60 protein-coding genes and 2 riboswitches (2 of these 62 only partly in view) are annotated in these 57,671 nt (G+C 29.2%); of the genes, 49 read left to right on the top strand and 11 right to left on the bottom strand.

What is annotated here, in order from left to right; translation table 11 throughout:
- The 5 genes from BN2409_RS14670 to BN2409_RS14650 form a co-directional block, all read left to right on the top strand.
- A protein-coding gene (locus BN2409_RS14670) for a GNAT family N-acetyltransferase (protein WP_053957356.1) crosses the window boundary here: on the top strand, positions 1-454 show its 3' portion. Its footprint begins 80 nt before the window's first position; only the last 454 of its 534 coding nucleotides appear in the window; its start codon lies off the left edge, out of view; it ends in the stop codon at positions 452-454.
- Positions 455-735: 281 nt separating this feature from the next.
- On the top strand, positions 736-1,713 hold the full coding sequence (locus tag BN2409_RS14665) for an AraC family transcriptional regulator (RefSeq protein ID WP_053957355.1): 978 nt from the start codon (positions 736-738) through the stop codon (positions 1,711-1,713).
- A gap of 131 nt (positions 1,714-1,844) precedes the next feature.
- Positions 1,845-2,582 (top strand): Bax inhibitor-1/YccA family protein, encoded by a 738-nt coding sequence (locus tag BN2409_RS14660; RefSeq protein ID WP_053957354.1) that lies wholly within the window; start codon positions 1,845-1,847, stop codon positions 2,580-2,582.
- Positions 2,583-2,680: 98 nt separating this feature from the next.
- The gene (locus BN2409_RS14655; RefSeq protein WP_053957353.1) at positions 2,681-3,304 is read left to right on the top strand and encodes an SGNH/GDSL hydrolase family protein; all 624 of its coding nucleotides are present in this window, start codon (positions 2,681-2,683) and stop codon (positions 3,302-3,304) included.
- An 87-nt stretch (positions 3,305-3,391) separates the two neighbouring features.
- Positions 3,392-3,766, top strand: coding sequence for a ribosomal maturation YjgA family protein (locus tag BN2409_RS14650; RefSeq protein ID WP_053957352.1), 375 nt, complete (start codon positions 3,392-3,394; stop codon positions 3,764-3,766).
- Positions 3,767-3,868: 102 nt separating this feature from the next.
- On the opposite strand, the gene BN2409_RS14645 is transcribed toward BN2409_RS14650, so the two are convergent.
- Complete coding sequence (locus BN2409_RS14645) at positions 3,869-5,005, bottom strand: plasmid pRiA4b ORF-3 family protein (RefSeq protein ID WP_053957351.1); 1,137 nt, start codon at positions 5,003-5,005, stop codon at positions 3,869-3,871.
- Between the two features lie 372 nt (positions 5,006-5,377).
- On the opposite strand from BN2409_RS14645, the gene BN2409_RS14640 reads away from it, so the two are divergent.
- The 5 genes from BN2409_RS14640 to BN2409_RS14620 all read left to right on the top strand — a co-directional run bounded on the left by BN2409_RS14640 (position 5,378) and on the right by BN2409_RS14620 (position 8,694).
- Entirely contained in the window at positions 5,378-5,785 is a 408-nt protein-coding gene (locus BN2409_RS14640) for a hypothetical protein (RefSeq protein WP_053957350.1), read from the top strand.
- Between the two features lie 59 nt (positions 5,786-5,844).
- Positions 5,845-6,696 carry a hypothetical protein gene (locus BN2409_RS14635; protein ID WP_053957349.1) on the top strand — a complete coding sequence of 284 codons (852 nt, stop codon included), beginning with the start codon at positions 5,845-5,847 and terminating at the stop codon, positions 6,694-6,696.
- Between the two features lie 142 nt (positions 6,697-6,838).
- Complete coding sequence (locus BN2409_RS14630) at positions 6,839-7,597, top strand: helix-turn-helix domain-containing protein (protein WP_053957348.1); 759 nt, start codon at positions 6,839-6,841, stop codon at positions 7,595-7,597.
- 15 nt (positions 7,598-7,612) lie between these two features.
- Positions 7,613-7,924, top strand: coding sequence for a hypothetical protein (locus BN2409_RS14625; protein ID WP_053957347.1), 312 nt, complete (start codon positions 7,613-7,615; stop codon positions 7,922-7,924).
- A 332-nt stretch (positions 7,925-8,256) separates the two neighbouring features.
- Positions 8,257-8,694 carry a hypothetical protein gene (locus tag BN2409_RS14620; RefSeq protein WP_053957346.1) on the top strand — a complete coding sequence of 146 codons (438 nt, stop codon included), beginning with the start codon at positions 8,257-8,259 and terminating at the stop codon, positions 8,692-8,694.
- Here the strand turns inward: BN2409_RS14620 and BN2409_RS16995 are convergent.
- A protein-coding gene (locus BN2409_RS16995; protein ID WP_110943159.1) for an IS3 family transposase occupies positions 8,672-9,819 on the bottom strand; the annotation gives its coding sequence in 2 pieces (ribosomal slippage) (positions 8,672-9,558 and positions 9,558-9,819; 1,149 coding nt in all). The genes BN2409_RS14620 and BN2409_RS16995 overlap by 23 nt on opposite strands.
- A gap of 129 nt (positions 9,820-9,948) precedes the next feature.
- Here BN2409_RS16995 and BN2409_RS17360 point away from each other — a divergent pair.
- From BN2409_RS17360 to BN2409_RS14590, 5 genes are all read left to right on the top strand, one after another.
- On the top strand, positions 9,949-10,161 hold the full coding sequence (locus tag BN2409_RS17360; protein ID WP_199873052.1) for a hypothetical protein: 213 nt from the start codon (positions 9,949-9,951) through the stop codon (positions 10,159-10,161).
- Between the two features lie 150 nt (positions 10,162-10,311).
- Entirely contained in the window at positions 10,312-11,139 is an 828-nt protein-coding gene (locus BN2409_RS14605; RefSeq protein WP_330375476.1) for an Rpn family recombination-promoting nuclease/putative transposase, read from the top strand.
- 128 nt (positions 11,140-11,267) lie between these two features.
- Positions 11,268-11,369: riboswitch (SAM riboswitch) on the top strand.
- A 104-nt stretch (positions 11,370-11,473) separates the two neighbouring features.
- The gene (gene metF, locus BN2409_RS14600) at positions 11,474-12,367 is read left to right on the top strand and encodes a methylenetetrahydrofolate reductase [NAD(P)H] (protein ID WP_053957344.1); all 894 of its coding nucleotides are present in this window, start codon (positions 11,474-11,476) and stop codon (positions 12,365-12,367) included.
- Between the two features lie 15 nt (positions 12,368-12,382).
- The gene (locus BN2409_RS14595) at positions 12,383-13,051 is read left to right on the top strand and encodes a vitamin B12 dependent-methionine synthase activation domain-containing protein (protein WP_053957343.1); all 669 of its coding nucleotides are present in this window, start codon (positions 12,383-12,385) and stop codon (positions 13,049-13,051) included.
- Positions 13,041-15,440 carry a homocysteine S-methyltransferase family protein gene (locus tag BN2409_RS14590; RefSeq protein WP_053957342.1) on the top strand — a complete coding sequence of 800 codons (2,400 nt, stop codon included), beginning with the start codon at positions 13,041-13,043 and terminating at the stop codon, positions 15,438-15,440. Before BN2409_RS14595 ends, BN2409_RS14590 begins: the two co-directional genes overlap by 11 nt.
- 58 nt (positions 15,441-15,498) lie before the next feature.
- On the opposite strand, the gene fabG is transcribed toward BN2409_RS14590, so the two are convergent.
- Positions 15,499-16,275, bottom strand: a complete 777-nt coding sequence (fabG, locus tag BN2409_RS14585; protein ID WP_053957341.1) for a 3-oxoacyl-ACP reductase FabG — start codon at positions 16,273-16,275, stop codon at positions 15,499-15,501.
- Between the two features lie 273 nt (positions 16,276-16,548).
- Here fabG and BN2409_RS14580 point away from each other — a divergent pair, with 273 nt between their 5' ends.
- Entirely contained in the window at positions 16,549-17,436 is an 888-nt protein-coding gene (locus tag BN2409_RS14580; RefSeq protein WP_053957340.1) for an SPL family radical SAM protein, read from the top strand.
- 244 nt (positions 17,437-17,680) lie between these two features.
- Here BN2409_RS14580 and BN2409_RS14575 read toward each other — a convergent pair whose 3' ends face one another.
- Positions 17,681-18,091 (bottom strand): hypothetical protein, encoded by a 411-nt coding sequence (locus tag BN2409_RS14575; RefSeq protein ID WP_053957339.1) that lies wholly within the window; start codon positions 18,089-18,091, stop codon positions 17,681-17,683.
- Between the two features lie 183 nt (positions 18,092-18,274).
- Between BN2409_RS14575 and BN2409_RS14570 the strand changes: the two genes are divergently transcribed.
- Together BN2409_RS14570 and BN2409_RS14565 are read left to right on the top strand one after the other, a co-directional pair.
- Positions 18,275-18,823, top strand: a complete 549-nt coding sequence (locus BN2409_RS14570; protein WP_053957338.1) for a hypothetical protein — start codon at positions 18,275-18,277, stop codon at positions 18,821-18,823.
- A gap of 134 nt (positions 18,824-18,957) precedes the next feature.
- Positions 18,958-19,401 carry a GNAT family N-acetyltransferase gene (locus BN2409_RS14565; RefSeq protein ID WP_053957337.1) on the top strand — a complete coding sequence of 148 codons (444 nt, stop codon included), beginning with the start codon at positions 18,958-18,960 and terminating at the stop codon, positions 19,399-19,401.
- Positions 19,402-19,463: 62 nt separating this feature from the next.
- Here the strand turns inward: BN2409_RS14565 and BN2409_RS14560 are convergent, their stop codons facing one another.
- Positions 19,464-20,294 carry a CPBP family intramembrane glutamic endopeptidase gene (locus tag BN2409_RS14560; RefSeq protein WP_053957336.1) on the bottom strand — a complete coding sequence of 277 codons (831 nt, stop codon included), beginning with the start codon at positions 20,292-20,294 and terminating at the stop codon, positions 19,464-19,466.
- Between the two features lie 340 nt (positions 20,295-20,634).
- On the opposite strand from BN2409_RS14560, the gene BN2409_RS17685 reads away from it, so the two are divergent.
- The 15 genes from BN2409_RS17685 to BN2409_RS14485 all read left to right on the top strand — a co-directional run bounded on the left by BN2409_RS17685 (position 20,635) and on the right by BN2409_RS14485 (position 37,473).
- Complete coding sequence (locus BN2409_RS17685) at positions 20,635-21,252, top strand: methyl-accepting chemotaxis protein (protein WP_053957335.1); 618 nt, start codon at positions 20,635-20,637, stop codon at positions 21,250-21,252.
- 153 nt (positions 21,253-21,405) lie between these two features.
- Positions 21,406-23,589 carry a DNA topoisomerase III gene (locus BN2409_RS14550; protein WP_053957334.1) on the top strand — a complete coding sequence of 728 codons (2,184 nt, stop codon included), beginning with the start codon at positions 21,406-21,408 and terminating at the stop codon, positions 23,587-23,589.
- Between the two features lie 37 nt (positions 23,590-23,626).
- Entirely contained in the window at positions 23,627-24,877 is a 1,251-nt protein-coding gene (locus BN2409_RS14545; protein WP_053957333.1) for a M16 family metallopeptidase, read from the top strand.
- Between the two features lie 165 nt (positions 24,878-25,042).
- Positions 25,043-26,665: an ABC-F family ATP-binding cassette domain-containing protein gene (locus tag BN2409_RS14540; protein WP_053957332.1), complete on the top strand. Its 1,623-nt coding sequence runs from the start codon at positions 25,043-25,045 to the stop codon at positions 26,663-26,665.
- A gap of 199 nt (positions 26,666-26,864) precedes the next feature.
- Positions 26,865-27,107, top strand: coding sequence for a hypothetical protein (locus BN2409_RS14535; RefSeq protein WP_053957331.1), 243 nt, complete (start codon positions 26,865-26,867; stop codon positions 27,105-27,107).
- A 291-nt stretch (positions 27,108-27,398) separates the two neighbouring features.
- Positions 27,399-28,313 (top strand): transposase, encoded by a 915-nt coding sequence (locus BN2409_RS14530; protein WP_053957330.1) that lies wholly within the window; start codon positions 27,399-27,401, stop codon positions 28,311-28,313.
- Positions 28,314-28,721: 408 nt separating this feature from the next.
- Complete coding sequence (locus tag BN2409_RS14525) at positions 28,722-29,939, top strand: YARHG domain-containing protein (protein ID WP_110943158.1); 1,218 nt, start codon at positions 28,722-28,724, stop codon at positions 29,937-29,939.
- A 113-nt stretch (positions 29,940-30,052) separates the two neighbouring features.
- Positions 30,053-30,493: a hypothetical protein gene (locus tag BN2409_RS14520; RefSeq protein WP_053957328.1), complete on the top strand. Its 441-nt coding sequence runs from the start codon at positions 30,053-30,055 to the stop codon at positions 30,491-30,493.
- A 165-nt stretch (positions 30,494-30,658) separates the two neighbouring features.
- Entirely contained in the window at positions 30,659-31,420 is a 762-nt protein-coding gene (locus BN2409_RS14515; protein ID WP_053957327.1) for a DUF881 domain-containing protein, read from the top strand.
- A gap of 352 nt (positions 31,421-31,772) precedes the next feature.
- Positions 31,773-32,108: a YtrH family sporulation protein gene (locus BN2409_RS14510; protein WP_053957326.1), complete on the top strand. Its 336-nt coding sequence runs from the start codon at positions 31,773-31,775 to the stop codon at positions 32,106-32,108.
- Positions 32,096-32,563, top strand: coding sequence for a sporulation membrane protein YtrI (locus BN2409_RS14505; RefSeq protein WP_053957325.1), 468 nt, complete (start codon positions 32,096-32,098; stop codon positions 32,561-32,563). The genes BN2409_RS14510 and BN2409_RS14505 overlap by 13 nt, the downstream gene beginning before the upstream one ends.
- Before the next feature lie 599 nt (positions 32,564-33,162).
- Entirely contained in the window at positions 33,163-34,176 is a 1,014-nt protein-coding gene (locus tag BN2409_RS14500; protein WP_053957324.1) for an ABC transporter substrate-binding protein, read from the top strand.
- A gap of 51 nt (positions 34,177-34,227) precedes the next feature.
- Entirely contained in the window at positions 34,228-35,997 is a 1,770-nt protein-coding gene (locus tag BN2409_RS14495; protein ID WP_053957323.1) for a choline/carnitine O-acyltransferase, read from the top strand.
- Positions 35,998-36,221: 224 nt separating this feature from the next.
- Positions 36,222-36,782, top strand: coding sequence for a choline uptake/conversion transcriptional regulator CudC (gene cudC / locus BN2409_RS14490; RefSeq protein WP_053957322.1), 561 nt, complete (start codon positions 36,222-36,224; stop codon positions 36,780-36,782).
- 196 nt (positions 36,783-36,978) lie between these two features.
- Positions 36,979-37,473 carry a GyrI-like domain-containing protein gene (locus tag BN2409_RS14485; protein WP_053957321.1) on the top strand — a complete coding sequence of 165 codons (495 nt, stop codon included), beginning with the start codon at positions 36,979-36,981 and terminating at the stop codon, positions 37,471-37,473.
- Here the strand turns inward: BN2409_RS14485 and BN2409_RS14480 are convergent.
- Together BN2409_RS14480 and BN2409_RS14475 are read right to left on the bottom strand one after the other, a co-directional pair.
- Entirely contained in the window at positions 37,463-37,831 is a 369-nt protein-coding gene (locus tag BN2409_RS14480) for a hypothetical protein (RefSeq protein ID WP_053957320.1), read from the bottom strand. The genes BN2409_RS14485 and BN2409_RS14480 overlap by 11 nt on opposite strands.
- 292 nt (positions 37,832-38,123) lie before the next feature.
- A complete protein-coding gene (locus tag BN2409_RS14475; protein WP_053957319.1) occupies positions 38,124-39,374 on the bottom strand; it encodes a metallophosphoesterase family protein in 1,251 nt (416 codons plus the stop codon).
- Positions 39,375-39,580: 206 nt separating this feature from the next.
- Positions 39,581-39,676: riboswitch (guanidine-I (ykkC/yxkD leader) on the top strand.
- Positions 39,677-39,765: 89 nt separating this feature from the next.
- On the opposite strand from BN2409_RS14475, the gene BN2409_RS14470 reads away from it, so the two are divergent.
- Entirely contained in the window at positions 39,766-40,086 is a 321-nt protein-coding gene (locus BN2409_RS14470) for a DMT family transporter (protein ID WP_053957318.1), read from the top strand.
- Between the two features lie 67 nt (positions 40,087-40,153).
- Entirely contained in the window at positions 40,154-40,921 is a 768-nt protein-coding gene (locus BN2409_RS14465) for a radical SAM protein (RefSeq protein ID WP_242847971.1), read from the top strand.
- Between the two features lie 92 nt (positions 40,922-41,013).
- Here BN2409_RS14465 and BN2409_RS14460 read toward each other — a convergent pair whose 3' ends face one another.
- Positions 41,014-44,169 carry an efflux RND transporter permease subunit gene (locus tag BN2409_RS14460; protein WP_053957317.1) on the bottom strand — a complete coding sequence of 1,052 codons (3,156 nt, stop codon included), beginning with the start codon at positions 44,167-44,169 and terminating at the stop codon, positions 41,014-41,016.
- Positions 44,170-44,200: 31 nt separating this feature from the next.
- Positions 44,201-45,469, bottom strand: a complete 1,269-nt coding sequence (locus BN2409_RS14455; RefSeq protein ID WP_053957316.1) for an efflux RND transporter periplasmic adaptor subunit — start codon at positions 45,467-45,469, stop codon at positions 44,201-44,203.
- Positions 45,470-45,697: 228 nt separating this feature from the next.
- Here BN2409_RS14455 and BN2409_RS14450 point away from each other — a divergent pair, with 228 nt between their 5' ends.
- Together BN2409_RS14450 and BN2409_RS14445 are read left to right on the top strand one after the other, a co-directional pair.
- Positions 45,698-46,375, top strand: a complete 678-nt coding sequence (locus BN2409_RS14450) for a response regulator transcription factor (protein WP_053957315.1) — start codon at positions 45,698-45,700, stop codon at positions 46,373-46,375.
- Position 46,376: 1 nt separating this feature from the next.
- Positions 46,377-47,597, top strand: coding sequence for a sensor histidine kinase (locus tag BN2409_RS14445; protein ID WP_053957314.1), 1,221 nt, complete (start codon positions 46,377-46,379; stop codon positions 47,595-47,597).
- 170 nt (positions 47,598-47,767) lie between these two features.
- Here BN2409_RS14445 and BN2409_RS14440 read toward each other — a convergent pair whose 3' ends face one another.
- On the bottom strand, positions 47,768-48,067 hold the full coding sequence (locus tag BN2409_RS14440) for a hypothetical protein (protein ID WP_053957313.1): 300 nt from the start codon (positions 48,065-48,067) through the stop codon (positions 47,768-47,770).
- A 262-nt stretch (positions 48,068-48,329) separates the two neighbouring features.
- On the opposite strand from BN2409_RS14440, the gene BN2409_RS14435 reads away from it, so the two are divergent.
- The 3 genes from BN2409_RS14435 to mnmM are packed head-to-tail and all read left to right on the top strand — an operon-like array spanning position 48,330 to position 50,035.
- Positions 48,330-49,037, top strand: a complete 708-nt coding sequence (locus tag BN2409_RS14435) for a pseudouridine synthase (protein ID WP_053957312.1) — start codon at positions 48,330-48,332, stop codon at positions 49,035-49,037.
- Positions 49,038-49,047: 10 nt separating this feature from the next.
- Positions 49,048-49,458 carry a GNAT family N-acetyltransferase gene (locus BN2409_RS14430; protein WP_053957311.1) on the top strand — a complete coding sequence of 137 codons (411 nt, stop codon included), beginning with the start codon at positions 49,048-49,050 and terminating at the stop codon, positions 49,456-49,458.
- 10 nt (positions 49,459-49,468) lie between these two features.
- Positions 49,469-50,035 carry a tRNA 5-(aminomethyl)-2-thiouridylate-methyltransferase MnmM gene (gene mnmM, locus BN2409_RS14425; RefSeq protein WP_053957310.1) on the top strand — a complete coding sequence of 189 codons (567 nt, stop codon included), beginning with the start codon at positions 49,469-49,471 and terminating at the stop codon, positions 50,033-50,035.
- A 3-nt stretch (positions 50,036-50,038) separates the two neighbouring features.
- Here the strand turns inward: mnmM and BN2409_RS14420 are convergent, their stop codons facing one another.
- Positions 50,039-50,686, bottom strand: coding sequence for a hypothetical protein (locus BN2409_RS14420; RefSeq protein ID WP_334291717.1), 648 nt, complete (start codon positions 50,684-50,686; stop codon positions 50,039-50,041).
- Positions 50,687-50,771: 85 nt separating this feature from the next.
- On the opposite strand from BN2409_RS14420, the gene surE reads away from it, so the two are divergent.
- The 9 genes from surE to cmk form a co-directional block, all read left to right on the top strand.
- A complete protein-coding gene (surE, locus tag BN2409_RS14415; protein ID WP_053957308.1) occupies positions 50,772-51,533 on the top strand; it encodes a 5'/3'-nucleotidase SurE in 762 nt (253 codons plus the stop codon).
- Between the two features lie 178 nt (positions 51,534-51,711).
- Positions 51,712-51,927: a 4Fe-4S dicluster domain-containing protein gene (locus BN2409_RS14410; protein ID WP_053957307.1), complete on the top strand. Its 216-nt coding sequence runs from the start codon at positions 51,712-51,714 to the stop codon at positions 51,925-51,927.
- Positions 51,914-53,053 (top strand): 2-oxoacid:acceptor oxidoreductase subunit alpha, encoded by a 1,140-nt coding sequence (locus BN2409_RS14405; protein WP_053957306.1) that lies wholly within the window; start codon positions 51,914-51,916, stop codon positions 53,051-53,053. Before BN2409_RS14410 ends, BN2409_RS14405 begins: the two co-directional genes overlap by 14 nt.
- A gap of 1 nt (position 53,054) precedes the next feature.
- The gene (locus BN2409_RS14400) at positions 53,055-53,876 is read left to right on the top strand and encodes a 2-oxoacid:ferredoxin oxidoreductase subunit beta (protein ID WP_053957305.1); all 822 of its coding nucleotides are present in this window, start codon (positions 53,055-53,057) and stop codon (positions 53,874-53,876) included.
- A gap of 1 nt (position 53,877) precedes the next feature.
- Positions 53,878-54,417 (top strand): 2-oxoacid:acceptor oxidoreductase family protein, encoded by a 540-nt coding sequence (locus BN2409_RS14395; protein ID WP_053957304.1) that lies wholly within the window; start codon positions 53,878-53,880, stop codon positions 54,415-54,417.
- Positions 54,418-54,447: 30 nt separating this feature from the next.
- On the top strand, positions 54,448-55,323 hold the full coding sequence (locus tag BN2409_RS14390; RefSeq protein ID WP_053957303.1) for a MurR/RpiR family transcriptional regulator: 876 nt from the start codon (positions 54,448-54,450) through the stop codon (positions 55,321-55,323).
- 148 nt (positions 55,324-55,471) lie between these two features.
- Positions 55,472-56,086 carry a histidine phosphatase family protein gene (locus BN2409_RS14385; protein WP_199873050.1) on the top strand — a complete coding sequence of 205 codons (615 nt, stop codon included), beginning with the start codon at positions 55,472-55,474 and terminating at the stop codon, positions 56,084-56,086.
- Positions 56,087-56,098: 12 nt separating this feature from the next.
- Entirely contained in the window at positions 56,099-57,325 is a 1,227-nt protein-coding gene (locus BN2409_RS14380; RefSeq protein WP_242847970.1) for a BaiN/RdsA family NAD(P)/FAD-dependent oxidoreductase, read from the top strand.
- Positions 57,318-57,671, top strand: partial view of a (d)CMP kinase gene (gene cmk, locus BN2409_RS14375; protein WP_330375474.1) — the 5' portion only. 324 nt of this gene lie beyond the right edge of the window; the window shows 354 of its 678 coding nt (coding positions 1-354); its start codon is at positions 57,318-57,320; its stop codon lies beyond the right edge, outside the window. Before BN2409_RS14380 ends, cmk begins: the two co-directional genes overlap by 8 nt.

The following is a 57,671-nucleotide window of genomic DNA, read 5'->3' as shown; positions in this document are numbered from 1 at the left end:
GAACCATCCAGAAAATAAAGAATTTATTTGGCAAGGTACATACGAAGAACATTTAAATGAAATCAATAATAAGGAAGCTTTATTGTTGACTTTTAGAGAAAAAAAAGGCAATAATATTGTAGGATATGCTTTATGTAGAATAGATTGTAGATCAGATGTTTTTGAATTAAGAAGAATTGCAATTTCTAAAAAAAGATGTGGTTATGGGAAAGAAGCTCTTTTAGGAATTATGAAATATAGTTTTGAAAATTTAAATACGAATAGATTTTGGTTAGATGTATATCCACATCATAAAGTGGGAATTCATCTATATGAAAGTATTGGAATGCATTTAGATGGAGAGTTACGGCAAGCCTACAAAGATGAAAGAGGATATTTAAATCAAATGATTTTTTCTATGTTAAGAGAAGAATATTTTGAAAAGGAAAAAAATGATTCATATGAGAATGAGTAAATTGTATGAAAGAGTAAATTTTTTATATATTCAAAAGAATTTACTCTTTTTCTAAATGTAGTTAGATAGATCTAATTACATTTTTTATTATACTCTCATATAAAAAATAATCTATCTTAAGAACGTTCTATAAGTTTATTTTTAAAAGTCTTTGTATCTTAGTGGTTTTAATGATTATAGGATAAAATATGTATGATTATTTGCAATATTGTGATAGTAATTCGGCTTATTGTGTCTATTTTTTGTGATAAAATGATAGTATTAGAGAAGAGGTGAATTTTATGAATCAATCTATTATAGAATACTTCCATACAGCACCAGAACAGCTACATTTTGTTTTTAGGCCAGAGTACTCTCGAGAGCATGATCAATTCTATAAAATGATTTCAGAATATGGTGATGGTAATTTTCGTATTATTAATTTCAACAATACGTTTTTAATTTTAATTGCTAATTATACGCCAAAGGAATCCTTTGAAAAGGTTTCAACCATTTATCAAGATTATTTTGAAATTAGTCAATTTGAAACAGATGCAAGTTCTTTTAAAGTGGGTGGCCGAAAAACAAAGAATGTGGAGCAAGGAATTTGTTGCTACGTGAATACAAATAAAACTGTACATGCATATTGTGAAGGAGGAAAGCTTACTAAATTTACAAAGATTATTATTACAAAGGATTATTTTGATTCTTTTTTAAAAGAGCGATACGGAGATCATTATGAGAGCTTTAAGGATGCTATGAAGTACGTATCAAAAAATCCAATTTCACCTGAACTAAATTTTGTGTTTCAACAAATTAGAGATTGTCAAGCAGTTGGTGCTTCACAACATATTTATCTTGAAAGCAAAGTTTTAGAGGTTCTGTCTCTTGTTACACATGATCTACACCAGTCTATGAAAAAAACAAGATTATCTGTTAAACTAGATAAAAAAGACAAAAGATTATTAAATAAGGTAATCACTTTTATGAAAAAAGATTTATCTGAGTATCCATCCATAAAAAAATTATCATCCATTGCAAATATGAGTGAAACGAGATTTCAAATGGCATTTAAGCAAGTTTATGGAACTACTGTTTATCAATATTTAAAAGAAATGCGTATGAATCATGCTTTGTTACTTCTTCAAAATTCTGATGATAGTGTTCAAATGATTGCTCAAAAGGTTGGATATACCAATGCAGGCCATTTTGCAGGCATTTTTAAAGAAACTTATGGGATCACACCAAAGAAATATAGAAATATTCATTATATAGAATGAAATATATCATAAAATCAAAGGATACATAAAATGGATTCATTTATGAACTATTTTTTTTCAAAAAAATACTTGTAATGAAATGAAAAATTTGGTAAATTGGAATAATAGTACTTTAATAAGGAGGAAATTTTATGAGAAGAGCAAATCCAGCATTAAAAAATGGATTTAACAAGAATTATGGGGTTATTGAAGGAAGAGTGATGACTTTAGGGGGTACAGTAAACAAGACATTCATGTTGCTAAGTTTAGCCATGGTTACGGCAGTATTTACTTGGATAACATTTTATAAGGGCAATATGTCTTTAGTGAGTTCTTTAATGACGATTGGTTGTTTTGGAAGTTTGATTGTAGGAGTAATTACTGTATTTAAGCCGAATATTGCTATGATTACGGCTCCTATGTATGCTTTATTAGAAGGGTTGGCTTTAGGAGGAATTTCTGCTTACTTTGAATTAAGTTATGAAGGAATAGTTATTCAAGCAATCATGATTACTATGGCAGTGTTACTATCGTTACTTATATTGTATAAGTCAAGAATCATTAAGCCTACTGAAAATTTTAAACTTGGAGTTTGTGCTGCTACAATGGGAATTGGATTGGTGTATCTAATAAGTATGATTATGAGATTTTTTGGATCAGAAATTTATTTTATACATGAAAGTGGATTAATAGGAATTCTGTTTAGTGTGTTTGTGGTAATCATTGCATCATTAAATTTAGTTTTAGACTTTGATTTTATTGAAAATGGAGTAGATAGAGGATATCCTGATTATATGGAATGGTATGGAGCATATGGATTAATGGTTACTCTAGTTTGGTTATATCTAGAAATTCTAAGATTATTAGCGAAACTAAATGATAGAGATTAGTAAAAAGAGAGGATCTTTCATTAGATTTCTCTCTTTGTTATTATATGCTATCATTATGTAAATACAAATTATAAATTTTTAATAAAAAGGTGATGTTGATGAAAACGATATTATGTTATGGAGATTCAAATACTTGGGGGTATAATCCAAAGACAAAGACAAGATATGAAAAAAATATGATATGGACTTCTATTTTAAAAATAAGATTAGGAGATGAATATGAAGTTATTTCTGAAGGACTGAATGGAAGAACTACAGTTTGGGATGATCCTATTGAAGGAGAATATAGAAATGGAAAAAATTATCTTTTTCCTTGTATTCATACTCATAAGCCTATTGATTTGGTAGTTTTATTTTTAGGAAGTAATGATTTAAAGCATAGATTCTCTTTACAGGCAGTAGATGTGGCAAAAGGGGTTGAAACGTTAGTAAAGATTATAAAAGGGAGTGATACAGGTCCTAATATGAAGCCTCCAGAAGTACTAGTGATTATTCCTCCACCACTAGAGGAAGAGGCAGAAAACATAGGTATTATGTGTGGGGCATTAGAAAAGAGTTTACAATTTTCACGAGAATTTCAAAATGTTCTTCAAGGACAGTGTTATTTGTTAGATGCTTCTAAGATTATTAGATCTAGTAAAATTGATGGACTACACTTAGATCCTGAGGCACATGAAAAATTAGGAGTATTTATTTCAGACTATATAAGAAGTATTTTCTAAATAAAGATTAACGTTTCAAAACAATGAATCGTATCATAAATAGGAAATGAGCTAAACAATATACGATAAATTAAATGGAGTATAAAAATGAGAAGAAATAGATTGATTTATGGATTATTAATTATATTTACAATTATATTAGGAGTAGCTTCAAGAAAATATACAAGCTATCTACCAGTATCTATAGCACCATTTGTAGGAGATAGTTTGTGGGCATTGATGGTATTTTTTATGATGGGATATATATTTAAGGACAAAAGTACATACACCATTGCTACATATGCCCTTATCTTTTCTTATTTAATAGAAATAAGCCAGTTATATCATGCACCATGGATTGATCATATTAGAAGTATTAAGCTATTTAGTTTGATTTTAGGACATGGATTTTTGTGGAGTGATTTAGTATGCTATGGAATTGGGATTATAATAGGTGTGACTCTTGAAAAAATATACAAGTAAAATTTTATGTAAATTTGCAGGAAATATAAATATGAATTTGAGAGGCTTTTTTATGTATTATAAAAAAGCCTCTTTTAAGTTTATAAGTATGATCCCAAAATATCATTTCATCCTACTTGTGAACTTAATATCTTTATTCACTTTTTCAATATCAAAATTTGTATATCCTTGACTTTTTGCCCATACGAGCATTTCATCATGTTGTGGATGTTTTTTATTGGCTATTATGTGAAGAAATTCTTCATATCCGTACTCTCCACCTACATCTTCTGGTGGAGTATTCCCTTCACCTTTAATACATACAGAATAATTTTTATCATAGTCATTGATCATTTTCTCAACTTCTATATAGTGCTGCCAACTATCTCCAAAATCATAAAGGTATTTTATTTGAGAGGGAAGATATTCTGATAGTTTTACTTTGGTTTCAAGTTTCATAGGTGTGTCATTTTCATAATCAAAGGCTTCTTCATCACATACTAGATTAATAATTGGTTTATAATTTTTGTTAGAATATGCAGAGTGATTAGGAGATAAAGTTGGATCTAATATTTTATGATCATAAATATAAAATTCATGTAGATGATAGTTTTTCCATCCAAAAGAAGCTTGTATTATATGATGTAGTTTTTTAAAGGTAATATTTATTGGAACTATTATTTTCCTCCATACAATATGTTTTTCAAGTGCTAGCGTTATTTTTAGCTGTGCAGCTGTACAGCCAAAAACTGATTGTCCTGAAAAAATTTCAAGATCTTTGCACATTTCTTCACTTGGGATGATATAGTCATTGTTTCCATTTCCAACAAAATATTGGCTTAGCTTTATACTTATAGTACTTTTATAAATAGATTGATCCTCTAATAAATCATCTGTATACCATAACAGTTCACAAGCCTTGTTCATTCTTGCAACCATAGAGCGATTTTTTGTTTTTGTATAGGTGATTTTTTTACAATGATGAATATATTCTTCTATAATCTCATCTTTAATACATTCTTTTTGAAAAGTTTCACGAATAGCTTGTATAATATGTTCATCTAAATTTTTAAAATCTTTTGCTTTTAAACCATGTAAAACTATAATATATCTATTTTTATCATTTACAAGTACTATCGTTTTTCTACGATTGATAGTTAACAAATTGGCATGCCAAGAAAAAAGAAGATTTTCTTCTTCTGGTATCATTAGGTCTATATTTAATTGTTCTATTAATTTTTTTGTACATTGAATTAGCATGATTCAATACTCCTACCTCAAATTATATTTTTTAAAAATTTCTAACGATATTTTTAACTTTATTATAATCTATGTGGATTATAAATTTCCACTATTTTTGAGATAATAAATTTCTATAATTTGATATTGTATAAAAATGTCGAAAATTATATGGAGGAATTTGGAATGTTTTGTAAAAATATATTATAAAGACTTTGATATGAGCTGTATTTTTAAAATATAGGATTTGTAGTGGAATCTTGTTAAATTATGAAGTAGAGGAAAGTAATGTTTATAATGGAAAACTCGTACAGCAAATATAATACTTAAATTAAAAATAAGCAATATGGTGAATATTTCAGATTATGTATGATATAGATTGGGGGAGATTATGTGAAAAAAGATTCAATTAATCCAGACTTTAAAACATCGAGATTTTATGGGATGCAGTCGTTAACAAAAGAAGAAATACTTACTAAACTTAGAGATGAGTACTTTTTATCAAGAACATTTAAGAGATATGGTATTATTGACTGCAGAAAGTATCCTTTTATTACAAAAGTAACTTTTAGTCCAGAGGAAAAGAATTGTGTTGAAGGAATTAAGAACGAAGAAGAACGGTTACAGGCTAAACAAAATTTAAAAATCGTAGAAGATTATTTTAACAATTTAGTAGAAGATAGTGATAAACCCCTAAAAGTTGAGTTTGCAGCAAGAAATGACAATGAGTGTGCACTATATAATCCTGATAGATTTACTTATGATGAATTGCAGATAAAACTTAGAAAAATATTCGATTAGTTAGAATATATACGTATTGATTAAAATATTACAGAACTTAAGATAAAAAGGGTGATTTTGTGGATAAGAAGGTATTATGGACGACTTCATACGAGGATATCATTGAATCAATATCAAATATTTGTGATTGTAGTGAACAAAATATAAATAACTATTTGAAATACTATGAACCATTCAACAATATCTTTGTAGGAGATATTCAACTAAATAATTTTTTAAAAATAATAGGTGTTAAGTTTAACAATAATACTGAATTATTTGAAATGATAAAATTTGATAAATGTGTTATATCCCATCTTACCACGAGAACAAAATTACCAAATAAATCAAATATATATTGCCTTACGGAGGTTTTGTCTAAAACTACAGATCTGAGTAAATTTTTAGCGTGTAAAGGAATCAATTTTAAAGAGACATCACAAGGCCTAATTACTTTCTTCAATAATAAAATAGTAGACTGGAACAGTTTTGATGGTTCATATGCTTACCGTATAAAAAAGAGATTAAAGGCACGAGGAGAATATATTGATAATTGTATAAATGGTTTTTTATTTAATCATTTATTTTGGGAAGATAGTAATGTAGAACATATTAGAGATTGTCCTGAAATTGTTTCTGACATATGCTACGTGCTTAACAGACAAGATATTTTAAATGAATGGAGAAAAATATCAACATTATATGCATTGGGTTTTTTAGTTGATATCAAAGATATTATTTTTGATGAACATGCTAAACTTAAGACTACTAAATCTAAAATATATTTAACTTACAAGTATGTAATATACTATCTAGTGCAAGTGTATCATAATGTGTGGAATACTAGATTTAATAATCCAATTATACGTTTAAAAGATAATCAATCTGTTATTAAAGAAAATATCATTGGGTTTTATGAGATAAAAGCATAATTTATGTGAATATATTCACTAAGGTAATAATCTGAAACTAGTTGTATGAAGTGTTTAAAATTAGAAGTGTGTACAGTTCTAAAGTATAGGATTTTTGTTTAACAATAAAATACGTTGTTTTTATGGTTTTAGGAGGTTTCAGATGGAAGAAAATGAAAAATTAGATGATTTGGAAGAAAAAATACTATCATATATAGTTTCAAAAGATAAATTTATTGGAGAAATTGAAGTATCTTTAGCAGAACTTGCAGTTGCATTAGAGAATACTAGAGCTTCAATTTCATATCATATTAAAAAACTTGCAGATAAAAAGTTTTTGTTAATTAAAAATAATGGAAGAACAAAAACATATATTATTACCAGTATTGCTAAAGATTATATTGAATCTAATGAAGTAGAAGAATTTCCTGAAGATGATATTAAGGCTTTGTCATATCAAGATGCTCTAAGTGCTAAGAAATCTATAGAAAAAATAAATCTTATAAAAAAGGAAATGGAACAAATTAAATTAAGTATTGAACAAGATAGAAAAAATTCAAAAGATGACATTGAGGAAATTAAAACTGAAATGTATGGAAAATTACAATCATTCTATGGGCGTATTGGAGAAATATTGACTTTGATAATTACAGCTATAGCAATGATAGTTTTTAATATTCAATTGATTGAAAACGTCAAAATTGATTTTTACAATCCGCTTTTAGCAATGCAAACAATTTTAGCAATTGATTTACCGTATCTTATTTTATTTGTAATATTTATTACAATGTTTCACTTTATTATTGGAAAAGATTTTTCGAATACAGAAGTAGAATTTAAAACTATTATTAAAGGCGTGTTTCTAAGAACTATTCCAATGCTTTTGATTATAATTGTTTGTTTTTTAATTTTATTAGCGTAAGAGAGGAGAGTTGATATGGTGAATTTACATCAATATGCAATTCAAATTGAGCAAAGAGTTAGACGGCTTATAGGACCAGGTACTGAGAGATTTGCATTGGGTGGCATTGTTAATTCCGACTTTATTGAATATGGTGGAATTGTAACAGCAATTGTGGCTGGCTTATCTACGTATTATCATGATAAAAATATTGAATTAATTGATGCATTCCTTGAAAATATTATTGAGTATAATGGCGTCAATTTTAGAGACATAGGAGAGGAAACTGTCAAAAATATAAATGATCAGTTTAGAGAATTGGCAAATAAAATTGAAAGAAATAGATAGACATTTAGTAATGAATATTTAAAGCAACTTGAATTAAATTCATCTTATATGAAATACATTTTAGATATGAACTAAGATTATTTTCAAAGTGGAGTATATGTATGAATCTATAAAGTGTGTATTTCAAAAACTAATTGGAGTTGAGGAAACATGTATTTGGATTGCTTTGATAAACAAACTGCGTTAGAAACAATAATTGATCTAGAAAAAACGTTAATTGAAAAATTTATTGTATTTCAATACCGGACAATAGAGCAAGAAGAACGAACTAATTTTTTTATTAGTTTGATATTTTAGATTTTTATTCTTATTTAGACACTGTAAATATTAAGTTGGATTATGATTTAATTATTTCAAGATTTGAGGGGATATATTTTTATCATTTAGCTGCAATAAAAGACAAGCTTTCTTACAAAAAAGGATTTTTGAATTTAGTAGATATTTTTAGAGAGAAAAATTGTATTAAGTCTTATTTACAAAAGTTTGACATTAAACTTAGCGAGTGTGAAGGAAACTTGATAATTACTCATAATGATATTCCAGTAGATTGTAATGAAAATTCACTATTAAGAAGCAGAATCAATGGTGATCATTGTATTAATGGTTTTCTTTATAATGATAGAATACATCTTAACATAAATGTACAACATTTAAATAGATGTCCTGAGATAATTAAAAAAATATCAGAAATTGTGAGAAAACCAAAGATTGCTCTGTTCTGGTCAAGTAAAATTGTAACATTATGTGCTAGTTTTGATTTCCATACCTAGCTTCGAAGGGTGTCCTTCCTTGATTATGCGAATGTGGTCTTGAAAAATTATACCATTCATAAACATAGTCATTAACAGCTTCATTGAGAAGCTGATCAGTATCAAAACGATATTGTTTAATAAGTTCATTTTTAAATGTATTATAAAATCGTTCCATAACTGCATTATCATAAGGACAACCAGCTTTGCTCATGCTTTGTGTGACACCCTTAGATTCACAGAATTTTACGAATTCTTTTGAAGCAAACTGCGCTCCTTGATCACTATGCAAAATTAAATTATTTTTGATTAGGTTATTTTTTAATGCTATTTTCAACGTATCTATAGCTAAATTTGAATCAATCCATTTACTGTTCAACGTTGCAACTACACTTCTGTCATACAGATCTATGATGCTACAATTATAACGTTTCTGACCATTGCTTAATGTAAGATAGGTAAAATCAGTACACCACTTTTCATTTCGCTTGGAAGCAGTAACATCTTGATTTAAGAGATTTTTAAAAGTTTTATGAATACTTCCTTTTATATATTTTTGTTTCTTTTTCATAATTATAGCTTTTAAATTTAGCTCTTTCCTATACTTATAAATCGTGGGATAACTGCATGATACATTACTTAATTTAAGTAAATCTGCTATCATGCGATAACCTACAGTACCATTTTTACTATGATAAATTGTCTCAATTAATTCTTTTAATTGAGCTTTGTGTTTAAAATATTTTTGTTTTCTCTTTTTAAGATAATTGTAATAGGCATTAGGGGATAATTTAAATTTGGATAATAGCCATCGTAAACCGAATTCATTGCAGTATTTTTTTATGAATTCATAAATTTTTAATCGATTTCTTTCGCGAAGAATGCAGCCGCCTTTTTTAGAAAACGATTCTCCTTTTCAAGTTCTTCCAGCTGTTTACGCAGCTTTTGAATTTCAATATAAGAATCTGTTTCTTCTTTTAAATCAGTATTTGTCTTGCATTCTTCACGGTGCTTGTTTAACCAATATCTCAATGTACCATTCCCTAAATTATATTCTTCAGTTAAGCTTTTTACAGTCCGACCTTCTTCAAGATAAAGACGTAATACTTTCTTTTGTAATTCTGGGTCATATTTTTTATTCGCCATTTTGCAACTCCTTTTCTATGTTTGAATTATAACATCAAACTAGCGTTAGGTGTTACAACTTTAGTATAGCAGGACACTCATTGTTGGGAACAGAATAGTAAACCATATATTATTAAAACATATGTTAATTTGAATGAAATTGATGATAGTACCTTTGAGGGAGGATATGATTTTAAGTGTACAAAAAGTAGAATTGAGTATTTTATTTTAAAAATTTTAAATTTTATTATGTTTCGCCAGTTTGATAATGTTGTTCTGAATGATAACCCAATGGTATTTTTAGTTGATGGAATATCCTTACCTTCAGATAGAATAGTAAAAATGATAGATTTAACATGTTAATACAACTTCCCATTATCCATATACTTACTATATCTACCATAGAGATTCAGAGAATATACAAACATTAATTTGAGAGGCTTTTTATGTATTATAAAAAAGCCTCTTTTGTGGTATTCTTAATATAAGAAAAGTATCTATAGGAGAGTGATTATGATGTGTAGAATCAATCCTAAAGTAGATTTGGCATTTAAAAAATTATTTGGTAGTGAAGAAAATAAAGATCTATTGATTTCATTTATCAATTCAATATTGATAGATGAACAAATTGAGGATATAACTATAAAAAATCCATACAATGTATCTAATTATATTAATGGAAAAATGTCTATATTAGATATCAAAGCTGTAGATGAAAAAGGAAAGTGGTATGATATAGAAATTCAAGTAGCTCCTCAAAGCTTTTATGATAAAAGAGCATTGTATTATTGGGCAAAGGTATATACAGACCAATTGTTAGAAAAAGGAAGATATGGAGCGCTCAATAAAACAATAGGAATCAATATATTAGATTTTGATTACTTAGAGGGAAAAGAATATCATAATATGTATAAGCTTTTAAACCTACGAACAGGAAAAGAATTTTCAGATTTACTAGAATTACACTTTATTGAACTCAAAAAATTTGATAAAGAATTAAAAGATTTAAAAACAGGATTAGATAGATGGGTTACATTTTTAAATCATGCTTATGAATATAGTAAAAATAAAATTCCTAAAGAATTAGAACAAGATTCAAGTATTAAAAAAGCTATAGAAGTATTAGATGTAATGTATCTAGATGAAGATGAAAGAAGCTTGTATGAAAATAATCTAAAAGCATTTATAGATAAACAGGAAGAACTAGATACAGCAAGGCAAGAAGGAGAATATATAAAAGCAATAGAAATAGCAAAAAATTTATTAGATGTTTTGGATATAGATACTATATCAATTAAAACTGGCTTAACAAAAGAAGAAATATTAAAACTAAAAAATTAAAATAGTTATATGTATTTATAAGCATTAGGTAGATCTTAAGTTGTTTTATCTAAAAATTATATTGACAGATTTACAAAACTTATATATAATCATATTCAATAAATTTAAAATAAAATATCAATTGAATACTCTTATCAAGAGAAGTGGAGGGAACGGGCCCATTGAAGCTTCAGCAACCAGCATTATGCTAGGTGCTAAATCCTGCAGAACGTTGTTCTGAAAGATGAGAAAAGGTGTATATTATGCTCATAGAGCGATATTAGGTAAAGACCTCTTCATCTTAGAAGAGGTTTTTTTGTTTATAAATTTAATTTTATTATGAGGAGGAGTTTTTATGTACATAAAAGATATTTTTACAAAGAAAAAACCAGTTATTTCGTTTGAAATATTTCCACCAAAACCATCGGCTTCGATTCAAACCATCTATAATACAATTGATGCTTTGGCACCTCTACGACCTGATTATATTAGTGTGACTTATGGAGCAGGGGGAAGTACAAGTAAAAAAACTGTTGAAATTGCATCTATGATCAAAAATACATATGATATAGAAGCTTTGGCACATCTTACTGGTATTACATCTAATAAAAAAGAAATTAATAATATATTAGAAGAATTAAATGAAAATAATATTGAAAATGTATTGGCTCTAAGAGGAGATTTGCCACAAGATCCTGAATTTAAATTGTCAGAAGAACTAGATTTTAAATATGCTTCTGATTTGATAAAACATATCAAGATCAATCAAAAATTTTGCATAGGAGGAGCTTGCTATCCAGAAGGACATATGGATACAACAAAAGAAAAAGATTTGTTCAATCTAGGTAAAAAAGTAGATGCTGGAGTGGATTTTCTTATTTCTCAATTGTTTTTAGATAATCATTTTTTCTACGAATTTAAAGAAAAAACTATAAAAAGAAATATCGATATTCCTATACAAGCTGGGATTATGCCAGTGATTAATAAAAATCAGATTCGTCGTATTATATCTTTGTGTGGTGCGTATATTCCTAAAAAGTTTTTAAAAGTTATAGACAAATATGAAAACAATCCTGAAGCATTAAAGGATGCAGGTATTGCCTATGCTACAGATCAAATTATAGATTTATTATCTTCAGGAGTAGATGGCATACATATTTATACTATGAATAATCCGGAAGTAGCAAAAAGAATTGTATCAAACATTAGCTCTATTATATATGCTCTCAATAAAAAGCATGCAGTGTAAGGGAGATGAACGAAATTGTATATTCATAAAGATGAAGTACTACGGTATTTAGGATATAGGCATCAAAATATAGATGAAAATTTAGATAGATTGATTGATACATGTATAGAGGAAACAAAACAATGTGTACAATGTAAATATGTAATAAAAGTTTTTGATATAGAAAAAGGTGATGAACATATTGAAATATTAGGGAGTAGGCTTATCTTTAAAGGAAAAGATATTATAAATCATCTAGAGGATTCAAGTACTTGTGCCATTATGGCTGTAACTCTTGGGAATCATATAGAAAATAAAATCAAATTATATGAAAAAACAAATTTAACAAAAGCTGTTATTTTAGATGCTTGTGCCACTACAGCTGTAGAAAGTCTTTGCGATGAGGTACAAAAGGAAATAAAAAAGCAAGCAAATAGCAGAAATTTAGGAATTACCCATAGATATAGTCCAGGGTATGGAGACTTTTCGATAGATATACAGCCTATGATTTTAGATACCTTAGAAGCATATAAAAAAATTGGTCTTACTTGTACGAAAGAAAAGATTTTAATTCCTAGAAAATCTGTAACAGCTATTATTGGCTTTAAAGACAATAATATTACCACAAAGCACTCAAGTTGTAAGGAATGTAGTAAATATAGAGATTGTACATTTAAAAGAGAGGAGAATTTTTGTGGCAATTAAAGATCTACTAAAAACAACAAGATTATTTTTTGACGGTGCTATGGGTACACAATTGCAAAAAAGAGGACTATGTGCAGGAGATATACCTGAAATTTATAATTTTACTCATTCAGAGATTATTACAGAAATTCATAAAAAATATCTTCAAGCAGGTGCAGATATCATAACAACCAACACCTTTGGAGCTAATGAACTAAAGCTTGAAAAAACTGGATATACAGTAGAGGATGTGATTACAAAAGCAGTAAGTGTAGCAAAGGATTCTATAAAAGATGTGAAAGATAAGTATATTGCATTAGATATAGGTCCTATTGGTCAGCTATTGACACCTATCGGAACACTAAGCTTTGATAGGGCATATGAGATTTTTAAAAGACAAGTAAAGGCAGGGGCCAAAGCAGGATGTGACTTGATTTTGATTGAAACCTTATCTGATATTTATGAAGCAAAGGCTGCTGTTCTTGCTGCAAAGGAAAATAGTGATTTACCTATATTTTGTACTATGACTTATGATGATACAGGAAGAACATTTACTGGAACGGATCCTCTTACAATGGTTATGGTCCTCGAGGGATTAGGGGTAGATGCTTTAGGAGTAAACTGTTCTTTTGGACCAAAGGAAATATTGCCTATTGTTGAAGAAATTGTAAAATATACATCTATTCCAATTATGGTACAGCCTAATGCAGGGCTTCCAAAAGTAGATAGAGATAAAACTGTATATGATATTGATCCTTGTGAATTTGCTTTTTATGCAAAAAAAATTGCAGAAAACGGAGTAAATATTATAGGTGGATGTTGTGGTACGGATGAACTTTTTATCAAAGCTATGATAGAAGTAGTAAAGCCTGTTCCTTTTGTCATACCAGATAAAAAGCATATAACAGCAGTTTGTTCTGCTAATCAGACAGTTGTATTAGGAAATGAAGTAAAGATTATAGGGGAGAGAATAAATCCTACAGGAAATAAAAAGTTAAAAGAAGCATTAAGAAATCATCATATGGATTATGTATTAAATGAAGCTATTCTTCAAATGGAAGCAGGTGCAGACGTATTAGATGTAAATGTGGGACTTCCAGAAATTGATGAACAAAAAACAATGACTCATTTAATTAAAGAGATACAATCTATTATTCATATTCCTCTTCAAATAGATAGTACAAATAAGGAAGTAATAGAAGCTGCTGCTAGAATCTATAATGGAAAACCCATTATCAATTCAGTAAATGGAAAAGAACAGGTCATGAAGGAAATATTTCCTATTGTCAAAAAATATGGAGCTTGTGTCATTGGTCTCACGCTAGACGAAGAAGGAATTCCCAAAAAGGCAGAAGAGAGAGTAAAAATTGCACAAAAAATTATTCGTACCGCTCAAGATTATGGAATACCTAAAGAAAATATTATGATTGATTGTTTGGTACTAACAGCGAGTGCACAACAATCTGAAGTGATGGAAACCATTAAAGCTGTAGGGATGGTCAAAGAAAAATACAATGTAAAGACTTCTTTAGGGGTAAGTAATGTATCCTTTGGATTACCAGATAGACAGTTACTCAATCAAACCTTTTTAGCTATGGGACTGACACAGGGGCTAGATGCACCTATTCTAAATCCTTTGGACCAAGGGATGATCAATACCATCCATGCATTTAAAGTACTTTCTAACCAAGATAAGGAAGCAAAAAAATATATACAAGAATATGAAAGTAGAAAAAGTGAAAAAAGAATAATAGAAAAAGCTCATGTTCATGACAAAGATCTAAAAGATATTATTATTCAAGGATTAAAAGATGAGGCAACAAAAGAAGTTACAAAACTTTTAGAAACGATAGAGCCTTTAAAAATTGTAGATGAGTATTTAATTCCTGCATTAGATATGGTAGGAAAGAAATTTGAAAAGGGAGATATATTTTTACCACAACTCATTCAATCGGCAGAAACGGTGAAAAATGCTTTTGGAGTGATTAAAGACAAAATGCTCCAAGATGGAAATTGTAAAATTTCAAAAGGAAAAATTATATTGGCTACAGTAAAAGGAGACATCCATGATATAGGGAAAAATATTGTAAAAACAATTCTTGAAAATTATGGATTTGAGGTCTTGGATTTAGGAAAAGACGTTCCTGTTGAAAATATTGTAAAGACTGCAAAAGAACAAAAAATAAAACTTGTAGGGTTAAGTGCTCTTATGACTACAACAGTAAAAAGTATGGAGGAGACAATTATAGCATTAAGAGAAAATAGGATAGATTGTAAAATATTTGTAGGGGGAGCTGTGCTTAACCAAGAATATGCAGATATGATTCAAGCTGATTATTATGCCAAGGATGCACAAGTAGCAGTAGAAATTGCTAAAACCGTATTAGGAAGTTCATCAATAGATAAATAAAGAAGTAAAATCATCTCATAATCTTATTTTTATGAGATGATTTTACTAATAGAATGATTTAGTGAACTGCAAACATAGATTCTGGGAGAGTTTGTCCACCATCAATAGCGATTGTTTGTCCAGTAATGTACTTAGCTTCATCACTAGCTAGAAATAATGCAGCATAAGCGATATCCTTTGGCTCACCTAATTTACCCATTGGTATAGAAGCTTCTTGAGCTTTGATATACTCTTCTCCTAATTGACTACCCATACCTTCAGTCATTATATTTCCAGGCTCTACACCATTTACTGTAATATTATGTTTAGCTAGTTCAATAGCAGCAGTTTTTATAAATCCATTTACTCCACCTTTTGTTGCAGCATAATGAGCTAATCCAGGATTGCCTGTTTTGTTTCCAGTAATTGATGAAGTAATTACTATTTTTCCATATTGATTTTCTATCATATTAGGCATACAAGCTTTTACAGCTAGGAATGTTCCCTTTAAGTTTACATTGTTCACTAGTTCCCAATCTTTAAGAGTCATATTTTCTAATCTTACTTCTGGAAATATGCCTGCGTTATGACAAAGTATGTCAATTTTACCATAGCGTTCAATACAAGCTTTAGCCATATTATCCATATCTTTTTGATTACTAACATCTCCTAAAAAATAAGATGCTTCACCACCATTGATTTTAATTTCTTCTATAACTTTTTTAGCATCATCTTCACTTCTTACTACGATTAGAACCTTTGCCCCCTCACTTGCAAAAACATGAGAAATACCTTTTCCTATACCTCTCGCACCTCCAGTAACAATCACAACCTTGTTTTTCATTCTTTCAGCCATTGTATACCTCCTCACTATTTGTAAATGATAAACAAAAATATCTTCTATATTGTACCATTTTAAACATATATTATCTATCGTTTCTGCAGATAAGTTTTACAAATCTGAATATTTTGTATAAAAGGGGGATGATATGGCTAAACATGAATTTGGTATTATGAAAGATATGATAAAAGATATGACTATTTTTGAAATATGACACACTGCTGTCTTATTTTATGATGTACAATAAATACAAACATATAGAAACTATATAAAAAATAAGGAGACAAAATGGATTACATATCAGCAAAAACGATATTATCAGGTTATAGTAGTGGTGAGTGGTTTGGATGTAATTATAATATGAATATCTATAGAGGATGTTCTCATGGATGTATTTATTGTGACAGCAGGAGTGAATGTTATCATATAGACAATTTTGATGAAGTGAGGGCAAAGAAAAATGCTCTTGAAATTTTAGAAAGACAACTTCAATCAAAACGTAAAAAGGGAGTAGTTGGAACAGGTTCAATGTCGGATCCATACAATCCCTTTGAAGAGAAATACAAACTTACTAGAGGAGCATTAGAATTATTAGATAGATATGAATTTGGTGTTTCCATAGCTACAAAGAGTCCTTTAATTACAAGAGATATAGATTTACTCAAAAGGATTAAAAGACATTCTCCTATCATTGTAAAGATGACAGTAACTAGTTTTGATGATGATTTGTGCAAAATAGTAGAACCAAATGTAGCTGTATCATCTAAGAGATTTGATGCGATTCATAAACTTTCTGAAAATGGGATTTTTACAGGGATACTACTGATGCCGGTATTGCCATTTATTGAAGATACCAATGAAAATATATTAAGAATTATAAGATTAGCCAAGGAAAATGGAGCAAGATTTGTCTATCCTGCTTTTGGTGTAACACTTAGACAAAATCAAAGACTTTATTTTTTAAAAAAGCTAGATGAACATTTTAAAGGGACAAGTCAAAAATACATAAAAGAATATAGATTTTCTTATGAGTGTCGTTCAAAGCGTGCAGCAGAGCTGTGGAAAATTTTTAAAGCAGAATGTGATAAATTCAATTTATTATACAAAATGAAAGATATTATCAGTAGTTATAAAAATGAATATGAGGAAAAGCAAATGAGCTTTTTAGATAAGTAGTATATAGATTGTTTGAAATGATGGCTTAAAAATATTTCAAATACTGAAATTTTACTAATTAAAATATGTAGAGTAAAGATAAGAGGAGAATTACTATAAGTAGAATATTTAGGTTATGATAAGGATTTAAGATCGTATCATAACCTAAATGAATCATTAAAGAGTTCCGATAGAGCTAGAAGATGATCATAGTGAGCTTCAAAGTAAAGTAGGGATATGTGTTGTTAAATATCCCTATATTCTATTATGATGCCTTATCTTGAATCACTTGTTTATCTTTAGTCAATTTAGCTATTTCCCATGTTTGATAAGCACTAAGTAAATTTAATGCTCTTTTCATTGTTTTATCATGTACTTTGGATTGGTCTTTAAGAATATTTGACATTTGCATTAATTGCATATTTACATATTTAGGATTGTTCAGTTTATTGGAAATAGAAGCTTTATCTTTGTTGCTTCTCGCTGACAAAAGGGATGCTCTAAACATCAGTAGTACAAAACTATTTTTCTTTTGTTTGGGGATTTGTTTTGTCATTTCATATGTCTGGGTGAATAATTTCTCTAAATTTTTCTTTTTGTAATGATAAAATAAAAAACCTCCTCCAACTGCTAAACCAATCGCTGCTCCAACAGCAAATAAATTCGTAATGTCCATTAATATCACTCCTCTAGAAAATATACTCTATCATTTTACCATAAATTATTTATAAATACATCATATATAAATGACATAATTATTTAACATTGATATAATTTATTTTGGAAAAGAGGTTAGAACATTTATGAGGAAATACAAGCGAATCAATTAGATAAAGATTCAGTTACATTTTCAGAGGCGTTGTATTTAATAAGTATAGATGATTTTGCTGAAGCTATTAAAGTAGGTGAAAAAAATATACCATTTAAAGAAATTAGCAAAAGATATTCAGATGGATGGGTAAGATATTTAAAAATAGATGAAAAAAATATATATTTTAGGGAAAAAGATTTTAAAACTCAAATTGAAAAAATATATGCTATAGATAAAGAAAATCTTAAAGATACAGTTGTTGTGGCAGAAATAAATCATCATCATATCAAAGGCAGAGTGTTTTATGGGAATAGGATATATGAAGAAATTGAATTAGACGATGATATTAAAATTAGAGGACTTCATAACTGCAATTATGATTTATGCTTTAAAACGGATGAGAATGTATGGTTGAATGAGTTTATAAGTGATAGACATTTAATTACTAGTCAATGGATTGAAGATGAAGAAGAGAATCATCTTGAATTTGTTTATATTACCGATGTTAAAGAAAATAATCGTATTAAATATGAAGGAGTATGTAAAATTTATAATAATTGTGTAATTATATATGATCATTCTGGGTATTGGAAATGATAGGTCATAGGAATGAAAATCGGTGTTGATGAAAATCTTGTGTTTGCAGATATACTGAATGGGCTTATGAGATGGAACTGAAAAGTTTAGTAGGCAACACAGGTATTAAATCATATTGAAAGGGGGACTAATGTATGGTTTGTTATAGAGATATACTATTTTATGAGGTTTCAAAGATTAAAGAGATGTGGGAGAGAAACAGGAAATTTCATCAAGAGACATCAAAATTTTTCAGTCATCTCTATTTAAATATTGTTTTTGAAGAAAGAATAAATGGTTTTCAATCTTTTGATAAAGATCATATAAAAATTACTCTAGCTGAGGAAGATGACCAATTATTAGGATATTGTATTTCTACCTTTGAAGGAAATCATGGGGAGCCGCAGACTCTTCATGTTATAGAGGAAGCAAGAGGAAGAGGAGTCGGTAAAGAACTTATGAATCGTCATGTACAATGGCTAAAAAGTAATGGATGTAGCGTAATTACTCTTATAGTTTCTTATGAAAACGACTATGCTATTGGGTTTTACCAATCCATGGGTTTTAGACCGAATACTATGGAAATGAGATTAAAATAAGATACCTATATATTTGTAGGTATCTTTTTATTTAAGTATAATTTTTTTATGTTTTTTAGTTATTATTTTTCTATAATGAGGGTATCTTCTATTGGATATTCCATGTTTCTAAATTTTTTTAAAAGAAGGACTAATCCTGCTACTAATAAAATAATTCCTAATAGATCAAACCACATAGGTTGGAAGTGTACTTCTATAAAATTGGTATTAAATCCTGGTATGGCTATTTCTATAAAAGATAATGAATTATTCAAAGCATGTCCTAATATACAAGGAATAATAGAACGTGTTTTTATAAACCACCAGCCAGCAACAATGCCCCAAATAAATGCCCCTAGAAATTGCCATGGATTCATATGCATCAATCCAAACAATAATGCTGAGACCATAATGGATTTTTTTATGGAATAGTGTTTTGTAAATCCTTTTAATATAATTCCTCTAAATAGTAGTTCTTCCACAATAGGAGCAACGAATGCAACTCTTATCATTGTCTTCCATAATCCGTGGTCAGTATTATGTATACCATGAAATATATTTAACCAAAAATTGTTCATGGGTAAAATTGTTCTTAGTAAATTATCAAATTCTGACAAAACTATACCTAAGCCTAGAACAATGAAAATCATAGGGACAATATAGCTAACAAAAGTTTGTTCTAAATAAAATATTTCATGAAAAGTTACCTGGTTTTTTCTATTGATCCATACAATAAGTAATACCAATTGAATTATAGATAAAAGGGAATCCCTTAATGGATCATGTGGAGGAATATTAAAAAAATTTGATAAAAATATAAATCCTATTTCTAAAATGAATCCGAAAACCAATGTATACATCAATAATAGTTTAATAGATTCTCCAATATGAGGAAAATATTTTGGTTTATCCATAAAATAAAAACCTCCAATAAAAATCAACTTAATGATTTTGAGTATGATGAATGCTTTAAGAGATGTATTGATTCAGCTTCATTATATCTTAGACTGTATAATAAGACAAATTTTGTGGGGAGATATTACAAGAATATCATTTTAAAGAAAATATTACATATATTAAATATTTTGATTTATGAATTTTATCAGATAAAAACACTAGCTGAGACTTTATGAAAATGTTACAATGTAAAATATATTCGATAAATTTTGACGAAAAATTTCATAAGGAATTTAAGTGCAAAAGGGATATATATTTTGAAGGAAAAATTATATAAACAAGAAAGGGGAGATTTGCGTGCAAATTACTCAGATTGAAGATATGGAAAAGCTTAAATTTATGGTAGAGGTTGCTGCGGGTTTGTTCAATTTAGATGCTATGATGTGTTTGACAGATCAAACAAAATTTTTAGCATATAAAAAAGGAAAAACAATTGATGTTTCTACAATGATAGGACAAGATATATCTAAGGATGATCCACTTATTAAAGCAATGACAACGAACCAAGTGGTTACTGTTGAAGTACCTTCCCATGTTTATGGTTATGCATTTAAGTCTATATGTATCCCTGTTGTTTTAAAAGACAAGGTAATAGGTTCCATTGGTATTGGAATTTCAACAAATGTAGAAAACTCCAACCTAGAAGCGATTCATGAGTTGCTAAAAATTAATGATGCTTTAAAACAAAATTTAAGTGGTTTGTCAAGTATCACTTCTCAGACGAAAATGTTATCCTTGAATGCATCCATTGAAGCAGCAAGAGCTGGAGAGCATGGAAGAGGATTTGCAGTAGTAGCTCAAGAGGTTAATAAATTAGCTGAAAATTCAAACAAAGTACTTATACAAACCCATGAGACATTAAGCCAATTAGATCCTGTTGTCCAAAAACTAAAAATGAATGCAAATAGATTTTAAATATAAAAAATAGTTATAGAGGATATCTACATATATGTGTAGGTATCTTTTTTATTGTTAATGGAATTTCATTTACTTCAAATAAGGGTTTTATAGTTTTATTTTTAAATTTGTGATAACATTAGATATATTAATCTTGAAGGGATTGTTAAAATGAATAAAATATTAGTACTTGCAGAAAAACCTTCTGTAGGAAGAGATATAGCAAAAGCTTTAAATTGCAATAAAAAAGGAAATGGATATTTAGAAGGTGAAAAATACATTGTCACATGGGCACTAGGTCATTTAGTTACATTAGCAGACCCTGAAAAATATGATGAAAAGTATAAGACATGGAGAATAGAAGATTTGCCTATGTTGCCGTCCCGTCTAAATTTAGTGGTAATTAAAAAAACTTCTAAGCAATTTTCTATTGTGAAAGCACAAATGAATAGAAAAGATGTAGGAGAAATTGTAATAGCCACAGATGCAGGAAGAGAAGGAGAACTTGTGGCAAGATGGATTATAGAAAAAGCACATGTGAAAAAGCCAATGAAAAGACTTTGGATTTCTTCTGTTACAGAAAAAGCCATCAAGGATGGATTTTCTAAATTAAGATCAGCCAAAGAATATGAAAATCTTTACCATTGTGCTGTAGCTCGTTCGGAAGCAGATTGGTTTGTTGGAATGAATGCTACACGTGCACTGACTTGTAAATATAATGCCCAATTATCTTGTGGAAGAGTGCAGACTCCCACTCTTGCTATGATATTAAAAAGAGAAGAAGAAATTCAAAATTTTATTCCAAGAGAATTTTATGGAATTACTATTTACGGAAAAGATGTAAAACTTGTATGGCAGGATCATCATTCAAAGGATATAAAAACTTTTGATAAAAATAAATGTGAAAAAATAATAAAATCTATCAAAAATAAAAATGCAAATGTCATAGAAATAGATAAAGCTTATAAGAAAACTTATGCTCCACAACTATATAATTTAACAGAGCTTCAAAGAGATGCAAATAAAATATTTGGATACTCTGCAAAAGAAACATTATCGATCATGCAAAGACTTTATGAAAGTCATAAAGTATTAACATATCCTAGAACAGATTCTAGACATTTATCTTTAGACATTGTAGATACTTTAAAGGATAGAATCAAAGCTTGCAGTATTTCCGAATATTCAAAAATAGGTGATAAAATATTAAAAAGTGATATAAAAATTAGTAAATCATTTGTAGATAACAACAAGGTAACAGATCACCATGCTATTATTCCAACAGAACAAAGAGTATTTTTAAGTAGTTTAAGTGATAAAGAAAGAAAAATATATGATTTGGTTGTAAAAAGATTTTTAGCTGTTTTATATCCTCCTTTTGAATATGAACAAACTACTATAAAAGCAAAAATAGAGGATGAAATTTTTATAGCCAAAGGAAAGAGAGTCATCAAACAAGGATGGAAAGAAGTCTATCAAAATCATTTTGAGGAAGAAAACGAAGAATCTTTGACAGATCAAATATTACCTTCTATAAATAAAGGAGATTCAATAAATATATTAAAAGTTACTATGACAGAGGGGAAGACAAAGCCACCATCACCTTTTAATGAAGGAAGTTTACTTTTAGCTATGGAAAATCCGGCAAAATATATGAATACTGAAAATAAAAAATTAGTCAAAACTATAGAAGAAGCAGGAGGCCTAGGGACAGTAGCTACAAGAGCAGATATTATTGAAAAGTTATTTAATACTTTTCTTATTGAAAAAAAAGGAAAAGATATTTTTATTACTTCAAAAGGAAAGCAGCTTCTTGATTTGGCTCCAAAGGATCTAACCTCTCCTACTCTAACTGCAAAATGGGAACAAAAGCTTGATGAAATTTCTAAAGGAAAGCTCAATAAAGATGACTTTGTTCATCACATGAGAGAGTATACAAAAATAATCGTCAATGAAATTAAAAATAGTCAAGAAAAATTTAAGCATGACAATTTGATAAAAGTCAGATGTCCAGAGTGTGGAAAATATATGTTAGAGGTAAATGGCAAGAAAGGTAAAATGTTTATTTGTCAAGATAGAGAATGTGGATACAAAAAAAATATTTCTCAAAAGACAAATGCAAGATGTCCTAATTGTCATAAAAAATTAGAGCTTCGTGGAGAGGGAGAAGGAAGAATATTTGTATGTTCATGTGGACATAGAGAAAAACTTTCTAGATTTAATGAAAGAAAAAAACAAGCAAAAGGAAAATTATCAAAAAATGAAGTAAATAGATATCTTAAAAATCAAAAGAAGAAAAATGATGAGCCAATCAATACTGCTTTAGCAGATGCATTAAAAAATTTGAAATTGTAAGGATATGAATAATTATTACAAATCAGAGGGAGATAGGATGACAAATAAGATTTTTAATAGTCAAGAATTTAAATTAAAGAATGGGATAGAACTTGTAACAGTTAAAAAAGATACACAACTATTTTCTATTCATATAGGATTAAGAGTAGGACCCATCTATGAAAAAGAGAGTGAACGAGGCATTTGCCATTTTATTGAACATATGCTCTTTAAAGGAACTCATAAAAGAGACAATCATAAAATCAATCAAGATTTTGAAGAAAGAGCAGGCTCTTATGATGCATATACAGATTATACATCTACGGTTTTTTCTATTCATGCATTAAAAGAAGAGTTTGAAATATCTATAGATCTTTTGTCAGACATGATCATGCATTCAACTTTTCCAAAAGATGAGATAGAAAAAGAAAAAAAAGTAATTTTATCAGAACTCAAGACTGATTTAGATGATGTAGAAGAATTTAGCTTCATCAAAGCCCATGATCTTGCTTTTTGCAAGAGTCCCTTAAAACATTCTATTTTAGGAAAACAAAAGACAGTAAAAGCTTTTACAAAAGAAGATTTAGTTGATTTTTATCATAAAAATTATATTCCAAATCAATGTGTAATAAGCGTTGTTTCTCCTTATGAACATGATCAAGTTCAAAATATAATAGAAAAATATTTTGGAGATTGGAACAAAAAAGAAGAACAAGCTCGCTTTGTATGTGTAGAAAAAAATAGGAATATAGAAAAAATAACATATAAAAAAAATATAGAGCAAAGCACTATTTTATTTTTATATACTTTTCATGGTCTGACTCGAAAAGAAGAATTAGCTTTAGAAATATTAAATTATAAGCTAGGAGAAAGTGCAAATTCTATTTTATTTAGAGAACTAAGAGAAGAAAGAGGATTTGCATATGATGTGTATTCAGAAGCAGATCCTACGAAATTTATTAAAACATTAGTTCTTTATACATCAACTTCTAAAGAGCATATTGACGAAGCAAAAGAAGTGATCAACAATTGTATTCAAAAAATAGTTCATAAAGAGATTTCATTTGATGATAAAAATATTTTGCATATGAAAAAGGTTTTAAAAACAGGGATAGCTTCTATATTAGAAGATTCCCAAGGACTAGGAAATTACATTCTACATCAAAAGTTAATGTCAAAAAAGATAGATGCATTTATGGAGGATCTAAAGGATTTAGAGGATATCAATGAAGAAGATATATACAAAGTAGCACAAAAAATATTGAATGAGCCAACCATACATATATTATTAAATGAAGAAAATGAATAAATGTATGAGAAGAAATTACAAATATTGAGGAAAAGTGTTTCATAATTGTGTAAAAAAGTGTATAATGAAAATAGTTTTTAAAATTGCACAGTTCTGTGCAATTTTTTAATATGCAAGAAATTGAAAGGAGGACGTTATACAAGATCGTTGTATAACAACATAATATTGATTACAGTTACAGGCGTAGGATTAAGATATGGAGACAAAAAGCTATTTGAAGATGTAAATTTAAAATTTACTCCAGGAAATTGTTATGGGGTAATTGGAGCAAATGGTGCAGGAAAATCAACTTTTTTAAAAATATTATCTGGTCAAATTGAACCAAATACTGGATCAGTAGCTATTACACCAGGTGAGAGATTAGCAGTTTTAAAGCAAGATCACTTTGAATTTGATGAGTATGTTGTTTTAGATACAGTTATTATGGGACATAAAAGACTTTATGAAATTATGAAAGAAAAAGATGCGCTTTATCAAAAAGAAGATTTTACAGAAGAAGATGGAATCAAAGCTTCTGAACTTGAAGGTGAGTTTGCAGAATTAGATGGATGGGATGCAGAAACTAATGCAGAAAAATTATTGATGGGACTTGGAATTACAAAAGACCTTCATTATAAAAAGATGGAAGAATTAGAAGGAGGAGAAAAGGTAAAAGTATTACTTGCTCAATCTCTTTTTGGAAATCCTGATATTCTTTTATTAGACGAGCCTACCAACCACTTGGATTTTAAAGCGATCAATTGGTTAGAGGAATTTTTAATAGAGTATCCAAATACAGTAATTGTAGTATCCCATGATAGACATTTCTTAAATAAAATATGTACACATATGGTAGATATTGATTTTGGAAAAGCAAAATTATTTGTAGGTAACTATGATTTTTGGTATGAATCTAGTCAATTGGCATTAAAGCTTATGAAGGATCAAAATAAGAAAAAAGAAGAAAAAATAAAAGAATTACAAACCTTTATTGCAAGATTTAGCTCTAATGCTTCTAAAGCAAGACAAGCTACTTCTAGAAAAAAATTATTAGATAAAATCAATGTAGAAGATATTGAACCTTCTTCAAGAAGATATCCATTTGTTGGATTTACTCCAGAAAGAGAAGCAGGAAAAGATATTTTAACAGTAGAAGGAATTAGTAAAACTATTGATGGAGTAAAGGTATTAAATAATATTTCATTTGTTATGAATAAAGGAGATAAGATTATTCTTCTTGGAAGAAATGAAATAGCAAAGACTGCTTTAATGGAGATATTAATGGGTGAGATGGAACCAGATGAAGGAACCTTCAAATGGGGTATTACCACAACTCAAGCTTATCTACCAAAGGATAATTCTGAGTATTTTGATGATGTAGATCTTAACTTAATAGATTGGTTAAGACAATATTCAGAAGAAAAATCCGAATCTTTTATCAGAGGATTTTTAGGAAAAATGTTATTCTCTGGAGAAGAGCCTTTGAAAATGGCACAGGTTTTATCTGGAGGAGAAAAAGTAAGATGTATGTTCTCAAAATTAATGCTATCTGGTGCCAATGTATTATTATTAGATGAACCAACAAACCATTTAGACTTAGAATCTATTCAAGCAGTAAATGATGGATTGACTGCATTTAAAGGAAGTATGATTTTTACATCTCATGACCATAAATTTATAGAAACTATTGCAAATAGAGTGATTGAGATCACACCAGCAGGAATTTTTGACAAACAAGTAACTTTTGATGAATTCTTAGAAGATGAAGAACTTCAAAATAGAATAGATAAAATGTATGAGCAGGAGTAAATTTCCTGCTTTTTTCTTTACGTGGTCTAGTGGAAAAAGAGATAAGCATAAAAAATAAAATAGTAGTAAAATATTTATAAATTTGGTAAAATACAATAAAATAGATTTTAAAAATTAAAAAGAGGTGATTAGTTGATAGTAAAGCCAGCCCATAAAAGCAGGTTTATATTACTTCCGTTTTATTAGCGGAGGTGATTATATGAGTAGATCTCATAAAAAAATTCCAATAGTAAAAGATTCTGGTAGTAAGGAATGGAGTAAAAGACAAGCATCAAAAGCAGTAAGAAGGTATAAAAAAGTTATTCAAAATGGTTCTAGTTATAAAAAATTATTTGAATCATGGAATATCAATGATTTTATATCTTATTATCCATGGAATGTAGAAAACCAGAAAGATTGGGAAAATAAATATGAATGGGAAAAATATTATTATAGAAAATAAATAGTTAGAAATGATAAAGGATATTTACATATTTTGTAGGTATCCTTTTAATATATTTTTCCTAGTTTCTTCAGGTACGATAAAGAAAAAATTTGCCCATTCACCTAAAATTTCAATACTTTCTTTTGTTATGCAAACACATATAACAATAAATCCACATCAATGAATATTTAAAGGAAATAAGGGACATTTAACAATAGAAATAAGGAAATAAGGGACATTTAACAATAAATCTACATCAATGAATATTTAAATAGAGTAAAAAGCATACTATGAAAGAGGAGTGATAGTATGCCAAGATGTGCACGAATAAAAAGTAATGATTCCATCTATCATATTATGGTAAGAAGTATAAGTGAAATAAAGCTTTTTAAGAAAAATGATGATAAAGACAGATACTTATCATTAATTCAAAAATATCGGTATAAATATGGGTTTAAAGTATATGCTTATTGCTTGATGGACAATCATGGTCATTTCATAATAGATGCAAATGGAGCAGATATTTCTAAAATCATGCATGGTATTAATTTCTGCTATGCGCAATATTTCAATCAAAAATATAAAAGACATGGGCATGTGTTTCAAGATAGATTTAAAAGTAAAATAATAAATTCTGATCAATATTTAATAAGTTTATCTGCATATATACACAACAATCCTATGGATATAAAAAAATATCAAGATAAGCCTCAAAAATACAAATATTCAACATTAGGAGTATTTTTAGGGTTAAAAAAAGATTTATATGATATAGTAGATGAAAAATATATTATGAGTCTATTTAAGGTAGATATCAATAAAGCAAGGGAGATGTATTTGGAGTTTGTAGTAGGATATGACAATGAATCAATAACAATAGAAGGGGAATTTATAAATGAAAAGACAGAATATAGAAGTGAAAGAGTAATACATGCAAGAGACTATACTCCTAAAGATATTGTCCGTTATATAGTAGGATATACCAAGATCAATATGAAAAAAGTATATATAAAATATAATCGAGAAGCTACAGAAAGTAGAGCATTATGTGTTTTGTTTATGAAAAGATTTTGCAATTTTTCTCATAAAGATATATGTAGAGTTATAGGAAATATTACTAGCTCAAGAGTATCAATGCTATGCTCCATGGGGGTAGATATAATACTCAAAAGTTCAAGATATAATCATATAATAGATGATTTTATATGCAGTGAAGTAATATAAAAATTTTAAAAATAAATGACTTATAAAATCTGGGCTGATAGGGTGCAGAGTATTTGTTGTGTATATATAGGGGTAAATTAAAAGTGAATAAATAAATTGATCCAATAAGTATGTTTTTATGAAAAAGAATATGCTTATTTTTTTTATTGTCACAAAGATAAAAATATTATTAAATGTCCCTTGTACTTGCTTGTACTTGTAAGAGCTAACATCCTATATTTAGTAGGTGTTAGCTCTTAAAATTATTTTTAGAATAATTGCTACAAGAGAATCAATAAAAAGATATTTTGAAGAATAGTCGAATTCAAAATATAGATATATTACTATATCCATATTTTACATATAGTGTTAAGATATATCTAGGCCATGGATACATTCAATTAGATAGTCTATAAATGAGAGGTGTTTATGATGAAAAAGTTGTTGTTCATTTTTGTGTTGATAATCGTTATAATTACTGGCTGTGATACAGATAAGAAAAGCCTGGAAACTAAGGTTCAAAATACTGAAAATAAAACTGAAGGTAAAGTGGAAAGTATTAAAAAAGATGAGAATAGTAATATTGGAGTAAAAGAAGAAGAAATTTGTAAAAAAACGAATATGGAATATACAAATGATTATATTTTTCCTGAAAGTGATAAAGTAAAGTTAACTTTTGAGGATATATATAATATTGACTTCAAAAATTTTGATTTAGCCAAAAACGAAATATATGCTAGAAGGGGATACATATTTAAATCAAAAAGGCTTTCAAACTACTTTAGTAAAAAGGAATGGTATCATCCAAAAGAGGATTTTACTACAGCAGAATTGACGTCTATAGAAATGTATAATATACAACTCCTATCTTATTTTGAAAATCTGGACAGTATGTATGAAAAAGTAAGAGATAAAAATAAAACAACTGATTCTAGATTGGTGCAGAAAATAAACATATATGGCAAAAACAAAGAAATATATGTAGATCTTAATGGAGATGGGATAAAAGAAAAAATATTATATAAAATTAATATGAAAGATTCTTGCTATAGTGACGGCACTCTTTTTATTAATGATAAAAAAATAAAGTTAGATGGGTATAGTTTTTTAACTTCCTTTGCCATAGTTGATATCAATATAAAAGATAATATTAAAGAAATTGTTATTAGTGATGAAGGGCCAAGTGCTGATTATAGCTCTAAATTTTTCTATTATGATGGAAACAAAATTCTAGAGATGGGAGAAGTGGGGGGACTATACGATGATGGGATACAGATAAATGGTTCGGGGCAATTTAGTGCAATTTCAAGAGCCAATATATTACAGACTTGGTTTTTTGATCGATTGTATCAATTAGATTCTAATCATAAGATTGTTGAAATTAAGCAAGATGTATTTAATACTAACTATTTTGTTTTTATGAAAAAGCCACTAAAAGTATATCTTAGTAGAGATACTAAATCGGATTCGTTTATTATTGAGGAAGGAACAGTAGTAAATTTAGTGGGTACAGATAATAAAGAATGGTGCTTAATTGAGACAAAGAAAGGTAAGAGAGGATGGTTTGCTCTTGATAATGATGATGAAATAAGAGGAACAAATTTAGATGCTAGAGAACTTTTTATTGGACTATGTTTTGCTGATTAAACATAAATTTTTACAAGATCTAAGCAGATACTAAATTTTTTATCATGCAATACGATATAAGGATTCTCCATTAAAATGATAATTCATTTTTAAAGCAGATATGAGGTGATGCTATGAAAAAAATTTTTTTTGATTTTGTATCATTTGCAAATAAGAATATTTTCGCCTTAATATTAGTTATGCTGCTGGTGATATTAACTTCTTGTTTCATAAAAACTAAAACTGATTTAAATAAATATATAATCAATAAGAATATAGATGGAACTTTTATGTCAATTGATGATCTTTCACAAAAACAAACAACAGATCCTAATATTCAATATTTTACTTTTAAACGAGGCAAATTTTATAGGTATAGGCAATTTGAATTAATGGAAAAAGGAACTTATGAAAACATAGATGATCATGTGTATATTTTAAAAGGCGATCATATAGATGAATGTATTATATATACAAATGAAAGATTTTATTTTTACGACCGAAAAGAAAATGATGTGATTAAATTTTTGAAAGTATCTGATGTGCCAACCTTTATTAATATACATGTGGATTAATAAATAATGCAATATATTTACAAAAAATTTATACAGTAAACGAATAGTTAGGAGAGTAATGGATAATTCATTAATTGGTTGTACAATTTCATAACAAATTACAAATAGATTTTTCTACAAAATATATATTTTATAATCATTGAATGAAATAGGTGGGGAGTAATATTGAAAAAAAATAGGGTAGCCATATTACTATGTTTTATTTCTTTAGGAGTATTTTTTTCTATTCCATTTAAAACTCTAGAAAAATTAACACAAGGTAGAATTCCAAGTATAGAAGCAAAAAAATTAGAAATTGAACTTAAAAACTTACAAAAAGAAAAAAAAGATTTATTAAATCAATTAGTTTCATTAGAGAATGAAATAAATCAATTGAAAAATCATGAATTTGAAAAAAATATTAGCTTGAAGGAAATTGAAAATAGTATTAGTAAATATAAATTGTTAAATAGTCAAACAAACGTTGAAGGTCCAGGAGTTGTCATAAAAATAGAGCCGGTTAAATCAGATACCTCACTTCAATTATCCGATGTTTTATTAGAATCAAATGAAAACAAAGACCAATTTAATCTCCAATATTGTGCTGAATGTTTATTATTAATAACAAATATTTTAAATTCATCTGATGCAGAAGCTATTTGCATAAATAATGAAAGAATAGCTTTTGATACAAATATTATTTTTTCTAAAAATACAATAATCATAAATGATAAAAAAATGACTTTTCCTTTTGAAATAAAATGTATAGGAAATCCCAAAAAACTAGAACAAATTCTAAACGTCAAGTATGGGCTCATATGGCAGATAAATAGTAAAAATAATTTCTATATAGATGTTTTCCATATAGATGTAGAACAAAAAGATAATATATTCATTCCTAAATATACGAAAAAAATAGTCTACAAATATGCAAAATCTTTAGAATAGGATGCAAATCAAAGGGATAGGTATTTTATAATTATAGATTTAAGTTTTCTAGCGTTTCGCAGTTTATAACTGGTTGGGCAGATAGAAGATGCACAAGTAACTGTATACATGGAAGGATAAAAGCCTGGGAGATATTTTTATAATATTTCCTTAGGCTTTTTTATTTTCTTTTAAGTAATCCATGAGATAACCTTAACTCTTAATTTAGGGAGGTAAGATAGAGTCATGATGCTTGTAAATATAAAGGAGATCCATTAGAAAATAACTGATCCTAAAATGGATTTGTATTTTAAAAGAATTTTATATACTTTGCTTACATATTTTAATAAAAAGAGTAAAGGTGGTTATAGATATGCTTTTTATTAATAATCTTATATATACATTTTTAATTGCATTAGGAGTCATAATTGGTGCTGGGTTTTTTGCAGGAATTGGAGCTTTAATCAATAATCATCCTCCACTTAAAACTATGATTGATATAGCTAGCTCCATTAAAATTTGGGCAATAGCTGTTAGCCTTGGAGGAACATTTTCGTCCTTTGAAATCATTGAACAAGGAATATTCAAAGGAGAAATCAGATCTGTAGTAAAACAAATAATATATATTATCTCTGCCTTTATTGGAGCAAATCTTGGATATTTAATTGTTAAACTATTATACAAGAGTGAAAAACTATGGGAAAAATAAACTCAATAAATATAAAATACTTTGTTTCCGTACTATCGGGAATAATGATTGGAATTATAATTGGAGCATTCATAATAATTGCCTTAGTTAGCTATAGAGTGGATAAGTACTACGAAGAAATTCAAAAGCTTAATGCTTCAATAGAAGAACGAGATGAAAGATTGAAAAAGCTTGAACAATCTATCAATAGACAAAAGTTAATTCTTAAAGATATAAATATTATATTAACATACGAAGGAGATGAAATAGATAAAATCACCATTGAAAAATATGCTGAACATAAATACCATAAATTATTAGGTTGTGAGGTAGAAACTATTGACGCTGACATAATAGAAGATATTATTGATAACAGAATTTTCAAGGTAGCCAACAAAGAATATCATTTGAAAGTTGCTAAAATAATTTTGACGGATATATTAAAAATTTGGATATCAACGGAACCAGTCAAATAAAGTAATGCTACAGAGACTATGTATAAACAAATTTACTTCCTAGTACAAAACCAGATATCACCGATCCTATCCTAAGAACCTGGAGATATTTTATATATCTTCTATTTTTTTTATTTATTTTCAGTAAAACATTATTTAAAAAGTTCAATTATAAAATGAAAAACTAAGTTTTGATACAAAGAAAGGACTATTATGGCTAAAAAATATATTTATGTAAATGGTAAAATCCTTTCTTTTATAGATATTAACTCTATTATATTAAATTAAACGATAATTATTTCAAAGAAAAAATAAAGCTTTATACAAGGTATCACAGGACATCTAACCCATTAGAATTTGACAAATAAGGGTATTTACGTATAGTATTGTATATAACAAAAGAAACGTTTCGAATATATTTAACAAAAGAAACTCTCAAAAACTTCCTATGATCAACTTACCTATCATTTTAAAATCAATTTTTTATCCCAATGTATAAAGTAATGCAAGACATTTTTATATGGACAAATGAAATTTAAAAAGATTTGAAAGGAGGAAAGATACAGCTAGATGATATCAATCTTTATTTATACAAAATAAAATAGGGGGAATTACAAAATATGAAATTTAAAAAACATTTAATGATCATAATGTTATGGATGCTAATGGTTTCTATATTAGCAGCTTGTTCTCATGAAGCAAACAGTCAAAGTCAAGGCACAAAAGAGACTATTGTTTTTGCAGATGCTGGATGGGACAGTATTCGTTTTCATAATGCAGTAGCAAGGATGATCCTTGAAAAAGGATATGGATATTCAACGAATGAAATAATGGGTTCAGAACAAACATCATTATTAGGATTAAGACGCGGGGACATTAATGTTTATACAGAGATCTGGACAGGAAATATTATAGATTTATATAACGAAGCCATTGAAAGTGGAGAGATTGTTGAATTGTCTATTAACTATTCTGACAATAAGCAAGGACTATATGTTCCAACTTATGTTATAAAAGGAGATCCTCAAAGAGGCATAGAACCAATGGCGCCAGAATTGAAATCTGTAAAAGACTTAGATAAGTATTGGGAAATTTTCAAAGATCCAGAAGATCCAAATAAAGGGAGAATCTATGGTTCAATACCTGGATGGACAGCAGATACAAGCCTACGGAAGAAAATGGGAAGCTATGGGCTAGACAAAAACTACAACTATTTTCAAGCAGGTTCAGCTCCCGCTTTAGCTGCATCCATTGCAGAAGCAATTGAAAAAAAAGAGCCTTGGTTAGGATATTATTGGGAACCTACTTGGATTACAGGAAAATATGATATGACATTACTTGAAGATGAACCTTATACAAAAGAAAAATGGGAGAATAACTATGCTTGTGAGTATCCATCACAGGATTTGACCATTGCAGTAAATAAAGAATTTTTAAATGAAGCACCTGAAGTTGTAGATTTTTTAAAACAGTATAAAACAAGTAGTGAAATTACAAGCAAGGCATTAGCTTATATGCAAGAGAATGAAGTAAATGCAGATGAAGCAGCAAAATGGTTTTTAAAAGAATATGAAGACTTATGGACAAAGTGGGTTCCAAATGAAATAGCCAAAAAAGTAAAAAAAGCAATCTAATAATACTTAGAAAATAGTTTATAGATTCAATGAAAGAATAGGGGGAATCATATGAAAAGAACATTTGCTAATCAAGACAATCTACCTAAAATACCTATTCCTAAATTAAATGATACCTGTAATCGATTCATAGAATGGGTTCAACCATTGCTTACAGAAGAAGAGTTTCTTAAAACAAAAAAAATGGTTGAAAAATTTAAAAGTAAAGATGGAGATGGAAAAAAGCTACAAGAAGAGCTTATAAGGTGGGCAGAAAGAAACAATCTATCCAACTGGACAGCACCTCTTTGGGAGAATCTATATTTAGCATCTAGAAACCCTCTTATCATAGAGGGGAATGTTTTTTATATTATAAAAAATAAGCTAAAAGATTTAGGGGTTACACAAGAGTATATGGCTACTGCTCTTATTCTATCTGTTTGTAGATTTAAGGGTTTAATTGATCGAGAAGAATTAGATGTTGATTTACAGGAAGACAGACCTATTTGTATGCTTCAGTATAAAAGATTATTTTCTGCTACAAGAATTCCTAGAAGAGAAAAGGATTTATTAAAAATAACACCTTCTCAAAAATATATTGTTGTTTTATACAAAGGGCAAATATTTATCCTAGATGTACTGCTAGATTCAGGAGATATGAGGTCTTTTGTAGAAATCCAAGAGGATTTAAAGTATATCATCAATATAAGCAAAAGAAGAGAAGGAGAAGGTCTGGGAATACTTACTACCATGAATAGAGATGAATGGGCAGATACGAGAAAATCTTTACTAAAAATAGATGAGACGAACAAAGAAAATATAGAAAAAATAGAAAATGCTATTTTTGCATTATGTTTAGATGATGAAAGTCCAAATAGCTTAGAAGAAGCTTCCAATATGATGCTTCATGGGAATGGAAAAAACAGATGGTTTGATAAATCATTGCAGTTTATAGTTGCCAAAAACGGAGAATTAGGGATCAATATGGAACATACTGGAATAGATGGTTCTGTTATGGCAAGATTTACGGAATGGATTTATGAAGATATGGATAAAATTCATACACATGAAAAGAAATATCTTCAAAATAGACCTGAAAAACTAACATTTCATTTAAATGATCCATTGAAAAAACAAATTAGTAAGGCTTTCAATCAATTTAATGAAGTTGTTTCTAATACAGAAACACGGGTATTTCATTTTGATCAGTTTGGAAAAAAACTAATAAAAACATTTGGAATAAGTCCTGATGCTTTTGTTCAATTAGCTTTGCAATTGGCCCAGTATAAATTATATGGAAGGTGTTATAGTGTATATGAAGCTGTAATGACTAGAAAGTTTTTGGCAGGTCGTATAGAAGTTATGTATTGTGTATCTATGGAATCTATTGAGTTTATAAAAAATATGATATCTGATTGTTGTGATCATAATAAAAAAGCAGCATCTTTAAAAAAAGCAGCACAAAAGCATGTAGAACGAATTAAAGAATGCAAAAATGGAAGAGGAATAGATGGTCATTTATTGGGATTACTCAATATGTATGATTCTTTTGATAAGGAGATAGGAGTTGATACTTTACCCCAAATTTTTACGGATAAGGGATATGTAACATTGACTCATAGTACAATATGTACCAGTACAAGTTCTATAAAGGGATTAAAGCTAGCTGGATATGGACCTGTTGTTGAGGATGGGTTTGGTATTCGATATCTTAAAGAGAATGATTATATTTGTTTTAATATAACAAGTAGAACCTATATGAAAGAAAAATTAAACAGGCTGGTACTCAATATAGAAGAGTCTTTGATAGAAATGGCAAAGATCATGAAGCTTTTATCTTAAAGTTTATTTATTTTTAGCCTAAGAGTGTAACAAAAGTGGAAGTTGCTTTCTTAGGCTTGTATTTATATGAAATAGCTAATAAAATATATTGTATTAGCTATTTCATATAAATATTTGACAACTTATTGTATAGTGAATATATTAATACTCAGGAAAAGCAAGAAACGTTTTTAATATTTCAAACAAAGTTAATAGAAAAGTAAATTGCAAAAGGAGTTAGAAATATGGATAGAAAAGAAAAACTTGAAATAGAGGAAAAAATCGAAAAAAGTAAAGATACTGTGATCAATGCTATTGCTGAAACAATGGATTTATATGGTGTTACCAATTCTATTGCACGTTTGTATGGAACTATGTATTTTCATAAAAATGCCATGTCCTTAGATGAAATGAAAAATGAACTAGGTATGAGTAAACCTAGCATGAGTAAAGCTGTACGTACCTTATCTGAAAACAATCTGGTTAAAAAGGTTTGGCAAAAAGGTTCTCGTAAAGATTTTTATTTAGCGGAAAAAGATTTCTTTAAGTATTTCGAAACTTTTTTCTGTGAAAAATGGAATAGAGAAGTAAGGATAAATTTAGAAGCCATTTCAATGGCAGAAGAAAATTTAAAAGATGTTTTGAATGATCCTAAAGCTGATGAAACAATCAAAGAAGAAGCGAAATACTATTATGAGCAATTAGAAAAATCAAAAGAATATTATTTTTGGCTAGAGCGTTTATCTGAGAGTGTAAAATCAGGAGACATACTCAAGTATATCCCAATAAAACATGAAGAATATTAGAAAATGTTTCACGACAAAGCCCCTTAAGAAAAAATAAATTAAAAATAATATTATTAAAATAATTAATATAATAAAAAATTAATGAAAAACAATTCCTATACAAAGGCATTTAATGGTATAATTCATATGATCATTTTTTATATGCATTCAAATGATTTATATTACTCTTCAAATAACGATTAAAGGAGAAACAAATATGAACTATAAAATTGAACAATGGCCTGCTTTTACAGTTTCAGGATATAAACAAACCATTTGCACAAATGATGCTTTTCATATTGTCCCTCAAATTTGGGATACTGCATGGAAAGATGGCACAATAGATTCTATGATGGAAATTTGTATGAAAGCAGATTATCGTCCATCGGGGTTTCTTGGAATCAGTGTAGGAGGGCAATGGGGAGATTCTGAAAAGATGGATTATTATATTGCTGTGACAACATATGTGGATGCTTTAGAATGTAAAAGAATTGATTCATATGCTGATATGATCAGCTTTGAATTTCCTCAAGCTACATGGGTAATATTAGAAGCAAACGGACAATTACCAGATGCTGTTCAAAGAGTTTATACAAAGTTTTATACAGAGTGGCTTCCCAATTCCGGCTATGAACTCAGTGATCTTCCAGTCATTGAAAGCTATATGCAAAATAACAGACAAGCAGTATGGATTGCTATAGTTAAAAAGTAGCAGCAAATTTTTCATATTCTTTAACTTTCTTTTGAAGCATATTATTCCCATTAGAATGTAGATCTTTCTCTTCTTTTTGTTCATTTTTGTTTATGTCTTGGAGCCTCATCATATCTAGAAAGCTTGGATTTTTTACCTTTGCAAGTATTTCTGGAGTAGCAATACTTAATAATATAGTTTTGACACATCTTGGTGCACTTTTCCCATCTATAACATAAACTTTTATCACTCCACCTTCCAAAACATATTCTATTTTCCTGGTTGATGAGTCATTCTCTTCTTTGTTTTCTGATTTTAAAGATGTTTGTTGAGATTGGATAGTTGAGTTTATTACACTTTGAACACTATTAATCTTCATAATAAATTCCTTCTTTCAATAAATATCAATACATGTAAATTATCGTCAATATGGTTGATTTTGTTTATATAACACATGATTTATGAGTCGTGAATGCTCAATTCACCTATCTTTTTGGTTATTATTTTTATAATCATAATATATAGCAATGACTACAGATATAAGAAAACTTGTTGCTATATACATGTGTATTATTGTATCAAAAGGTATACACAACATTAAAATGTACGATATACACAAACATATAATGAATGTTATTAAAAAAATGAAGAAAGCCATAATTTACCCCTTCTTAAAAAATATTATATTTCAAACCATATTGATTACATAGGGACTTGATATATTTTGTTTGTTCTTTTGTTAAATGATATAAACAATATTCAGTTCCAAAATGTCTTGTATTTAATATTAAGGAATCATCATCCTCGTCATCTTCATTATCCATTTCTTTTAATAAAGTTAGCTCAAACCATTTAAAGCTACCATTTTCTGTTATAAAATCTTTTGCTAATAGCTCCATAATATCTTCATTGATCATACAAGTAATACTCATTTGTTCACATCCATATTTTTCTATTGATATGATGTGTGCTATTTCTTCAAGTTCAGTCATAATAAATGTGTCATTTTTCCAGCAACCAAATTCTACATACCTACATGTAGGTATCATATACATTAATATTTTATCCCAAAATTCCTTATATTTTCTATCCATGTGATCTTCAGAATGGTTTGTATAAATGACTACATCCCCTTCTTGTTTTGCATATTTTTTCAAATAATTATCTTCATCTAGTAGGGTTTCTACATTTTGTACTTTATATATTTCATTAATAATGCTTTCTTTATCAGGAACATCTAAGTCATATAAATCTCTGAATACTTGGTTTATATCATAAGAAATTTTTTTAAAAGAAACTTCACCTTCATTCTCTTTAAAAACTAACATTGCAAAAGTCATTAAATTATCTCTTAAACAAGACAAATTCCCTGGGCAAAGAATGGTTACTGGATGATCTGATGAAAAATTCTCTACCTTTAATTCTTGTACCCCTTTTCGCCCACAAAAAATATAATCATATTCAAGTATGTTTGTAATATCTATTTTTCTCACAATATTTGATTTTAAAATTAAAGCACGTATATTCCAGTGTTCATGACCTAGACTATCTTCTCCTAAATCATGAGTCATTAGCAATACTTTTTGCCCAAACATTTCAAGTGGCAAAGATACAGGAAATGTTTTTATCTTTTCTAATATTTCATTTTTACATCTATCTTTCATCCAGTTTTCATATAAACATGGTTCTTCTTTATTTTCATTGTAAAACAGATCATACTCATCTGCTCCTAATAAGTTGATAAATCTTTTGTCTGTAGTAATCATCTCTATTACTTCTTGAGGATGAGGTCCGTTTTTTAGAAAATTACCTAAATTGATAATATGATCAATATCTTTGTTATGAATATAGTTTAAAAAACTTTCAAGAACATATCTATTTGCATTGATATCTGATATTATTGCTACACGTTTTTCTTTCATTCTTATCACGAGTCTTTCGGATGAACTTTATGTAATAAAGGTTAATAATCTTCTTTTAGAATACCATATATTTCTAGAAACAAAAAGAACCTGGAATCACATTTGAAATCAAAGTACCTATCCCTTTGATTCATTTAGTTGATAAATCTTTTATATTATGCTAAAATTAATTGTAATTTTAATTTGTAGATTATAATTAAATATACATTTAAGTTTTCTAGGGTTCCGCAGTTTACAACTGGCTGGTCCGAGAGAAGACGCACAGGTAACTGTGTACACGGAAGGATAAAAGCCTGGGAGATATTTTTATAATATTTCCTTAGGCTTTTTATTTTTTTTCTTTAAAAGGCTATGAGACAACTTTAACTATTGATTTAGGGAGGTAAAGTTTATGGAATGGAGTTATTTAGTTATAGCAGGTTTTTTAGAAGTAGGCTGGGTAATGGGCATGAAGTATTCACAAGGATTTACAAAAATATCACCTAGTATATTAACTGTTATAGGAATGGTTGCAAGCTTCTATTTTTTATCATTGTCTTTAAAAAGCTTACCACTAGGCAATGCATATGCAATTTGGACAGGTATAGGAACTGTTGGTACTGTAGTCTTAGGTATTATTTTATTTAAAGAACCCATTAATGTAATGCGTATGATTTGTATTGCATTTATAGTTTTTGGAATCGTTGGTCTGAAATTAATACCAATAGATTAATAATCCTATATAGTTTAAAAATAACAAAAAATAAGTAATAATATTACTGAAAGAGGAGGACCTGATAATGGGTGTTTTTAGTTACAAAGATATTTATATTGAAGATGGAAGAAGGGTACTGGAGGTTGATATACTTCCAGAAAAGTATTGTAATTTTGACTGCATATTTTGTCCTATTGGAAGGTCTCAAAATAAGGTAGATACCCAAAGGTCATTTGATAAAATAGATATTTCATTGATTGAACTAGAAAGAATGATAGAAAGTACAAAAGCAGAATTAATCTTTATTAACTCAAAAGGAGAAGCCTTAGTAAATGATAGAATTGCTGATATTATTGACTTTATCAAAGTCAAAGGTTTACCTGTGAGACTTCTTTCTAATGGATATTTACTAGGTAGAGATGAATATATAAAAATTGCTAATAAATGTGATGAGGTTGTTGGAGAGATAAAAGTAATCACAGAAAAAGATTTTCAAAAAATCCAAAGACCTATTGAAGGGTATACGTTAGTAGAATACATTTCAAATATGGTTTCTTTTAATAAACAATACAAAGGAAAATTTATATTTGAAATTACTATTATTAAGGGTTATAACGATGATGAAGAATCAATTCAGAAGATAAAAAATATTATTAAGGAAATATCTCCGAATAATATAATCATTGAAAGAATAGAAGATGAAAGATTTAAGAAAAAACTTGGTATAACAGATAAAAGATTTGAGGAAATTTCAAATGAATTACTAGATATTTATAGAGAATCAAGGAGAGAAATAAAGAATTTAGGAAGTAAAGCATTTAAAATAAAAAGAAGTGATATGTTTTCTTTATAATTTTAAAAAAATATATAGTACAAAATAAAGGCTCCTAGCAACTTAGGAGCCTTATTATTAGCAATAGTGTTGTAAAGGTTAAAAGATAACCCTTATATGCTTTCACTTAGTTCTTGTTCGATCTCTAATTGTTTCATTTTAGGTTTTATTCCTAATAATTTTCTTACTTTATTTGCAAACTTATCAAAATAAATATAAAGCATTGGTACAAAGAACAAGGTAAGGAAAGTAGATGCTGCAAGTCCTCCAGCAATTACAAGACCCATCCCCTTTAGCATTTCGCTATTTGACCCATTAGAGAATATAAGTGGCAACTGTCCAAGAATCGTAGTCATGGCGGTCATAAGTATAGGACGAAGCCTTGTAGGACAAGCTTTTAAGATAGCTTCTTCTAAATCATATCCATCTCTTTCACGCAAGATATTAATATAATCTACAAGGACAATACCATTGTTTACAACAATTCCTACAAGTACTAGGCAACCGATCAATGCCATCATGCTTAGGGACTCTCCAGTTATAAAAAGTAACAATATTGCACCAGTAAAGGCTAATGGGATGGTAAACATAATGATAAAAGGATTGATCAGCGATTCAAATTGTGCAGCCATAACTAAGTATACAAGAATTATGGCCAAAATAATTACTAGAAAAAGTGAGCTGAAAGTTTCTTCCATCATTTCATTAGCTCCTCCAAGGGAGACAGTATAGCCATCTGGAAAAGTCATTTGATTGATGATATCCTGTACTTCATTTCCCACACTACCAGAGGCACGGCCAAAAACATCACTGGTAACTGTTATATAACGAGTTTGATCAGATCTTTGGATAGATGATGGAACGTCCTCCATTGTAATATTAGCAATAGAAGAAAGGGGAATATATGCTCCTGTTCCTGTGCTAATTCTGATATCACCAAGATTGGTCAATGTTGTTACGAATTTTTCTGGATATACAATTCTTATATCCATTTCTGATCCGTCTACCTTTAAAGTTGTTGCTGTATGTCCAGAAATGATATTTCTAACCTGTGAAGATACTTGTGAACCCGTAAGACCATAGTGCCTTATTTTGTCTTTGTCTATTTTAAGTGCAACTTGTTGGTTTTGTTCTTCTAGGGAGCTTTTTATCTGTCTTAATCCCTGTATCTTAGCCATTTGTTGCTGGATTTTATCGCTGATTTCTTTCATTGTATCTAAATCTTCACCATGAATTTCTACTGTAACGCCTCCTCCTGCTAAAGAGCCCATACTTGAAGAAGCGGAAACTGCAATTTTTGTTCCAGCAATATTCTTTGTAAGATTTCTTACTTCTTCCATAATTTGTTCAATATTTTTGCTTCTTTCTTTTTTATCTATCAATTTAACAGTAATTGAACTTTCTGCACTTCCTCCACCCCTTAAGGAATTCATACCATCTGATGAGCCAGACATTGAAACGGTCATTGACTTTATTTCTGGTATTTTTTCTAGTATTTCTTCACTTTTTAAGGAAAGCTCATTTACACTCTCAAGCTTGCTACCCTTAGGAGCTTCTACCTTTACAGTAAAGGTTCCTTCATCCGAAGAAGGCATTAGTTCAATGCCAACAAAAGGCATCAAGAAAAGTGAAGCTATAAAAATACTAACAATGATGAGTACGGTTCTCTTCTTGTGATGTAAAGACCAGTTAAGAGCTTTCTCATATATATTGCCGATATGTTTGATAAATTTATCAAATGAATCTAGCAAATGATTAATAAAGTTAAGAGGTTTTGGAGCCCTACTATTATGTATGTTATTTACATAATTTGCACTCAACATAGGAACAACCGTAACCGCAACTATAAGTGACATGATCAATGAAAAAACTACTGCAAAAGCAAGATCCATCATCATTTCTAATAGCAAACCACTTGCAAAGATAAAAGGTATAAAAACTGCTATTGTTGTAAGGGTAGAGCCTGCTACTGATAATGCTACCTCTTTTGTACCCCTGTAGGTTCCTCCTATTTTACTAAAACTTTCTGTCGTTCTATATCTATATATATTTTCCAATACTACAACTGAGTTGTCTACAAGCATACCCACACCGATTGAAAGACCTCCCAGTGAAATCATATTGAGTGTTGTTCCAGAAAAATAGAGTAAAACAAAGCTACCAATAACAGATAATGGCATAGAAACAGCGATAACTCCAGTCAGACTCACATTTTTTAAGAAAATAAAAAGTATTAGAATTGAAAGTATTCCACCAATGAAAATATTGGATATTACGTTATTTACAGAATTTTCAATGACACTTCCAGATTCATTTACTATATCTATATCAATATCACTATATGCTTTAGAAATTTTTTCAATTTCTTTTTTAATTGCATTTACTGTAGTAACTGTATTTCCATCGCTGGCTTTTGTTACGGATATCAGGATACTTTCTTCTCCATTATAACGACTGATAGACTTAATTTCTTTATTCACTTCTGTTATTTCGGCGATTTCTTGCAACCCAATAACAGCTCCACTAGAAAGCTTAATAGGTGTTGCCTTTATATCATCAATATTCTCCATTTTTAATTTACTACTTATAGTAAGGGAATTTTCTCCATATTTAATACTTCCCCCAGCTTGGTTTGTATTCTCAGAAGCTAATGTTTGACCAATATTTCCTATAGTAAGTCCAAGTCCTTCCATTCTTTCAGGATCAATTTGGATTTTAATTTCTTTTTCATAACCACCAGTAATAGCAACAGAAGCAACCCCTGGCTGTCTTTCAATACGAGGTTGTATCGTATCTTCAGAAAATATTTTTAGTGCATCTTTATCCATATTTTTAGAAGTAACAGCTATATTTGCTATAGGCTGAGAATTCATATCAAATTTCATGATTGTAGGAGAATTTGCATCATCTGGAAGCATGTGACTGACTGTACCTAATTTATCCCGTATAGAGTTTATGGACTTATCTAGATCTATTCCATAATTAAATTGTACTATTACTGTAGATACCCCTTCTGAAGATGTGGAGGAAATAGAATCTATATTTTCTACATTTGCTACAGCACCTTCTATAACTTCTGTAACGAGGTTTTCTACTTCTTCTGGGCCTGCCCCTGAATATTGGGTCATAATAACTGCAATAGGCATATCTACGTCAGGTGTCAGAGCCATCTGCATTTTACTTATAGAAACTACTCCAAGAATCAGTACGATTGCCATTGCTACAAATATTGTTACAGGCCTTTTAATTGAAATTTTTGCAAAATCCATTTTTTATCAGTCCTTTCTGTTCGTAGGAATCTCAATTCTTGGCCGTAATATTTACTTTGTTTCCATCTGAGACGAAGCTTTGACCTTTCACAACTACTAATTCACCTATTTTTACTCCATCTATTATTTCTATATTCACATCATTTTTTATTCCTGTTTGAACAATTCTTTTGTGTGCCATATTATTTCCATCAACAACATAAACAAAATTTTCACTACCTTTTTTAATAACTGCATTCAATGGAACCGAAATACTATTTTCCTTTTTATCTACAACAAGTTTTAGAGAAGCAAACATACCAGATTTTATGTGATTGTCTTGTTTATCAAGATACACTTCTATTGGATACAACATTGTCGTACTGTTTGCTGCTGGAGAAATATAGGTAACCGTACCTTCATAAGGCTTATCTGATGCTGATGATATGGTGATATATGCTTTTGATCCTACAAAAACTTTGTTTATATAATCGTCTGATATATTAAAGGAAAACTTGAGTTTGTCCGTGTTTACAATAGTCATAGCTGGACTTTGCATTGAAACTATTGATCCTAGTGTTACATTGCAAGTACTAATTACTCCATCAATTTCTGCTTTTACTTTTGTTTTTTCTAGTTGAGTTTGGGCTATTTCTAATGCTATCTGAGCTTGAGCTATAGATGCTTGCCCTGTCTTTTTTGTTCCATCTATAATTTTTTCCTTGGTTAGTTTCAAATTTTCTCTTGCAGTATCAAGCTGAAGCTTCATTTTATCCGTACTAGACTGTAAAGTATCCAATTCATGCTTTGATACGGCTCCAGACTCATATAAAATTTTAGTCTTTTCAAGGTCTTTGATTAAGTCATTATACTGGATTTCATATGAATCCACAGAAGCTTGCTGCTGCATTACCTGATTTTGAAGAGTTGCTCCCACATTCATTTCATAACTTGCCTGTGCGGAAGCAAGAGAAGCTGCTGCTTGTTTTACTTGTAATTTTAGATTTGTATCATCTATTTCAAATAAAACATCCCCAGCTTTTACCGTATCTCCTAGATTGACATATACATTTTTTACTGTACCGCTTACCTCAGGGATGACAGATATTTCATTATTTCCAGCTACCTTTGAAGATACATTGATATATTCTTCAATAGATTTAGGAGCTATTTTCTGGGTTTCAACACTGGTAGAAACGGCTGATTCCTTCATATCAGCAGAACTTACTTTTTTGTTGTTTACAATCCCAAGGACAGCAATTACAACTACAACAGCGGCCATAATTAGATAAATGGATTTCTTATTTTTAATAACCTTCATATCCATACCTCCAAAATATATTTGTACGTTTTTGCTATATAAAAGCAATTGTAAATCATCAACTTTAGGTACTATTTTAGATAGATATCCTTCATTAAAATGAGCTACAAAGTCTATATTAAATCAGTAAGCTTAATCTTTCCTTAAAAAATGATAAATAATTTATTAAGCTACTCTTAAGGTTAATCATGTATAATAAAGTCATAAAATAAGGAAAGCGGTGAAAAAATGAGAATATTGCTTGTTGAGGATGAATTACGTCTCTCTGAAGCTCTTGAATATATTTTGAAAAAGAATAATTATATAGTTGATACAGCTTTTGATGGTATAACAGGTCAGGAAATGGCTGAAACAGGGATTTATAATATTATTATTCTAGATAGGATGTTGCCTGGAAAGGAAGGAGTTGAAGTTTTAAAGGCAATAAGAAGCCAAAGAATTACAACGCCTGTACTTATATTAACTGCAAAGGATGCCATCAAAGACAGAGTTGAAGGTTTAAACAGCGGAGCAGACGATTATGTAATAAAGCCTTTCTCAAACCAAGAACTATTAGCAAGAGTAAGAGCTTTAGGAAGAAGACAAACAGAAACAATTATAAACGAAGAAATAAAAATCGGAAACATAATATTTAATACTTTAAAAGGGGAAATAAATATAGATGGCAAAATAACAAAGCTTTCATCAAAAGAGTCACAGATTTTTGAAATACTTATTAAAAATAAAAATATGGTTGTTACAAAGGAACAATTGTTGGAAAAAATATGGGGTTTCCAATCGGACATAGAACTTAATAATATTGAAGTATATCTTTCTTATCTTAGAAAGAAGCTTGCATTATTAAACTGCAACGTCATTATTGAAACCTTCAGGGGAAGAGGCTATTGTGTGAAGGAGATAAATTAACATGTTTCAAAAACTAAAAATGAAACTTATTTCAATTAATGTTATTTTATTAACTATTGTACTGCTCATCATTTTTTCTGGACTATATTTTATGATGCAACACGGAATGAATCAGCAATCATATATGTTGATGAATACTATTGCACAAGAAGAGCATTTATTCCCTTCAATTAGTACACCTGATGGAAGAAAAGTAGCTTTAGGAAGCTTTTTTATCAAGGTAAATACATCAGGAGAAATTATAGAGCATTCTTCAGAATTTTTTATTTCAAAAGAAGATGTTGAAGAATTAAAAGAAATTGTTCTAAGAAAAGAAAGTAAGAATGGTAATATTGAAAATAACAATTATAGGCTAAAATTTTTAAAGGTTCCAAAGGAATACGGATTGATTATGGTATTTCTTGATAATAGCAGGGAGAAAGACATTTTCAAATGGCTTATTCGGATTTCTATATATATAGGGTTAATCAGTTTAGCACTAGTTTTTTTCATAAGTCTTTTTCTTGCCAACAAAGCCATTAAGCCAGTTAGAGTTTCTTGGGAAAAACAAAATACCTTTGTGGCAGATGCATCCCATGAGCTTCGCACCCCTCTTGCAGTAGTAACTTCAAATTTAGAAATAGTAATGGAAAATGAAAATGAAACTGTTGCTAGTCAAAGTAAGTGGCTTATAAATGTTCAAAGTGAGTTAGAGCGGTTAAAAAAACTTATTGATGATTTGTTGTTTTTAGCAAGATCAGATGCGAAAGATGATGAATGGTTTAAAGAACCTTTTGATCTAAGTGGTCTTTTATGCAAAGTAAAAGATACTTTTATGCCCCTTGCTCAGAAAAAAGGATTAGAATTAATTTTGCATAATAAAGAAGATGTGACCTTTTGGGGAAATGAGTTTAAAATCAAGCAACTGATAACTATATTATTGGACAATGCAATAAAGTATACAAATAGGGGAGGAATCATCGAATTAAGATTGGATATTGGTATAAACACATTCCAACTATCCGTCAAAGATACTGGGGAAGGGATTCCAAAGGAATGTCTAAACCATATTTTTGATAGATTTTATAGAGTTGATAAATCACGCTCAAGGAACTATGGAGGTTCAGGATTAGGTTTAGCCATTGCAAAATGTATTATCAATGAACATAATGGAAAGATTCATGTTGTAAGTGATGTAGGGAAAGGAACAGAGTTTACAGTCGTTTTTCCTATGGAAAAGTAGAGAGGCATTAATGCATTTAGGAGCAAAGTAGATTTCGGTCTGTATGAATCTGCTTTGCTTTTTTTGTTTGAAGAATACTTAGCTGAGAATGGTTCACTATATGAATATAGTGTTAATTAATGAAATGATTTTTGCTATAATACAAGACATTTACATATTTTTAGACTAATTCAATTCATAGATTTTAGTAAAATTAAAAAAATGAATATAAACCAAAAGAGATTTTTAACTAATTTAGGGTATTTATTTTTTAGCAATTTACTAGATCCTATCCAACCTGTTGCTAAAAAGATTAAAGCCAATATTCCAGGAAAATACAATCCAGTGTTTAGATTAGAATATATAGATATTCCTATATTTTTTAAAATAACTTCGCCTAATACAAAGCCATTAGGAAATTTGAAAGAGAATACAATTGAAAATGGGATTAATATTAATAAAAACAGGCCTAATATTTTTTTTGCTTTCATAATAAGACTCCTTTAATGAAATTATACATATTGTGTATATGTATATATTATAAAAACAACCTATAATTGTCTATATTAATATCATTTGTTCTAGTCATATTTTTCTAATATCTTTTTGAACTGTATTGAGCATTCAAAAGCTAAGGATTATATCTGAAAAAATCTTTAGCTTTTTTCTATAGAGATAAAAATGAAATATATTTGAACAAAATATGGTATAGAATATATAATAGATATGTACATATGATAAAGGAGACAAAAAATGAGACTACAAAAATATATTGCTCATGCAGGAATTGCATCTAGAAGAAAAGCAGAAGAAATGATAAAAGAAGGAAGAGTAAAAGTAAACGATCAAGTTGTAAAGGATATGGGAGTTGAAATTGAGCCTACAAAGGATAAAATATATGTAGACGGGAATTTTATTGAGTTAGAACAAAAAAATGTATACATAATGTTAAACAAACCAAAAGGATATGTAACTACTGTATCTGATGAATTTGGTAGACCTACAGTACTTGATTTAGTAAAAGATATAAATGAAAGGATTTATCCTGTAGGAAGACTTGACTTTGATACTTCAGGACTTTTACTTTTAACGAATGATGGAGATTTTACATATCATCTTACGCATCCAAAGCATGAAGTAAAAAAAACATATATTGCTAAAATAAAAGGAGTACCCACAAAAGAAGAATTGAAGAAGTTTAAAAATGGTGTAGACATAGGAGGATATATAACAGCCCCTGCCCATATTGAAATGATCAAACAGAGTAGAGTCTTTTGTACAACAAGAGTAATGATTCATGAAGGAAAGAATAGACAAATCAGAAGAATGTTTGATCAAATTAATCATCCTGTTGTAGCATTAAAAAGAGTTTCTATAGGAGAAATCAAAATGAATGATTTAGAAGAAGGCAAATGGAGAAACCTTACAAAGGAAGAAGTGAATTATTTAAAAAATAGTTAGGGGGGATAAAATGTTAGAAATCAAACCAGCTACAGAGAATGAAATACAAGTGATTGAACAATTAGTAGGTTTGTATGACATAGATCTAGAAGATATAAAAAAAGATATTTCAAATTGTATGATTGCCTATGATAATGAAATACCTGTTGGAGCAGGAGGGTTTAATTATCAAGAAAATCAATGCAGCCTTTCATTTGTAGTAGTAAAAAAAGAGAGACAAAATGAATATTTAGGAGATGCTATTGTAAAATCTGTTTTAAATTTAGCAAATTACAAAGGTATTCAAAAAGTATATGTAAATCCAAAGGAGTATGCTTCTTTTTTTGAAAAATTAAGATTTAAAAAAGATGATGCAGATAAAAATTTATTATTTGTTACTTTACCAGATTATTTTTTACAAGGATGCAAACATAAGAAATAGAGGTGGCAAAATGAATATCAAAACACTAACAAGACCGACAAATTTTGCACAAGAAATTTTAAAAGATATCATCCATAAAGGAGATGTAGTAGTAGATGCTACTATGGGAAATGGACATGATACTCTTTTTTTAGCTAATATGGTTGGAGAAGATGGAAGAGTATTTTCTTTTGATATACAAGATTTGGCTATTGAGAATACAAAAAGATTGTTGCAAGAAAATAAAATTGAAAATGTTTGTCTGATTCAAGATGGACATGAAAATATGGATCAGTATATCAAAGAAGAGGTTTGTGCTATTATTTTTAATTTAGGATATCTTCCAAAGGGAGATCATGAAATTGTTACAAAGGCTCATACAACCATATCAGCTCTTCAAAAATCTTTAACATTATTAAAAAAAGAAGGGCTGACTATAATGGTTATTTATCCAGGGCATGAAGAAGGAGAAGTAGAAAAGGAAAGAATACTAAAATTTACAAAAAATCTTGATTCTACTACATATCATGTATTTGAAATTAGTTATACAAACCAAAACAAAAAACCTCCAATGATTTTAGGGATTATCAAAAAATAAATTTTAACAATTCATATGAAGGTAGATGATATTTGGTTTATTGCTATGATATTTTAATACCTTTACATGAGAATTGTTTTCTATTTTTTGAAAACATTTTAAGCATCTATATTTAGAATGATCCAAATGAGTTTCTTCGATTTCAAGATCTAGGTTTCCATACTTTTTCCAACTTTTCCAACCGGTTTTACAAAGAGAACACCGATTTTCATAATCGGCATATACCCATCTTAAAAGGCGATGAAAATGAAAAGGGTATTTGGTATAATTTAAAAACTGTGGAGGAAGACCTAAGGAAATTGTATATTCTTCAAAGGTTTTTTCAATTTGTGATTGTAGAGGATCTTCAATAATAGTATTATGAAAATGATAACCTTCTTCTTTTAAGTAAATCCTAAGTTCGTCAAACATATATCCTCTACATACTTCTATTTCTTCATTTTTACTTACTTCTAGTTTATCAAACAAATCTTTGATGATAGTGATTACATAATTTAAATATAATTTTTTTTCAAAAGCATGATCGTGATAAAATTGTAGAGGAATAATATCAAAGGCATATTCTTTTGTTTCTTTACGCATAGCACCAATACAAGTACCGCCAATTAAACTTCCGCTTCCTGAGTCGTCAATTTGAATCAATACAATCACTCCTTATAAAAAATGTTATACTCATAGTATTGGTTATATGACAAATTACTATAATAAGAATTCTATGTAAATGGAGGTAATAAATTTGAATATATTAGTGACAAATGATGATGGTATTTTTGCACCAGGAATATATAGTTTAGCTTGTGCATTATCTAAAGTAGGAAAGGTTTATGTTGTAGCTCCAAATAGACAAAGAAGTGCTACAGGACATGCTATTACCATGCATGAACCTATTCGAGCAGAAAAAGTGAAATTTTTTGATGAAGATTTTGATGCCTGGGCAGTGAGTGGAACACCAGCAGATTGTGTAAAAATTGGAATCCAAGGATTGATTAAAGAAAAAATAGATATGGTTTTTTCAGGAATTAATAAAGGACCTAATTTAGGAACAGATGTTTTGTATTCTGGAACAGTATCAGCAGCTATTGAAGGAGCAATTTTAGGATATCCTTCTGTGGCTATATCTTTAGCATCTTTTAAAGATCTTGATTATAATTGTGCTGCTGAATTTTCTACCAAGATAGCAAAAAAATTGATAGAAAACAAATTACCACCAGATACATTGCTTAATGTGAATGTTCCGAATTGTACAAAAGAAGAAATAAAAGGAGTACATATTTCCACATTAGGAGTTAGAAAATATAATAATACATTTATTGAAAGAAAAGATCCTTGGGGAGAAGCTTATTATTGGTTAGGTGGAGAGCTAGTAGATGAAAAAAACGAAGAGGGAACAGATACATATAGCATAGAAAACAATTATATAGCTATTACACCTATTCACTTTGATTTGACAAGATTTGATTTGATGAAAAAAGTAAAAAAATGGGATATTCAATTATAAAAGAATTAACACTGAATAAATGCATACAATAATAATGGTAAACTTGCATGTGATTTGAAAGTAAAATTGCATTATTGTATATTTTCTTAAAAATATGAAATATAAATTGCATTTCATATTTTTTTTTGTTATGATGAATGTAAGGAAAACATTATCTTGAAATGGAGTGAAAGATAAAATGGCCAACCAAAACGAAAAGAAATTGATTATTAAAAAAAGCTGGTGTAAGGGTTGTGGAATTTGTGTGGAATTCTGTCCTAAGAAGGTACTTGCGTTAAAAAATGAAAAGATTGAAATAGTTGATTTAGAAAACTGTATAAAATGTGGTTTATGTGAACTTCGCTGTCCTGATTATGCAATTTATCTAGGAGGTATAGAAGATGAAGAAAAATAATATCAAACTTATGCAGGGGAATGAAGCCTGTGTGGAGGGAGCTATTGCTGCTGGAATGCGTTTTTATGGAGGATATCCGATTACTCCTTCGACAGAAATTGCAGAAGGATCTGCTGAGAAACTCCCTAAAGTAGGCGGAAAATTCATTCAAATGGAAGACGAAATTGCAGGAATGGCTGCTACAATAGGAGCTGCTCTTACAGGAGTGAAAGCTATGACTGCTACAAGTGGTCCTGGATTTTCATTAAAACAAGAAAATATTGGTTATGCTGCTATGGCAGAAGTTCCATGTGTGATTGTAAATGTGCAAAGACATGGCCCAAGTACTGGACTTCCTACTTCTCCATCCCAAGGAGATGTAATGCAAGCAAGATGGGGAACTCATGGAGATCATCCAGTGATTGCTATATCTCCATCTTCTGTAAAAGAAACTTTTGATTTAACAGTAAGAGCATTTAACCTTGCTGAAAAATATAGAACACCGGTTATATTATTATTAGATGAAATTGTAGGCCATATGAGAGAAGGAATTGCGATTCCTGATCCTAGTGAATTAGAAATTATTGATCGCAAAAGACCTGAAAAAGGGGATCAAAACTATTTAGCATATCATGTAGAAGAAGGGGAATATGTTTCACCTATGGCAGGATTTGGAGATGGTTTTAGATACAATGTAACAGGTCTTGTTCATGATGAATCTGGATTCCCAGTAAATAGCCATGAAATAGCAGATCAACTTTGTACTAGACTTATGAAAAAAATAGAAGATAATATAGATGATATTGTAACTTATGAAGAGTTTTGTATGGAAGATGCAGAAATCGTTGTATTTTCTTATGGAGGAAGTGCAAGATCTGCAAAGAGTGCGGTAAAAAAAGCTAGAGAAAAAGGATTAAAGGTTGGTATGTTTAGACCAGTTACTATTTGGCCTTTTCCAGAAAAACAAGTACAAGAATTCGCACAAAAAACAAAAGGTATTATTGTTGCAGAATTAAACTATGGACAATTAGTGATGGAAGTTGAGAGAGTGGTAAAAGGTGCATCAGAGATTTTCCATATTGGAAAAGTAAATGGTGATATTATTACTCCTGATGAGATACTATCTAAAATTGAGGAGGTAATCTAGGATGACGAGCCCATTGATTCAAGATTATTTTAGAATGAACAAATTACCCCATATTTGGTGTCCTGGATGTGGTCATGGTACTTTAATGAGAGCCATTGCACAAGCAATTGACAATTTAGGATTAGATAGAGATAAAGTATGTATCGTATCTGGAATAGGATGTTCTTCGAGAGCACCAGGATATATGAACTTTAATACGCTTCATACTACTCATGGTAGAGCGTTAGCTTTTGCAACAGGTGTAAAAATGGCTAGACCAGAACTTGAAGTAATCGTAATTACTGGAGATGGTGATGCAACAGCCATCGGAGGAAACCATTTAATTCATGCAGCAAGAAGAAATATTGATATTACAACAATTGTATTTAATAACAATATTTATGGAATGACAGGAGGACAATTCTCTCCTACAACGCCTACTGGAGATTTAGGTACTACAGCACCTTTTGGAAATGTAGATAGACCTTTTGATATTCCAAAGCTTGTAGATGGTGCAGGAGCTACTTATGTAGCTAGAGGAACTGTTTATCATGCAAATCAAATGATTAAATTAATTGAAAATGGTATTAAAAACAAAGGATTTTCATTGATTGAAGGTTTAAGTAACTGTCCAACATATTATGCAAGAAAAAATAAAAAGGGTTCAGCTGTGGATATTTTAAAATGGCAAAAAGATCATGCAGTAGATGTAAAAGCAGCACAAAAAATGTCACCAGAGCAATTAGAAGGAAAGTTTGTAATTGGAGAGTTTAAAAATACTCAAGCTCCAGAATATACAGAGTCATATCAAAAAATCATTGATAGATTTATAAAGGAGAGATAGTATGTCTAAACAAATAGAATTAAGATTAACTGGTTCAGGAGGGCAAGGTCTTATTTTAGGAGGAATCATTTTAGCAGAAGCTGCTATTATGGATGGGAAAAATGCTATCCAATCTCAATCCTATGGGCCTGAAGCTCGTGGAGGTGCTAGTAAAGCAGAAGTAATCATTAGTAGTGAGGAAATAGACTTTCCTAAAGTTCAAAATGTTGGCTTATTACTATCTTTAACACAGGTAGCTTGTAATAAATATGCAAATGATACAAAAGAAAATACTATTGTATTAGTAGATTCAAGTGTAGAGGTTTCTTCTGATATAGTATCAAAAGAAGTTATTCGAATTCCAATTCTACAAACTGCAAGTGAAGCGTTAAAAAAACCGATGGTCGCAAATATTATTGCAATTGGCGCAATAAATGGTATAATGAATATAGCGTCTAAAGAATCTTTAGAAGCTGCTGTTTTAAACAGAGTACCAAAAGGGACAGAAGATTTAAACAAAAAAGCTCTAGAAGAAGGATATAAACTGATTGCTAGAGGATAAAATTTAATTCAGCTCGAAAGGAAAATTTTCATGAGAGATGATCGTGTAGATTTAATAAAAATCATACAGAAAAGTTTTTCAAGACTGAGTAAAGGTCAAAAATTAATTGCTCAATTTATTATGAATAATTATGATAAAGCTGCTTTTATGACTGCATCTAAATTAGGAAACAAAGTAGGAGTAAGTGAGTCTACAGTTGTACGTTTTGCAAATGCGTTAGGATATGAAGGATATCCACAACTTCAACAAGAACTGCAAGAACTGATTAAGACAAAACTTACTACGGTACAAAGACTTGAAATGTCTAATGACTATACAAATGAAGGAGCAGTGCTCAAGAAGGTTTTAAAAGAAGATATGGATAACATTAAAGCTACTATTGAAGAGATTGATGATGATGTTTTTCAAAATGTTGTAGATAGTATCTTCAATGCCAAAAGAATTTATATTATAGGCCTTAGAAGTTCAAGTACGTTAGCTGAATATTTGGGATTTTATTTAAACCTTATATTGGACAATGTAAAAATTGTAACACCTGGAGTAAGTGATGTATTTGAACAAATGTTAAGAGTAGGAAAAGATGATGTAGTAATAGGAATGAGTTTTCCAAGATATTCTGCCAATACATTAAATGCAATAAACTTTACAAAGGAAAAGGGAGCTTTAGTTGTAGGAATTACAGATAGTAAAGTTTCTCCTATTGCAGCTATTTCAGATTATACACTTATTGCCAGAAGTCATATGGCATCTTTTGTAGATTCTTTAGTGGCACCTTTAAGTTTGATTAATGCTTTAGTAGTTGCGGTAGGAATGAGAGAAAAATCAGAAATAGCCAATACATTTAATACATTAGAGCACATTTGGGAAAAACATAATGTGTATAATGACAAAAATACCATATTATAAAATAAAAGGCTACGGAGTTTCCGTAGCTTTTTATTTTATGATAGTTTGAATAAGAATATGAGAATTTTTTTAATAAATAGGGAAAAATAATAAGAAATATATTCATTTAATGGTATAATAAATTTGACATTTTAAAGGGGGAAAAATAATGACTAGATTATACTTAGTAAGACATGGACAAACAAAATGGAACTTAGAATTTAGAGCACAAGGTTCTCAAAATATCGAACTAACAGACAAAGGAAAAATGCAGGCTGCTCTTTTGGCAGAAAAAATGAAAAAATATAAAATTGATTCTATCTATAGCAGCAACTTAGATAGAGCCTATGAGACGGCTTTAACTTTAGGAGAAAAAATAGGGATACCTGTTTCTAAAATAAACGATTTAAGAGAAATGTCTTTTGGTGATTGGGAAGGACTTACTATGGATGAAATTCAAAAAACTTATAAAAGCCACTATACAGTTTGGAGAGACCAACCTCATGAAGCACAAATTCCTGGAGGAGAGACATTAGTAGAAGTACAAAAAAGAGCTTTAAGGGCAGTATATGATATAGTGAAAGAAAATGAGGGTAAAAATATTGTCATTGTTTCTCATGGAGTAGCTATCAAGTCTATTTTACTTGGTATTATGGATATAGATCTTTCTAATTTTTATAAAATAAGTTTAGATAATACTTGTATTAATATTATTGATTTTAAAGATTATGGACCTGTACTTGTGTCCCTAAATGATACTTGCCATCTAGAAAATATAAAGTAGAGGATGATACGATTGGAAACGGTTATTGTTATCGGAGGCGGAGCTGCAGGGATGATGGCAGCAGGAACTGCCGCAGCTAAAGGAAATAAAGTGATTTTACTTGAGAAAAATGAAAAGCTTGGAAAAAAGATTTATATTACTGGAAAAGGAAGATGTAATGTTACAAACAATGGAGATATAGAAGATTTATTAAATCATGTAACTACCAATAAAAATTTTTTGTATAGTGCCTTTTATACTTTTACCAATGAAGATTTAATCAATCTTATGCATAAATATAACGTTTTTACAAAAGTAGAGAGAGGAAATAGAGTATTTCCAAAGTCAGATAAATCAAGTGATGTAATCAAAGCATTTGAAAACTATATGAAAGAATATCATGTAGATATAAGACTTCAAAAACAAGTAAGTAAAATTTTAGAAGAAAATGGACAAGTTACAGGAGTACAATTGATAGATGGACAAAAAATATTCGGAAATAAAGTGATTGTAGCTACAGGAGGAATGAGTTATCCAACTACAGGTTCTACAGGAGATGGATACAAATTTGCAAAAGCTTTTGGACATGATATTGTTTCTCTAAAGCCTTCTCTAGCTCCACTAGAAATTCAACAGGATTGGGTAAAAAAGTTACAGGGACTATCTCTTAAAAATGTATCTTTACAAGCTAGTTTTAAGGGAAAACTAATTTACGAAGAATTTGGAGAAATGATTTTCACACATTTTGGTATTTCAGGTCCCATTGTCCTTAGTATGAGCAATTATATTAAAAATCATATAGAAAAAGGAAAAGTTGAGATTTTTTTAAATATAAAGCCAGCTTTAACTTCAGAACAATTGGATAAAAGAATCATTAAAGATTTTGAAAAATATTCTAAAAAACAATTTAAAAATGCTTTGAAAGATTTACTTCCTTTAAAAATGATTCCAATTGTGATTTCTTTGTCTGGTATATCAGAAGAAAAATATGTAAACCAAATTACAAAAGAGGAAAGAATCAGTCTTGTGAATTTATTACAAAATATGAAAATGACAGTAGAAAACATAAGACCTATAAAGGAAGCTATCATCACTTCAGGTGGAATCAATACAAAAGAAATTAATCCTTCTACTATGGAATCTAAAAAAATAAAAGATCTTTATTTTGCAGGAGAAGTAATTGATGTAGATGCTTTAACAGGAGGATATAATCTTCAAATTGCTTTTTCTACGGGTTTTGTAGCAGGAAGCAATGTATAAAGAATGGGGAGAAGATGAGATGAATAGTATGAGTATTGCTTTAGATGGACCTGCAGGAGCTGGAAAAAGTACTATTGCAAAAAAAATATCAGAGATTAAAAATATTACGTATATTGATACAGGTGCTATGTATAGAGCAATTGCTTTAAAAGTACTTAAGGAAAATATAGACCTTGAAAATCAGGATCATATAGAAAAAATGCTATTATCTACTAAAATTGATATAAAGGGAAATGATATATTTTTAGATGGGCAAATGGTCACAGATGAGATCAGAAATCCTAATGTAAACAAAATGGTTTCTCATGTAGCGAAGATTTTAGCAGTTAGAGAAAAAATGACTTAT

The organism is Inediibacterium massiliense, from assembly GCF_001282725.1.
Classification (GTDB): Bacteria; Bacillota; Clostridia; order Peptostreptococcales; family Thermotaleaceae; genus Anaerophilus; species Anaerophilus massiliensis.
This window is presented reverse-complemented; position numbering and strand designations above follow the sequence as displayed.

Excerpts from the sequence above, each read along its gene's own strand:
- BN2409_RS14485 (WP_053957321.1), top strand. The coding sequence starts at position 36,979 with ATGAACTATAAAATTGAACAATGGCCTGCTTTTACAGTTTCAGGATAT.
- BN2409_RS14665 (WP_053957355.1), top strand. The coding sequence starts at position 736 with ATGAATCAATCTATTATAGAATACTTCCATACAGCACCAGAACAGCTA.
- BN2409_RS14645 (WP_053957351.1), bottom strand. The coding sequence starts at position 5,005 with ATGCTAATTCAATGTACAAAAAAATTAATAGAACAATTAAATATAGAC.
- BN2409_RS14400 (WP_053957305.1), top strand. The coding sequence starts at position 53,055 with ATGACGAGCCCATTGATTCAAGATTATTTTAGAATGAACAAATTACCC.
- BN2409_RS14525 (WP_110943158.1), top strand. The coding sequence starts at position 28,722 with ATGATGAAAAAGTTGTTGTTCATTTTTGTGTTGATAATCGTTATAATT.
- BN2409_RS14435 (WP_053957312.1), top strand. The coding sequence starts at position 48,330 with ATGAGACTACAAAAATATATTGCTCATGCAGGAATTGCATCTAGAAGA.
- BN2409_RS14460 (WP_053957317.1), bottom strand. The coding sequence starts at position 44,169 with ATGGATTTTGCAAAAATTTCAATTAAAAGGCCTGTAACAATATTTGTA.
- BN2409_RS14450 (WP_053957315.1), top strand. The coding sequence starts at position 45,698 with ATGAGAATATTGCTTGTTGAGGATGAATTACGTCTCTCTGAAGCTCTT.
- BN2409_RS14660 (WP_053957354.1), top strand. The coding sequence starts at position 1,845 with ATGAGAAGAGCAAATCCAGCATTAAAAAATGGATTTAACAAGAATTAT.
- BN2409_RS14480 (WP_053957320.1), bottom strand. The coding sequence starts at position 37,831 with ATGAAGATTAATAGTGTTCAAAGTGTAATAAACTCAACTATCCAATCT.
- BN2409_RS14575 (WP_053957339.1), bottom strand. The coding sequence starts at position 18,091 with ATGGACATTACGAATTTATTTGCTGTTGGAGCAGCGATTGGTTTAGCA.
- BN2409_RS14440 (WP_053957313.1), bottom strand. The coding sequence starts at position 48,067 with ATGAAAGCAAAAAAAATATTAGGCCTGTTTTTATTAATATTAATCCCA.
- BN2409_RS14430 (WP_053957311.1), top strand. The coding sequence starts at position 49,048 with ATGTTAGAAATCAAACCAGCTACAGAGAATGAAATACAAGTGATTGAA.
- BN2409_RS14630 (WP_053957348.1), top strand. The coding sequence starts at position 6,839 with ATGGAAGAAAATGAAAAATTAGATGATTTGGAAGAAAAAATACTATCA.
- BN2409_RS14475 (WP_053957319.1), bottom strand. The coding sequence starts at position 39,374 with ATGAAAGAAAAACGTGTAGCAATAATATCAGATATCAATGCAAATAGA.
- BN2409_RS14530 (WP_053957330.1), top strand. The coding sequence starts at position 27,399 with ATGCCAAGATGTGCACGAATAAAAAGTAATGATTCCATCTATCATATT.
- BN2409_RS14650 (WP_053957352.1), top strand. The coding sequence starts at position 3,392 with ATGAGAAGAAATAGATTGATTTATGGATTATTAATTATATTTACAATT.
- BN2409_RS14560 (WP_053957336.1), bottom strand. The coding sequence starts at position 20,294 with ATGGATAAACCAAAATATTTTCCTCATATTGGAGAATCTATTAAACTA.
- BN2409_RS14470 (WP_053957318.1), top strand. The coding sequence starts at position 39,766 with ATGGAATGGAGTTATTTAGTTATAGCAGGTTTTTTAGAAGTAGGCTGG.
- BN2409_RS14580 (WP_053957340.1), top strand. The coding sequence starts at position 16,549 with ATGGATTACATATCAGCAAAAACGATATTATCAGGTTATAGTAGTGGT.
- BN2409_RS14520 (WP_053957328.1), top strand. The coding sequence starts at position 30,053 with ATGAAAAAAATTTTTTTTGATTTTGTATCATTTGCAAATAAGAATATT.
- BN2409_RS14535 (WP_053957331.1), top strand. The coding sequence starts at position 26,865 with ATGAGTAGATCTCATAAAAAAATTCCAATAGTAAAAGATTCTGGTAGT.
- BN2409_RS14405 (WP_053957306.1), top strand. The coding sequence starts at position 51,914 with ATGAAGAAAAATAATATCAAACTTATGCAGGGGAATGAAGCCTGTGTG.
- BN2409_RS14390 (WP_053957303.1), top strand. The coding sequence starts at position 54,448 with ATGAGAGATGATCGTGTAGATTTAATAAAAATCATACAGAAAAGTTTT.
- BN2409_RS14445 (WP_053957314.1), top strand. The coding sequence starts at position 46,377 with ATGTTTCAAAAACTAAAAATGAAACTTATTTCAATTAATGTTATTTTA.
- BN2409_RS14545 (WP_053957333.1), top strand. The coding sequence starts at position 23,627 with ATGACAAATAAGATTTTTAATAGTCAAGAATTTAAATTAAAGAATGGG.
- BN2409_RS14385 (WP_199873050.1), top strand. The coding sequence starts at position 55,472 with ATGACTAGATTATACTTAGTAAGACATGGACAAACAAAATGGAACTTA.
- BN2409_RS14500 (WP_053957324.1), top strand. The coding sequence starts at position 33,163 with ATGAAATTTAAAAAACATTTAATGATCATAATGTTATGGATGCTAATG.
- BN2409_RS14655 (WP_053957353.1), top strand. The coding sequence starts at position 2,681 with ATGAAAACGATATTATGTTATGGAGATTCAAATACTTGGGGGTATAAT.
- BN2409_RS14605 (WP_330375476.1), top strand. The coding sequence starts at position 10,312 with ATGATGTGTAGAATCAATCCTAAAGTAGATTTGGCATTTAAAAAATTA.
- BN2409_RS14455 (WP_053957316.1), bottom strand. The coding sequence starts at position 45,469 with ATGAAGGTTATTAAAAATAAGAAATCCATTTATCTAATTATGGCCGCT.
- BN2409_RS14510 (WP_053957326.1), top strand. The coding sequence starts at position 31,773 with ATGCTTTTTATTAATAATCTTATATATACATTTTTAATTGCATTAGGA.
- BN2409_RS14565 (WP_053957337.1), top strand. The coding sequence starts at position 18,958 with ATGGTTTGTTATAGAGATATACTATTTTATGAGGTTTCAAAGATTAAA.
- BN2409_RS14550 (WP_053957334.1), top strand. The coding sequence starts at position 21,406 with ATGAATAAAATATTAGTACTTGCAGAAAAACCTTCTGTAGGAAGAGAT.
- BN2409_RS14395 (WP_053957304.1), top strand. The coding sequence starts at position 53,878 with ATGTCTAAACAAATAGAATTAAGATTAACTGGTTCAGGAGGGCAAGGT.
- metF (WP_053957344.1), top strand. The coding sequence starts at position 11,474 with ATGTACATAAAAGATATTTTTACAAAGAAAAAACCAGTTATTTCGTTT.
- mnmM (WP_053957310.1), top strand. The coding sequence starts at position 49,469 with ATGAATATCAAAACACTAACAAGACCGACAAATTTTGCACAAGAAATT.
- BN2409_RS14625 (WP_053957347.1), top strand. The coding sequence starts at position 7,613 with ATGGTGAATTTACATCAATATGCAATTCAAATTGAGCAAAGAGTTAGA.
- fabG (WP_053957341.1), bottom strand. The coding sequence starts at position 16,275 with ATGGCTGAAAGAATGAAAAACAAGGTTGTGATTGTTACTGGAGGTGCG.
- BN2409_RS14465 (WP_242847971.1), top strand. The coding sequence starts at position 40,154 with ATGGGTGTTTTTAGTTACAAAGATATTTATATTGAAGATGGAAGAAGG.
- BN2409_RS14495 (WP_053957323.1), top strand. The coding sequence starts at position 34,228 with ATGAAAAGAACATTTGCTAATCAAGACAATCTACCTAAAATACCTATT.
- cudC (WP_053957322.1), top strand. The coding sequence starts at position 36,222 with ATGGATAGAAAAGAAAAACTTGAAATAGAGGAAAAAATCGAAAAAAGT.
- BN2409_RS14410 (WP_053957307.1), top strand. The coding sequence starts at position 51,712 with ATGGCCAACCAAAACGAAAAGAAATTGATTATTAAAAAAAGCTGGTGT.
- BN2409_RS14505 (WP_053957325.1), top strand. The coding sequence starts at position 32,096 with ATGGGAAAAATAAACTCAATAAATATAAAATACTTTGTTTCCGTACTA.